Origin of the sequence: Streptomyces sp. NPDC018031, from assembly GCF_044327625.1 — a bacterium.
Taxonomy (GTDB): Bacteria; Actinomycetota; Actinomycetes; order Streptomycetales; family Streptomycetaceae; genus Streptomyces.
Genome location: NZ_JBIRFT010000019.1, coordinates 1 through 54,565, shown reverse-complemented (window position 1 = coordinate 54,565; position 54,565 = coordinate 1). Strand labels below are relative to the sequence as shown.

General features: G+C 74.6%; 55 protein-coding genes (1 of these 55 cut by a window edge). 31 read left to right on the top strand and 24 right to left on the bottom strand.

The genetic code is table 11. The features are described 5' to 3' along the window. From ACH4B3_RS29465 to ACH4B3_RS29455, 3 genes are all read left to right on the top strand, one after another. Positions 1 to 590, top strand: partial view of a PP2C family protein-serine/threonine phosphatase gene (locus ACH4B3_RS29465; protein WP_398467923.1) — the 3' portion only. 712 nt of this gene lie to the left of the window's left edge; only the last 590 of its 1,302 coding nucleotides appear in the window; the start codon falls outside the window, past its left edge; its stop codon occupies positions 588 to 590. A gap of 1 nt (position 591) precedes the next feature. Further along, positions 592 to 930: an STAS domain-containing protein gene (locus ACH4B3_RS29460; RefSeq protein ID WP_398467921.1), complete on the top strand. Its 339-nt coding sequence runs from the start codon at positions 592 to 594 to the stop codon at positions 928 to 930. Between the two features lie 224 nt (positions 931 to 1,154). Further along, a complete protein-coding gene (locus tag ACH4B3_RS29455; RefSeq protein ID WP_398467919.1) occupies positions 1,155 to 2,042 on the top strand; it encodes an SDR family oxidoreductase in 888 nt (295 codons plus the stop codon). Positions 2,043 to 2,117: 75 nt separating this feature from the next. Here ACH4B3_RS29455 and ACH4B3_RS29450 read toward each other — a convergent pair whose 3' ends face one another. Beyond that, positions 2,118 to 2,948: a class I SAM-dependent methyltransferase gene (locus tag ACH4B3_RS29450; RefSeq protein WP_398467917.1), complete on the bottom strand. Its 831-nt coding sequence runs from the start codon at positions 2,946 to 2,948 to the stop codon at positions 2,118 to 2,120. Positions 2,949 to 3,021: 73 nt separating this feature from the next. Here ACH4B3_RS29450 and ACH4B3_RS29445 point away from each other — a divergent pair, with 73 nt between their 5' ends. Beyond that, positions 3,022 to 3,606 (top strand): TetR/AcrR family transcriptional regulator, encoded by a 585-nt coding sequence (locus ACH4B3_RS29445; protein WP_398467915.1) that lies wholly within the window; start codon positions 3,022 to 3,024, stop codon positions 3,604 to 3,606. A gap of 307 nt (positions 3,607 to 3,913) precedes the next feature. Here the strand turns inward: ACH4B3_RS29445 and ACH4B3_RS29440 are convergent, their stop codons facing one another. Continuing rightward, positions 3,914 to 4,420 carry a Clp protease N-terminal domain-containing protein gene (locus ACH4B3_RS29440; protein WP_398467913.1) on the bottom strand — a complete coding sequence of 169 codons (507 nt, stop codon included), beginning with the start codon at positions 4,418 to 4,420 and terminating at the stop codon, positions 3,914 to 3,916. Continuing rightward, complete coding sequence (locus ACH4B3_RS29435) at positions 4,417 to 4,641, bottom strand: helix-turn-helix domain-containing protein (RefSeq protein ID WP_398467911.1); 225 nt, start codon at positions 4,639 to 4,641, stop codon at positions 4,417 to 4,419. Before ACH4B3_RS29435 ends, ACH4B3_RS29440 begins: the two co-directional genes overlap by 4 nt. A 168-nt stretch (positions 4,642 to 4,809) precedes the next feature. On the opposite strand from ACH4B3_RS29435, the gene ACH4B3_RS29430 reads away from it, so the two are divergent. Beyond that, on the top strand, positions 4,810 to 5,058 hold the full coding sequence (locus ACH4B3_RS29430) for a class I SAM-dependent methyltransferase (RefSeq protein WP_398467909.1): 249 nt from the start codon (positions 4,810 to 4,812) through the stop codon (positions 5,056 to 5,058). 189 nt (positions 5,059 to 5,247) lie between these two features. On the opposite strand, the gene ACH4B3_RS29425 is transcribed toward ACH4B3_RS29430, so the two are convergent. Together ACH4B3_RS29425 and ACH4B3_RS29420 are read right to left on the bottom strand one after the other, a co-directional pair. Beyond that, entirely contained in the window at positions 5,248 to 5,478 is a 231-nt protein-coding gene (locus ACH4B3_RS29425) for a hypothetical protein (RefSeq protein WP_398468050.1), read from the bottom strand. Positions 5,479 to 5,612: 134 nt separating this feature from the next. Next, positions 5,613 to 6,149, bottom strand: coding sequence for a cysteine hydrolase family protein (locus tag ACH4B3_RS29420; protein ID WP_398467907.1), 537 nt, complete (start codon positions 6,147 to 6,149; stop codon positions 5,613 to 5,615). Positions 6,150 to 6,309: 160 nt separating this feature from the next. Here ACH4B3_RS29420 and ACH4B3_RS29415 point away from each other — a divergent pair, with 160 nt between their 5' ends. Next, positions 6,310 to 6,882, top strand: coding sequence for a hypothetical protein (locus ACH4B3_RS29415; protein ID WP_398467905.1), 573 nt, complete (start codon positions 6,310 to 6,312; stop codon positions 6,880 to 6,882). 187 nt (positions 6,883 to 7,069) lie between these two features. Here the strand turns inward: ACH4B3_RS29415 and ACH4B3_RS29410 are convergent, their stop codons facing one another. Further along, positions 7,070 to 7,447, bottom strand: a complete 378-nt coding sequence (locus ACH4B3_RS29410; RefSeq protein ID WP_398467903.1) for a winged helix-turn-helix transcriptional regulator — start codon at positions 7,445 to 7,447, stop codon at positions 7,070 to 7,072. A gap of 123 nt (positions 7,448 to 7,570) precedes the next feature. Between ACH4B3_RS29410 and ACH4B3_RS29405 the strand changes: the two genes are divergently transcribed. Next, positions 7,571 to 8,446 (top strand): NAD(P)-dependent oxidoreductase, encoded by an 876-nt coding sequence (locus ACH4B3_RS29405; protein ID WP_398467902.1) that lies wholly within the window; start codon positions 7,571 to 7,573, stop codon positions 8,444 to 8,446. Positions 8,447 to 8,508: 62 nt separating this feature from the next. Further along, positions 8,509 to 9,627, top strand: a complete 1,119-nt coding sequence (locus ACH4B3_RS29400) for a hypothetical protein (protein ID WP_398467900.1) — start codon at positions 8,509 to 8,511, stop codon at positions 9,625 to 9,627. Positions 9,628 to 9,675: 48 nt separating this feature from the next. Here the strand turns inward: ACH4B3_RS29400 and ACH4B3_RS29395 are convergent, their stop codons facing one another. Then, a complete protein-coding gene (locus tag ACH4B3_RS29395; protein ID WP_398467898.1) occupies positions 9,676 to 10,224 on the bottom strand; it encodes a GNAT family N-acetyltransferase in 549 nt (182 codons plus the stop codon). Between the two features lie 298 nt (positions 10,225 to 10,522). On the opposite strand from ACH4B3_RS29395, the gene ACH4B3_RS29390 reads away from it, so the two are divergent. Next, complete coding sequence (locus ACH4B3_RS29390; protein WP_398467896.1) at positions 10,523 to 11,755, top strand: cytochrome P450; 1,233 nt, start codon at positions 10,523 to 10,525, stop codon at positions 11,753 to 11,755. Between the two features lie 201 nt (positions 11,756 to 11,956). On the opposite strand, the gene ACH4B3_RS29385 is transcribed toward ACH4B3_RS29390, so the two are convergent. Next, complete coding sequence (locus tag ACH4B3_RS29385) at positions 11,957 to 16,612, bottom strand: cation-translocating P-type ATPase (RefSeq protein ID WP_398467894.1); 4,656 nt, start codon at positions 16,610 to 16,612, stop codon at positions 11,957 to 11,959. Between the two features lie 318 nt (positions 16,613 to 16,930). Next, positions 16,931 to 17,266, bottom strand: a complete 336-nt coding sequence (locus tag ACH4B3_RS29380) for a PRC-barrel domain-containing protein (protein WP_398468048.1) — start codon at positions 17,264 to 17,266, stop codon at positions 16,931 to 16,933. A gap of 486 nt (positions 17,267 to 17,752) precedes the next feature. Between ACH4B3_RS29380 and ACH4B3_RS29375 the strand changes: the two genes are divergently transcribed. Together ACH4B3_RS29375 and ACH4B3_RS29370 are read left to right on the top strand one after the other, a co-directional pair. Then, complete coding sequence (locus ACH4B3_RS29375; protein WP_398467892.1) at positions 17,753 to 17,926, top strand: CsbD family protein; 174 nt, start codon at positions 17,753 to 17,755, stop codon at positions 17,924 to 17,926. Between the two features lie 683 nt (positions 17,927 to 18,609). Next, entirely contained in the window at positions 18,610 to 19,041 is a 432-nt protein-coding gene (locus ACH4B3_RS29370; RefSeq protein WP_398467890.1) for a GNAT family N-acetyltransferase, read from the top strand. Positions 19,042 to 19,096: 55 nt separating this feature from the next. Here ACH4B3_RS29370 and ACH4B3_RS29365 read toward each other — a convergent pair whose 3' ends face one another. Further along, on the bottom strand, positions 19,097 to 19,858 hold the full coding sequence (locus ACH4B3_RS29365) for a hypothetical protein (protein ID WP_398467888.1): 762 nt from the start codon (positions 19,856 to 19,858) through the stop codon (positions 19,097 to 19,099). Between the two features lie 103 nt (positions 19,859 to 19,961). Then, on the bottom strand, positions 19,962 to 20,162 hold the full coding sequence (locus tag ACH4B3_RS29360) for a DUF2191 domain-containing protein (protein WP_398467886.1): 201 nt from the start codon (positions 20,160 to 20,162) through the stop codon (positions 19,962 to 19,964). A gap of 304 nt (positions 20,163 to 20,466) precedes the next feature. Between ACH4B3_RS29360 and ACH4B3_RS29355 the strand changes: the two genes are divergently transcribed. Further along, a complete protein-coding gene (locus ACH4B3_RS29355) occupies positions 20,467 to 20,838 on the top strand; it encodes a nuclear transport factor 2 family protein (protein ID WP_398467884.1) in 372 nt (123 codons plus the stop codon). A gap of 262 nt (positions 20,839 to 21,100) precedes the next feature. Here the strand turns inward: ACH4B3_RS29355 and ACH4B3_RS29350 are convergent, their stop codons facing one another. From ACH4B3_RS29350 to ACH4B3_RS29340, 3 genes are all read right to left on the bottom strand, one after another. Then, complete coding sequence (locus ACH4B3_RS29350; protein WP_398467882.1) at positions 21,101 to 21,478, bottom strand: helix-turn-helix transcriptional regulator; 378 nt, start codon at positions 21,476 to 21,478, stop codon at positions 21,101 to 21,103. A 154-nt stretch (positions 21,479 to 21,632) separates the two neighbouring features. Beyond that, positions 21,633 to 22,418, bottom strand: a complete 786-nt coding sequence (locus tag ACH4B3_RS29345) for a class I SAM-dependent methyltransferase (protein ID WP_398467880.1) — start codon at positions 22,416 to 22,418, stop codon at positions 21,633 to 21,635. A gap of 606 nt (positions 22,419 to 23,024) precedes the next feature. Further along, a complete protein-coding gene (locus ACH4B3_RS29340; RefSeq protein ID WP_398467878.1) occupies positions 23,025 to 24,104 on the bottom strand; it encodes a hypothetical protein in 1,080 nt (359 codons plus the stop codon). Between the two features lie 239 nt (positions 24,105 to 24,343). Here ACH4B3_RS29340 and ACH4B3_RS29335 point away from each other — a divergent pair, with 239 nt between their 5' ends. The 8 genes from ACH4B3_RS29335 to ACH4B3_RS29300 are packed head-to-tail and all read left to right on the top strand — an operon-like array spanning position 24,344 to position 27,817. Continuing rightward, positions 24,344 to 24,646, top strand: coding sequence for a gas vesicle protein (locus ACH4B3_RS29335; RefSeq protein ID WP_398467876.1), 303 nt, complete (start codon positions 24,344 to 24,346; stop codon positions 24,644 to 24,646). A 39-nt stretch (positions 24,647 to 24,685) separates the two neighbouring features. Then, positions 24,686 to 25,138: a gas vesicle structural protein GvpA gene (locus ACH4B3_RS29330; RefSeq protein WP_398467874.1), complete on the top strand. Its 453-nt coding sequence runs from the start codon at positions 24,686 to 24,688 to the stop codon at positions 25,136 to 25,138. Beyond that, complete coding sequence (locus tag ACH4B3_RS29325; protein ID WP_398467872.1) at positions 25,135 to 25,854, top strand: GvpL/GvpF family gas vesicle protein; 720 nt, start codon at positions 25,135 to 25,137, stop codon at positions 25,852 to 25,854. Before ACH4B3_RS29330 ends, ACH4B3_RS29325 begins: the two co-directional genes overlap by 4 nt. Then, complete coding sequence (locus ACH4B3_RS29320; RefSeq protein ID WP_398467870.1) at positions 25,851 to 26,063, top strand: gas vesicle protein GvpG; 213 nt, start codon at positions 25,851 to 25,853, stop codon at positions 26,061 to 26,063. The genes ACH4B3_RS29325 and ACH4B3_RS29320 overlap by 4 nt, the downstream gene beginning before the upstream one ends. Next, a complete protein-coding gene (locus tag ACH4B3_RS29315; protein ID WP_398467868.1) occupies positions 26,042 to 26,422 on the top strand; it encodes a gas vesicle protein in 381 nt (126 codons plus the stop codon). Before ACH4B3_RS29320 ends, ACH4B3_RS29315 begins: the two co-directional genes overlap by 22 nt. Further along, entirely contained in the window at positions 26,422 to 27,327 is a 906-nt protein-coding gene (locus tag ACH4B3_RS29310) for a GvpL/GvpF family gas vesicle protein (RefSeq protein WP_398467866.1), read from the top strand. The genes ACH4B3_RS29315 and ACH4B3_RS29310 overlap by 1 nt, the downstream gene beginning before the upstream one ends. Then, on the top strand, positions 27,324 to 27,515 hold the full coding sequence (locus tag ACH4B3_RS29305) for a gas vesicle protein (RefSeq protein WP_398467864.1): 192 nt from the start codon (positions 27,324 to 27,326) through the stop codon (positions 27,513 to 27,515). Before ACH4B3_RS29310 ends, ACH4B3_RS29305 begins: the two co-directional genes overlap by 4 nt. Then, positions 27,512 to 27,817 carry a gas vesicle protein K gene (locus tag ACH4B3_RS29300; RefSeq protein ID WP_398467862.1) on the top strand — a complete coding sequence of 102 codons (306 nt, stop codon included), beginning with the start codon at positions 27,512 to 27,514 and terminating at the stop codon, positions 27,815 to 27,817. The genes ACH4B3_RS29305 and ACH4B3_RS29300 overlap by 4 nt, the downstream gene beginning before the upstream one ends. A gap of 121 nt (positions 27,818 to 27,938) precedes the next feature. On the opposite strand, the gene ACH4B3_RS29295 is transcribed toward ACH4B3_RS29300, so the two are convergent. Then, positions 27,939 to 29,048 (bottom strand): amidohydrolase family protein, encoded by a 1,110-nt coding sequence (locus ACH4B3_RS29295; RefSeq protein WP_398467860.1) that lies wholly within the window; start codon positions 29,046 to 29,048, stop codon positions 27,939 to 27,941. Between the two features lie 423 nt (positions 29,049 to 29,471). Between ACH4B3_RS29295 and ACH4B3_RS29290 the strand changes: the two genes are divergently transcribed. After that, on the top strand, positions 29,472 to 29,951 hold the full coding sequence (locus tag ACH4B3_RS29290; RefSeq protein WP_398467858.1) for a nucleoside deaminase: 480 nt from the start codon (positions 29,472 to 29,474) through the stop codon (positions 29,949 to 29,951). 132 nt (positions 29,952 to 30,083) lie between these two features. Next, positions 30,084 to 31,016 carry an SGNH/GDSL hydrolase family protein gene (locus ACH4B3_RS29285; RefSeq protein WP_398467856.1) on the top strand — a complete coding sequence of 311 codons (933 nt, stop codon included), beginning with the start codon at positions 30,084 to 30,086 and terminating at the stop codon, positions 31,014 to 31,016. Between the two features lie 103 nt (positions 31,017 to 31,119). Here ACH4B3_RS29285 and ACH4B3_RS29280 read toward each other — a convergent pair whose 3' ends face one another. Further along, entirely contained in the window at positions 31,120 to 31,572 is a 453-nt protein-coding gene (locus ACH4B3_RS29280; protein ID WP_398467854.1) for an ATP-binding protein, read from the bottom strand. 172 nt (positions 31,573 to 31,744) lie between these two features. Between ACH4B3_RS29280 and ACH4B3_RS29275 the strand changes: the two genes are divergently transcribed. The 5 genes from ACH4B3_RS29275 (at position 31,745) to ACH4B3_RS29255 (ending at position 39,271) form a co-directional block, all read left to right on the top strand. Continuing rightward, entirely contained in the window at positions 31,745 to 32,098 is a 354-nt protein-coding gene (locus tag ACH4B3_RS29275) for a hypothetical protein (protein ID WP_398467852.1), read from the top strand. 41 nt (positions 32,099 to 32,139) lie between these two features. Next, positions 32,140 to 33,453, top strand: a complete 1,314-nt coding sequence (locus tag ACH4B3_RS29270; RefSeq protein ID WP_398467850.1) for a hypothetical protein — start codon at positions 32,140 to 32,142, stop codon at positions 33,451 to 33,453. A 57-nt stretch (positions 33,454 to 33,510) separates the two neighbouring features. Beyond that, complete coding sequence (locus ACH4B3_RS29265) at positions 33,511 to 34,596, top strand: AAA family ATPase (RefSeq protein ID WP_398468046.1); 1,086 nt, start codon at positions 33,511 to 33,513, stop codon at positions 34,594 to 34,596. Positions 34,597 to 34,612: 16 nt separating this feature from the next. Beyond that, positions 34,613 to 38,719 carry an SAV_2336 N-terminal domain-related protein gene (locus ACH4B3_RS29260; RefSeq protein ID WP_398467848.1) on the top strand — a complete coding sequence of 1,369 codons (4,107 nt, stop codon included), beginning with the start codon at positions 34,613 to 34,615 and terminating at the stop codon, positions 38,717 to 38,719. Between the two features lie 117 nt (positions 38,720 to 38,836). Continuing rightward, positions 38,837 to 39,271, top strand: coding sequence for a protein-tyrosine phosphatase family protein (locus tag ACH4B3_RS29255; protein ID WP_398467846.1), 435 nt, complete (start codon positions 38,837 to 38,839; stop codon positions 39,269 to 39,271). Positions 39,272 to 39,362: 91 nt separating this feature from the next. Here the strand turns inward: ACH4B3_RS29255 and ACH4B3_RS29250 are convergent, their stop codons facing one another. The 3 genes from ACH4B3_RS29250 to ACH4B3_RS29240 form a co-directional block, all read right to left on the bottom strand. Continuing rightward, positions 39,363 to 40,937: a cellulase family glycosylhydrolase gene (locus ACH4B3_RS29250; protein ID WP_398467844.1), complete on the bottom strand. Its 1,575-nt coding sequence runs from the start codon at positions 40,935 to 40,937 to the stop codon at positions 39,363 to 39,365. A gap of 67 nt (positions 40,938 to 41,004) precedes the next feature. Further along, positions 41,005 to 42,333 carry an IS21-like element helper ATPase IstB gene (gene istB / locus ACH4B3_RS29245; protein ID WP_398467842.1) on the bottom strand — a complete coding sequence of 443 codons (1,329 nt, stop codon included), beginning with the start codon at positions 42,331 to 42,333 and terminating at the stop codon, positions 41,005 to 41,007. Between the two features lie 423 nt (positions 42,334 to 42,756). After that, a complete protein-coding gene (locus ACH4B3_RS29240; RefSeq protein WP_398467840.1) occupies positions 42,757 to 43,242 on the bottom strand; it encodes an SRPBCC family protein in 486 nt (161 codons plus the stop codon). A 476-nt stretch (positions 43,243 to 43,718) separates the two neighbouring features. On the opposite strand from ACH4B3_RS29240, the gene ACH4B3_RS29235 reads away from it, so the two are divergent. Next, entirely contained in the window at positions 43,719 to 44,111 is a 393-nt protein-coding gene (locus ACH4B3_RS29235; protein WP_398467838.1) for a hypothetical protein, read from the top strand. Between the two features lie 127 nt (positions 44,112 to 44,238). Beyond that, positions 44,239 to 44,466 carry a hypothetical protein gene (locus tag ACH4B3_RS29230; RefSeq protein ID WP_398467836.1) on the top strand — a complete coding sequence of 76 codons (228 nt, stop codon included), beginning with the start codon at positions 44,239 to 44,241 and terminating at the stop codon, positions 44,464 to 44,466. Positions 44,467 to 44,664: 198 nt separating this feature from the next. Here ACH4B3_RS29230 and ACH4B3_RS29225 read toward each other — a convergent pair whose 3' ends face one another. The 4 genes from ACH4B3_RS29225 to ACH4B3_RS29210 all read right to left on the bottom strand — a co-directional run bounded on the left by ACH4B3_RS29225 (position 44,665) and on the right by ACH4B3_RS29210 (position 50,063). Beyond that, a complete protein-coding gene (locus ACH4B3_RS29225; RefSeq protein WP_398467834.1) occupies positions 44,665 to 46,419 on the bottom strand; it encodes a beta-galactosidase family protein in 1,755 nt (584 codons plus the stop codon). Positions 46,420 to 46,762: 343 nt separating this feature from the next. Next, positions 46,763 to 48,106 carry an ABC transporter substrate-binding protein gene (locus ACH4B3_RS29220; RefSeq protein WP_398467832.1) on the bottom strand — a complete coding sequence of 448 codons (1,344 nt, stop codon included), beginning with the start codon at positions 48,104 to 48,106 and terminating at the stop codon, positions 46,763 to 46,765. Between the two features lie 83 nt (positions 48,107 to 48,189). Then, on the bottom strand, positions 48,190 to 49,137 hold the full coding sequence (locus ACH4B3_RS29215) for a carbohydrate ABC transporter permease (RefSeq protein WP_398467830.1): 948 nt from the start codon (positions 49,135 to 49,137) through the stop codon (positions 48,190 to 48,192). 2 nt (positions 49,138 to 49,139) lie between these two features. Further along, positions 49,140 to 50,063, bottom strand: a complete 924-nt coding sequence (locus ACH4B3_RS29210) for a carbohydrate ABC transporter permease (RefSeq protein WP_398467828.1) — start codon at positions 50,061 to 50,063, stop codon at positions 49,140 to 49,142. Between the two features lie 289 nt (positions 50,064 to 50,352). Here ACH4B3_RS29210 and ACH4B3_RS29205 point away from each other — a divergent pair, with 289 nt between their 5' ends. Further along, positions 50,353 to 51,348 carry a LacI family DNA-binding transcriptional regulator gene (locus ACH4B3_RS29205; protein WP_398468044.1) on the top strand — a complete coding sequence of 332 codons (996 nt, stop codon included), beginning with the start codon at positions 50,353 to 50,355 and terminating at the stop codon, positions 51,346 to 51,348. A 172-nt stretch (positions 51,349 to 51,520) separates the two neighbouring features. Here the strand turns inward: ACH4B3_RS29205 and ACH4B3_RS29200 are convergent, their stop codons facing one another. Continuing rightward, positions 51,521 to 53,557, bottom strand: coding sequence for an RICIN domain-containing protein (locus ACH4B3_RS29200; RefSeq protein WP_398467826.1), 2,037 nt, complete (start codon positions 53,555 to 53,557; stop codon positions 51,521 to 51,523). Between the two features lie 141 nt (positions 53,558 to 53,698). Here ACH4B3_RS29200 and ACH4B3_RS29195 point away from each other — a divergent pair, with 141 nt between their 5' ends. Continuing rightward, positions 53,699 to 54,403 carry an ABC transporter permease gene (locus tag ACH4B3_RS29195; protein WP_398467824.1) on the top strand — a complete coding sequence of 235 codons (705 nt, stop codon included), beginning with the start codon at positions 53,699 to 53,701 and terminating at the stop codon, positions 54,401 to 54,403. Positions 54,404 to 54,565 lie beyond the last annotated feature (162 nt).

The window sequence follows — 54,565 nt, the reverse complement described above, 5'->3', positions numbered from 1 at the left end:
GGGCCGCCGCCCTGACGTCCCTGACCCGGTACACCCTGCGCGCCGCCGCGCTCCACGACCCCGACCCGGTCGCCGCGCTGACCACGTTGAACACCGTGCTCCACGAGCGCTACACCGGCGGCGACCCGCGCTACTGCACCGCCGTGTTCGGCACCCTGGAACCCGGCCCCGAGGACGGCCACGTCACCGTGCGGCTCGCCTCCGGCGGACACCCGCCGGCACTGGTCCTGCGCTCCGGGGGCGGCTGCGAGTTCCTGCCGACCCCCGGTGGCCTGCTCGTCGGCATCCTGCCCGACCCGCACTTCACCACCGCCGGCACCACCCTCGCCCCGGGTGACACCCTGCTGCTGTACACCGACGGCCTCACCGAGGCGCGCACCGGTCCGGACCGCGCCCTGTACGGGGACAAGGCCCTGCGCGCGTTCGCCGCACAGCACACCGGCGCGCCGCCGGAAGCCGTCATCGACGCCCTGACCGGGCTGCTGGACGGCTTCGGTGACGGGCTGGACGACGACACCGCCCTGCTCGCCCTCGGCGTCCCCGCCGCCGACGCCCCGACCGCCGCCCCCGACCCCGCACCGAACAGCTGAGATGAGCCCGCTGAAGATCACCACCCGAGACGCCCCGACCGGTCCCGTACTGGAGGTCGTCGGCGACCTCGACCACACCACCGCCGACGAGTTGCGCGCCCTGGCGGCCGCCGTCCCCCTGGAGCCGGGCCGCCGCCTGGTCCTGGACCTGGAGCGGATGGAGTTCTGCGACTCCAGCGGTATCACCGCCCTGCTGGCCGCACGCCATCGCGCCCTGGCGGCCGGGGCCGAGGTCGCGCTGGCCGCCGTCCCCGCGAACACCCGGCGGATCCTCGGCATCGTCGGTCTCGACCAGGTGTTCCCCCTGTACCCCGACGCGGACACCGCCACCGCCCCCTGACCTCCGGGAACGGTGACGGGGGCGCCGGGCGCGCCGGCCGGTGGCCGCCGCCCCGCCGGTGGGGCCGGTCCGGTGCCCGGCTCACCCGTTCGGTGGGCAGCGGCCGCGGCGCCACGCGGAGCGGGGCGCCGGAATGTGCCTAGGGTGGTGACGTCATGCGCCGGCGGGATACCGCTCACGGCCCGGCCGGTGCGCGCACGGTTCCTGCGGTGGAGTCGCCGGTGATGCACAGCAGCCCCCTGAACGGCCGGCTGGCCGTCGTCACCGGTGCCGCGCGCGGCGTGGGTGCCGCCGTGTCCCGGGAACTGGCGCGGCGCGGCGCCCGGGTGGCGCTGCTCGGCCTGGAGGGCGCACGGCTCACCCGGCTGTCCGAGGAGCTGGGGGACCGGGCGCGGTGCTGGGAGGTGGACGTCACCGACGACGCGGCGATGGCCCGGGTCGCCGGTGCGGTCCGGGACGGGATGGGGGCGCCGTCGGTGGTCGTGGCCAACGCCGGGGTGGCCGAAGGCGGCCCCTTCCTGGCCACCGGCCCCGCGACGTGGCGGCGGGTGGTGGAGGTCAACCTCGTCGGCAGCGCCACGACGGCCCGGGTGTTCCTGCCGGCACTGCTGGACACCCGTGGCTACTTCCTGCAGATCGGCTCGCTGGCGTCGTTCGGCGCCTCCCCCATGATGAGCGCCTACTGCGCCTCGAAGGCCGGGGTGGAGTCCTTCGCGCACGCGCTGCGCGCCGAGTTCGCCCACCAGGGGGTGGGGGTCGGGATCAGCTATCTGAACTGGACCGACACGGACATGATCCGGGACGGCGACGAGCAGCCCGTGCTGCGGGAGCTGCGCGGGCACATGCCGTGGCCGGCCCGGCGGGTCCGGGCCGTGGACGCGGTGGCCGCCCGGCTGGTCACGCAGCTCGAACGGCGGTCGACCGCCGTGTACATCCCGCCCTGGCTCCGTGCCGTTCAGGTGGTGCGGGCCGCACTGCCCGCCGTGGTGGCCCGGGTGGCGGCGCGGGAGCTGCCCCGCCTCGCGGCGGAGGGCGGTCTCCGCGCCACGGGTCTGCTGGGGGCGGGCGGCCGTGCCGCCCGGCTGACCGGCGACCGGGACGGCCCGCGTTAGCTCCGCTGCCGGCCGGGCCGCCGGGGGCGCGGTCCGGGCGCCGGACCGCTCAGCGGGGCGCGGCGGTCCGCCGGTTCAGCCGGCGCCGGTCCGCGCCGCGGTGACCGCCACCGTCGCGTACGACATCGTGAAGCCGCCGCCCAGCGCGTCGATCGCGGCCCCGACGCCGTCCAGCACCTCGGCCCGTTCGTCCGGCGCCAGCCGGGTGAGGGCGCCGAGGGTGGGCATCTGGTCCAGCCACGCGTCCCGGGTGTAGCGCCATGCCCAGTCGTACCGCCACTGCTCCGGCTCGCCGAACAGTCCCGTCTCCCGGATTCCGGCGGCGGCCTTGGTGAACAGCGGCCGGTATCCGTCCATGGCCCGCTCCGCCCCGGCCCCGAGGTCGAACGGGCCGTGCGGCGCAACCCGCCGGTACCCCGCGGCGAATGCCTCCGCCACCTCGGGCGGCAGCTGGAAGACGTTCCAGAACGCCGCCAGCCGGCCACCGGGGCGCAGCACCCGGGCGGCCTTGGCCGCTCCGGCGACCGGGTCGACCCAGTGCCAGGCCTGGCCGGCCACGACGGCGTCGTACCCGCGGCCCGCCGGTTCCCAGGCTTCGAACGCGGCCACCTCGGTCTCGGTCCCGAACCGCCGTGACAGGTCGGCCATCCGCGCGTCGGGGTCCACTCCGAGCACCGTGCAGCCGGCCGCCTGGAACTGCCGGGCCGCGATTCCGGTGCCACAGCCGACGTCGAGGACGCCGCGGCCCGGGCTGCCGGCGACGATCCGGTCCACCAGTGCCGCGGGATAGCGGGGCCGGGCCCGGTCGTAGCGTTCGGCGTCCGTACCGAACGACTCCGCCAACTGCTGGTGGTCGCGGGAGTCACGGGGTGAGCGATGCGCTCGTTCCGGCGGTAGAGTGGGCATGCGCCCACTATTGATGGGCACGTGCCCACTCGTCAACCGGGAGCGGGCTCATCCAGCGAAGGAGGGACTCGCGGTGCCGACGGGAGTAGCCATCCGCGACGCGCGCGCCCAGCTGTTCGACGCCGCCGAGCGCGTCCTGCTGCGGGACGGGCCGAGCGCCCTGACCAGCCGGGCGGTCACCACCGAGGCGGGCTGCGCCAAGGGGGTGCTGCACCGGCACTTCACCGACTTCGACGCCTTCCTCGCCGAACTGGTGCTGGACCGCATCGCCCGGCTCGACGGCCAGGCCGCCGCGCTGCGCGACTCGGCCGGCACCCGCACCGTCGCCGACAACCTCACCGACGCGCTGACCGACCTGTTCGGGCCGGTCGCCGTGGCGATCGTCGGACTCGTCACCTCCCGGGACGAGTTGCGCGCCCGGCTCCGCGGCACCACGCCGACCGGCATCCCGGTGCTGACGGAGGCCGCCGCCGTGATCGCCGGCTACCTCGCCGCCGAGCGCGCGCTGGGCCGGGTCGCGGCCGGTGCCGACGTCGAGGCCCTGGCGCCCGCGCTGATCGGGGCCGGGCACATGCTGTTCGCCGACCGGAAAGGCGTCCCACCGGAGGCCGGAGCCGTACGGAAGGCCGTGACCACGGTGCTCACGGCAGCGGTGTGACGAGGACCGGAGCGGCCCCGCGAGGGGGCGCGCAGGCCCGTTCGCCGGACACGGCGCCCTCCCGCGCGCGGCACCGGCTCCCGCCGCCGGGCGGACCGCCCGGGCCGCCGCTCCGGCGCCGACGGCGGGCCGGCCGCGCACTCCGCCGACCGGGGCTTCCCCGGCCGCGGCGGCACGGCACGCCCGGCGCGGCACGCCCGGCGCGGCGCGCCCGGCGCGGCGCGCCCGGCGCGGCGCGCCGGGACGCCACGCCCCCACCGGACCCCGGGACCGTCGCCGTGCACGCCGGGCCCCGTGCGCGGTCCCGTCACGCCGCGAGTTCGGCCCGGGCAGCCTCGGACAGGTCGGCCGGCTCGACACCCATGACCCGCAGGGCCCGTACGGCCGTGCCCTGCTCCTGACCGGCGACCGCCGCGACGACATGCGCCCCGAGCAGCCGGGACTTCTCGGCCTTGGCCTGCTTGGTGGCCGCCTGGAACGCCTCCTGGGCCGGCGCGGTCGTGCGCATCACCCCGCGCTTGGGCGAGCGGTTGCGGGCCACGTCGGCGTCGAGTGACGCCTCGTCGGCGACGTGCACCCCGACCGCCGCCAGGGCGTCCGCGTGCGCCCGGGCGATCGCCGGGGCGAAGGCGTCGGGGTCGGCTCCCAGCCGCTCGAACGCCCGCCGCGCGGTGCCGTCCGGCAGCGCGAGCGCGGACAGCAGCAGGTGCTCCGGGCCGGGCAGGGACTCCCCCGCCCGCAGCGCCAGGTCCTCGGCCGTGTTCAGCAGCGCGTTCATCGTGGCGACGTCCTGCAGGGGACGGGACAGTCTCATGACTTCTCCTTGTCGTGTGCCACGGCACGGGCGTGCCGCTGGTGTGCCGCCTGCCGGGTGATGCCCAGCGCCTGGGCGATCTGCCCCCAGCTCCACCCCTGCCCGACGGCGCGGGCGACGGCCGCCCGTTCCAGGCGGTCCGCGAGCCGCCGGAGCGCCACCACCGAGGCGAGCGCGGCGGCAGGGTCGTCCTGAGGGGGGACTTCAACCGGTCCACTCATGCGTCAAAAATAATTGACACTCCGCCAAGCGTCAATGAAAAAGGCCAGTTGGACGGGATGCGGCGGCCATCACGAGCGACTGTGTCAAGCATCGTTTACGCATCCGTCGGTGGTTCTCGAGGCGCTCACGCCGTCTCACCGATCTGGCTTCCGGTCGGCTCCGCAACGGTGACGGGCCGTACGTCTTCAACGCCGAAGGACCTGATCACCGAACAGGCCGACGGGGGCGTCGCCCGGTACGTCGTCCTCGGCGCCGGCCTGGACAGCTTCGCCGTCCGAGATGCCGGCACTGGCCCGCCGGGCCGGCTTCCGGGCGTCCGGCATGTGTCCGGGGGCTCGCTCGCCGAGCGCTACGTCGCCGGCCGCGCCGACGGCCTCCGCCCGTCCCGGGGAGAGGACCTGCCGGCCACCACCTGACCCGGGGCACCGCCGCGCCGGGGCGCCTCGGTCACGCGGTGCCGGGCGGCCGCGGCCCCGGGACGTGCGGCGAGGTGCCCGTTCTGCCTGACCGGAGCGCCCCGGCGCCCTGCCGCCCGCTGCGAGACCACGCCGCGGGTGGCAGGGCGCCGGGGTGCCGGTGGTCCGGTGGGCACCGGGCCGCTCCGGTCAGCCGGACGGCTCGTCCGGGACCGGCTGCTCCGGGTGCACGCTGCCGGAGCGCGGCGCACCGCGCGGGCCGGCACCCGCCTGGTCGACATCGGGGGCCTCCTCGGGAGGGAGATCGTCCGTATCCCCGTCCCCGGTCCGCGGCGGGTCCCACGGGTCCGGTTCGTCCGACGCCTGCTGGTCCGGCCGGTCCCTCGGGACGGGAGCGGCGTCTTCCCGGCGCTCGGCCATGTTCGTCACACCTCCATGTCGTCGGATCACGTCGTGGCTGCGCGAGTACCCGCATCGACGTCCTCGATACTTCCCGCTCGCCACGGCCGGGAACGCGCGCCGCAGGTCGGTGGCGGCGGGATCCGGCGGCACGCTCAGAAGCGGATTTCCTCGGCCCCGCACACCTGGGCGTCCATGTTGCGGCGCATCAGGCGCAGCGCGGCGTCGGCCAGGTCGGAGTGGATGTGCGCGACGGCGTCCCGGGCGACGGCGACCCGCAGATGACGGATGTGCGCGTCCAGGGCGGAGTAGAGCACGCACTGCTCCGTCACCTGGCCGCAGAGGACGATCCGGCCGACGCCCAGCTGGGCGAGCAGGTACTCCAGTGGGGTCTGGTAGAAGATCGAGTGCCGCGCCTTGACCACGAACAGCGACCGCTCGTCGGGCCGGACGGGTTCGACCAGCTCGGCGTGGGGTCCGCGCAGCGCGGTCCGGAGGATCTCGTCGTGGTGGGAGCGCCACCGCCCGAAGTTGTCGTTGACGTAGATCACGTGCACGTCCTCCGCGCGTGCCCGGTCGATCAGCGACGTCATCACCGGCAGCGCCCGCCGGACGGACCGGACCAGCAGCTCCGCGTCGTCGTGCTCATAGGTGTTGATCATGTCGATGACCACGAGCGCGGATGTGGTCATGGGCTCCTCCCGTCGCCCCCGGGGACTTCCACCATAGGCCCGGCCCGGACCGCTCGCGCGGGGCGCCCCTCGGCCGGGGGCCCGTCCCGTCCGGCGGCATGGCGCACCGGTCCGGCGTGGCTGCCGCTCTCCCCGGCCGCCCCTCGGCGAAGCTGACGGGGTGGGAATCAGCAGCGAGCACCCGGTCAGCGCCACCCAGGTCTACTCGGCGCTGGTGGCACTCGGCGTCGAGCCGGTCCTCGACCCCGATCTCCGCCCGGCCGGCCCCCTGCCGGAGGACTGCCCCAGCCTGCTCGGCGCTCTGCTGGCCACCGCCGAGCTGGAGACCGCCGCGCTGGGCGGCAGCGGCGAGGGCTTCTCCGAGGAGACCGGCGATGTCATCGTCGGCTGGCTGGAGAAGGTGGGCCCGGGCAACCGCGAGCTGGGACTGGTCGTGCTCTCCGACCGCCTCAAACGCACCGCCCTGCAACTGGCCGAGGGCGCGGACGAAGACGAAGACGAGCAGGAGGACGGGGCGGACGGCGGAGCGGAGGACGGGGACCGGCCATCCGGCCGGTCGGCCGCCACGGCCGCCGTCGTGGCGGCCGCCAACCTGCTCGGCGCGCATCTGCACGCCCGGAGCGGCGACCCGGACGGCGTCCGGCAGGCCCTCAACGAGACCGAGGTGGCCCTGGCCGACCTGCTGGCCGGCATGGCCGCGCTGCGCGCCGGCATCGGCGACGTGGCGGACTGAGGGCCGGGGCGGCGCCATGGAGCATGCCGGGAGCGGGGGCGGGCACCGGACCTGCCGGTCGTGGAGTGGCGACGTTCCCTGATCACCGGGTCTGGGCCTGCCCTGCCCTCATGGCGCCGGCCGGACCCCTGGCGGAACCCTCCGCGGCACTACCGCCACAGCTCCCGGTCCACGACCCCCGGCGCTGCTATCGCCGAAGCGTCGCGGCACCGTCGACCGAGACCTTCTCGGCCCCGATCCGCCGCATGCGTTCGGTGCCCCACTGCCCCAGGGAGGCCAGGGCGGCGTTGAGGGAGACGCCGTGCTCCGTCAGGGAGTACTCGACCTTCGGTGGCACCTGGCGGTACACCTCACGATGCACGAGCCCGTCTTCTTCCATCTCCCGCAGATGCTGAACCAGCATCTTCTCGCTGACGCCCGGCAGACCGCGTCGGAGCTCGGCGAACCGGCGGGTCCCGTAGTGGTGCAGCTCCCAGAGGATCAGCGACTTCCACTTGCCGGCGACCACGTCCATCGCCGCGTCGATGCCGCAGAAGTAGGGACCACGTCGTGCTGATGTCGCCATCGACCCTCTCCAAGACGTACTTACCCACAGGTTAGTACCTGACTAATTAGTCCGTACTGGCCAACCCTACCGGTGGCGGAGAGGATCGAGTCGAACGACGAACACGAGGGGAACCCCGAAAAAATGACAACCGACAACAGGGTCCAGGTGAGCGTTCTCGGGCTGGGCGCGATGGGCAGCGCGCTCGCGGGCGCCCTGCTGAAGGCCGGATACCCGACAACCGTCTGGAACCGCTCACCGGAAAAGGCGGAACACCTCGTCGCGCAGGGCGCGGAGGCGGCCGCCACGGCCCGCGACGCGGTACGGGCCGGCCGAGTGGTGATCGCATGCCTGCTGGACCACGCCTCGGTCCAGGAGGTGCTCGACCCGCTCGCCGACGAGCTGGCCGGACGAACCCTGATCAACGTGACCACGACGACACCGGCCCAGTCCAGGGAGTCGGCCGCCTGGGCCGCCGGTGCCGGGATCGCGTATCTGGACGGCGGCATCATGGCCGTACCGCACATGATCGGCCGGCCCGAGTCGTCGATCCTCTACAGCGGGTCGGCCGAGGTCTTCCACCAGTACCAGCCGCTGCTCGACACCTGGGGAACCAGTACCTACTTCGGTGAGGACGCCGGGCTGGCCTCCCTGTACGACCTCGCCCTGCTCGCGAGCATGTACGTCATGTTCGCCGGGTTCGTGCACGGCGCCGCCATGGTCGCGCCGGCAGGCGTGACGGCGGGCCGGTTCGCGGCGATGGCCGCACCGTGGCTGACCGCCATGACCGGCGGTTTCCATGGGTTCGCCGAGGTCATCGACGGCGGGGACTACACCGTCGAAGGGCAGCAGAGCCTCGAGTTCTCCAACCTCGGCGACCTCCTGGCCGCCAGCTCCGACCAGGGCATCAGCACCGAGGTGGTCGAGATGGTCCAGCGGCTCATCCAGCGCCAGATCGACGCGGGCCACGGAGAGGAGGGATTCGCCCGGATCATCGAGAGCATCAAGCAACCGGGCTGAGCGCGACAGCGGAGTCGACGCGAACGCTTGCGGCCGGTCACCCGCCGGGGTTGAGTGACGGCATGGGGCTGATACTCACGCGCGGCGCAAGGGTGTTCGGGTCGCTGGTGTGCGCCGTCGTAGGGCTCGCCGCGATGGCCTGGATCTGGCGGGATCTCGCGAGGACCGACGCCGAGAGCGTCGGCATCGTGTGGTGGAACTGGATCGGTGTGGCGCAGCCGGCTCCCGAGGGCGCGGTCCTCGGGTCCTCGCTCACCGAACTCACCCTGCTGATCCTGGTCATGGCGCAGAACCCGGTCGTGTGGCGCTCCTCCGCCGCCTCGGGATACCTGGCGGCCGTCGGGGCCATCGTCATCGCCCTGCGGCTGCCCGGTCTGTGGAGCGTCGGCGCGGACTGGACGCCGGGCGCGCCGGAGGAGCTGAGGACCTGGGCGCTCGTCACCGTCTGGGGCGAAGTGCTGCTGGCCGCGGCCCTGTTGATCGTCGTCGCGGCGGGCCGCCGGCCGGTGGACCCCGGGCACGGCTCCGGCGGGCCCCACCCGCGCCCGCTGCTGCCCGCCGACCGGCCGCCGTCCGTGCCGGCGCCCGGCGCGGCGACTGCCGCGGCGCTCTCCCTCGGGGCCCTGGCGGCCCTGTCGGCGGGCTGGGAGCTGTACTGGATGCGGGAGCTGGACGACCAGCTCTACCAGCGGTTGTTCACCGGCGAACACACCCTGCCCACTCTGCTCGCGCCACCCTCCGCCTGGGTCGGGTGGGCGACCGCGGGGCTGGCGCTGACGGCCGCCGTCGCCGCCTGGATCCGCACGGGTTTCGCGCGGCCGCTGGGCATGGCGGTGGCCCTCCTGGTGATCGTGAACGGCGTGGCTGACGTGTCCCGCTACGACGAACTCGGGGTGCTGGAGCGGTTCGGCGAACTGACGACCCGTGACCGGCTCACCGTCCTCACCTCGTTCGCCGAGGTGCTGACCGGCCTGCTGGTGATCGCCGTTCTGGCGCGGCGCGGGATCGCCGCGGTGCCGCCACCGGCTCCGGTGCCGGCCGGCCCGTCTCCCGGTCATCTGCCGGGCGCGGCCCCGGGTGGGTACGGCACCTTCCCGGGCGGCGGCCCGCCGGCACCGGCGGCCCCTCCCCGGCCGGCCGCACCTCCTCCACCGGCCGCGCCGCCCGAGGCGGGCCGGTAGGCGGCGTGCGGCGGGGGCGGCGCCGTGTGGACGTCCGGCGGCGCGCCGCTACCGGCGGCCGGTCCTGTCACCGGCCCGGAGCCGGTACAGCACGCTCGGGCGCAGCGGCCCGTCGGGCACGTCCGGGTCGTCGAAGTCGTCGGCCGGGTCGCGGGTCATGCCGATACGGCGCATCACCGCCTGCGAGCGGAGGTTGGTCGCCGTCGTCACCGCCAGGATCTCCGCCAGGCCGAGGCCGTCGAAGCCGAAGTCCACCGCGGCGCGAGCCGCCTCCGACGCGTATCCGTGTCCCCAGGCCGACCGGGCCAGCCGCCAGCCGGTCTCCACCCCGGTGAACGGCATGCCCTCGTCCACCGGATCGAGTCCGGTGAATCCGATGAACTCGCCGGTGTCCCGGACCTCCACCGCCCACCATCCCCAGCCGCGCCGTTCGAGGTCGGCCTGGAAACGGGCCACGGACGCCTCGCTCTGCTCCCGGGTGAGCACTCCGGGGAAGTGCTCCCGGACCTCCGGGTCGGCGTTCATCGCCGCCCAGGGGGAAAGGTCGGATCTCCGCCACTCGCGGAGCAGAAGGCGCTCGGTACGCAGTTCGGACATCATGCCAACCTAACGGTCGTACGGACGCCGGGCGAGCCGATAAAGTGCCGCGGCGGTGAACGTCCGACATATGCGAACCGGCCACACGGGGGGCATGTCACCACGATCATGGTGGCGATGTCCTTCCTGTGCACGGGGTCCCCCTTCCGCGGCCGCTCCCGGCGCCGCGTGAGCGGCACCGTGCGGGTCCGTCCCCCGGCACCCGCCGCCGCCTCGCCGTGACCACGACGGACTTCCCCCGCTCCGCCGCGGGCCACCGCGGCGCGCACCTCCACCCGCAACCAGCATGGAGTACGCGTTGGAACACAGAACATGTCCGGTACTCGACCCCAAAGGCTCCGATCTCCATGCCGAGGCCGCGCGGCTACGCGCCAACGGCCCGGCCACCCTCGTGCTGCTGCCCGGACGCGTTCCGGCATGGTCGGTGACCAGCTACCACTGGATCAAGAAGCTGGCCCGGGACAGCCGGGTCTCCAGAGACCCGCGCCGGCACTGGCCGGACCTGGACACCGTCCCCCTCGATTCGCCGATGAACGTGTGGATCCGCGGCAACAGCGCGCTGTTCGCCTACGGTGCGGACCACCGCCGCCAACGCGCCCTGCTCGCACCGTCCTTCGCTCCGCAGCGTACGGAGGCGCTGCGGCCGAGGGTGGTGCGCACCGTCGCGCAGCTCATCGAGAAGCTGCGGCGGACACAGCCGGGAGACGTCGTCGACCTGCGTCAGGAGTTCGCCCACGCGATCCCCACCGAAGTGATCTTCGGGTTGTTCGGCGTCCCGGAGGACGTCCGGGCGGAGACCCGCCGCGTCGTCGACACCATGCACCACACCGCCGCGTCCCCGCAGGAGGCCCTGGCCTCGTACACCGAGCTGCGGGCGTCGATCGGCGCCATCATCGACCTCAAACGGAAGAACCCCGGGGAGGACATGACCAGTGACCTGATCGCGGCGCACGACGAAGGCCGGCTCAGCGAGCAGGAGTTGCTGTCCAACCTGATCCTCATGCTGGGCGCCGGCAGCGAGACCACGGTGAACCTGATAGCCAAGGCGATCCACGCGCTGCTGACCGAGCCCGGGCAGCTGCGGCTGCTCCGGGAGGGCCGGGTCGGCTGGACCGACGTGATCGAGGAGACGCTGCGCGGTGAGGGCCCGCTGATGCACATGCCGCTGCGGTACGCCGTCGAGGACATCCCGCTCACCGATGACCTGGTCATCCGCAAGGGAGAGGCGATCCTGCTCGGCTTCGGCGCGGCCGGCCGCGACCCGGCCGTGCACGGTGAGACCTGCGACGACTTCGACGCGACCCGCACCAGCAAGGAGCACCTCGCGTTCGGTTACGGCGCGCACTTCTGCCCGGGGGCCAGCCTGGCCCGGCTGGAGGCGGAGATCGCCCTGCCCGCGCTCTTCGACGCCTTCCCCGACATGGCGCTGGCCGTCCCGGCCGGGGAGCTGCGGCCCCAGGAGTCGTTCATCACCAACGGCCACCGGGCCCTGCCGGTGCGCCTGCGGGGTGGTGCCGGCGCCCCCGGCTGAGGCGCACCGGCCGCTCGGCCGGGCCGGCTCGGCCTGCCGCCGGGGAGGCGCGGGGACCGTCCCCGGCACCGCGTCCCCGGCGGCTCTCTCCGGGCGGGTCCGGACCCGGCGGGCCGGCCGCCCGGGGTAGCCGTGGAGCGGCGGCACGGCCGCTCCACGGGGGCCGGTGGGCCGTGGACCGGTAGCCCAGCGCTCCACGGGCTACCGGTCGTCGTCCGCCAGGCCGGCCAGCCGCGTCCACAGCTCGCGGACGGGGTCCGGCACGGTGTCCCCCAGTCGCGGCAGCAGGCGCTCCACCGGGCCGGTGAACGCCGGGCCGAGGGCCGCCACGGCGACCGCTGCGGTGACCCCCGCCCAGGCCACCGGGCCCAGTGGGGCGCAGCCGAAGAAGTGGCTGACCCCGGGGGTCTGCACCAGGGCGACCAGGGCCACCGCGGAACCCACCGCGGTGGTGAGCACCAGGGGACTGCGCCGCCGCCCGGCCAGGGTCTGGACGAGCTGGGCACCGACCAGCCCGCACAGCGCCATGGTGCTGGTCCGGCGCCGGGTGCCGGGGGTGAGCGTGCCGAACAGCCAGGCGGTGCCGGCGCCGAGCGAGGTGGTGACGCCGCGCCGGCGGATCTTCCGGGTCAGCGGTTCGCCGAGCGCGTCGATCCCCTGCCGGAGGGCGGCCGGCCGGTCCGGCGCCCCGGGCTCCGGGTCGTCCTGGGGCGTGACCGCCACCGCCATGGCCGGGAACATGTCGGTGAGCAGGTTGACCAGCAGCATCTGCCGGGTGGACAGCGGCGAGGCACCGGACAGCAGCGTGCCGAGCACGGTGAAGCCCACTTCGCCGGCGTTGCCGCCGATCAGGATGCCGATCGCGTCGGCCACACTGCGCCACAGCGCCCGGCCCTCCTCCACCGCGGCCACCAGCGGGGTCAGTTCGTCGTCGGTCAGCACCAGGTCGGCGGCGTTGCGGGCGGCCGCCGAGCCGCGGGCGGCGATCCCGATCCCGACGTCGGCGGCGCGGATGGCCGCCGCGTCGTTGGCGCCGTCGCCCACCATCGCCACCACGCGCCCGGCCTCCTTCAGCGCCTCGACGACCTGGAGCTTCTGCTCCGGGGCCACCCGGGCGATGACGCCGCAGTCGGCCAGCAGCCGGGCGCGGCCCGCCCGGTCCAGGGCGGCGAGTTCCTCCCCGGTGACCGCGGTGACGTCCTCCGGCCAGCCCAGGGTGACCGCGATGGCCCGGGCGGTGTGCGGGTGGTCGCCGGTGAGCATGACGGGCCGCACCCCGGCCCGGAGCAGATCCGCCACCAGAGGCGCGGAACCGGCGCGCGGAGTGTCGGCCAGTGCCACGAATCCGAGCAGCTCCATGGCGCGGAGCGGCTGTTCCAGAGCGTCCCCGGCCTCGTCGGGCGCCAGTCGCCGCCGGGCGACGGCGAGGATCCGCAGCCCCTCGTCCGCCAGGGCCCGCACCTCCTCGGGCACTTCCCCGGAGTCGTCGTCGGCCTTGCCGCAGCCGGGCAGCACCACCTCCGGCGCTCCTTTGACGACCAGCCAGGCGGTGTCGTCGGCGTCCCGGCCGACCGCGCCGGCGTAGGCGCGGCTGGCCTCGAACGGCAGCGCGTCGATCCGGTGCCACTCCGGGTCCTCCCCGGGCGCCGCCCGCAGCACGGCGGCGTCGGTGGCGTGCGCCGGGGCGGTGTCGTCACCAGGCGGCGGACAGGCCAGCACCGCCCAGCGCAGCAGCCGCCGCGAGCCGTCGGTGTCCGCGGGCTCCGCGGCCCCGTCCGCGGTGACCGTCCGGGAGACGTGCAGCCGGTTCTCGGTGAGGGTGCCGGTCTTGTCGAAGCAGATGGTGTCCATACGGCCCAGTGCCTCCAGGGCACGGGGGGTGCGGACCAGCACGCCCCGCCGGCTGAGGCGCCGGGCCGCCGCCATCTGCGCCACGGTCGCCACCAGCGGCAGTCCCTCCGGTACCGCCGCGACCGCGACGGCCACCCCGCCGCCGACCGCCTCGCGTACCGGCCGGCCGCGCAGCAGGGCCAGTACGGTGACCGCGGCGCCGCCGGTCAGGGTCAACGGCAGCACCTTGCGGGTGAGTTCGTGCAGGCGCGCCTGCACGCCACCGGCGGGCCGGCTGTGCGAGGCCAGGTGCGCGGCCCGGCCCGCCTCGGTCTGCTCCCCGGTGCCGACCACCACCGCCCTGGCCCGGCCGGCGACCACGGTCGTGCCCTCGAACACCATGCACAGCCGCTCGGCCACCGCCGCCCGCGGGGTGGCGTCGGTCTGTTTGGTGACCGGCAACGACTCGCCGGTCAGGGCCGATTCGTCCACCTCCAGCCCCTCCACCTCCGTCAGCCGCGCGTCGGCGGGCACCACGTCGCCGGTGCGCAGCTCGATGGTCTCGCCGGGTGCCAGCCGGGCCGCCTCCACCGTGACCGGGCTGCCGTCGCCGTCCTCGCCGACCCGGCGCGCCTTGCGCCGCTGGCCGGCCGCGAGCGAGGTCAGCGCGTGTTCCGCGCGCAGCCGCTGGACGCCGCCGACGAAGGCGTTGACCCCCATGGCGCCGGCCACCAGCAGAGCGTCCACCGGCGCCCCCAGTACCGCGGAGGCGGCCGCCCCGACGGCCAGCAGCGGGGTGAGCGGGTCGTCCAGTTCGGCCCGGACCGCGGAGACCAGCCGGCCCGACAGCCGGGCCGGCGCGAGCACCGGCAGCCGCAGCAGGTGTCCGGCCCAGGCGTGCGCGGTGCCGCGCACGGCGGACCACCCGCCGGGGTCCCGGCGGGCCGTGCCGGCCAGGCGGGCGCGGGCCTCCCCGGGCCGCAGCGCGTGCCAGGACACCCGGGGCCGGGGCGTGGGCGCGGGGGCGGCGGCGACCCGCCGGGCCGCCCGCCATCCGGACACCAGTGCCGCCGCCGCGGCCGCGTTGACCGGGCTGAGCCGGGGGCCGAAGGAGAACGGGCCGCGCCGCGGCCGCGTGCTGCCGGTCATCACCATCAGTCCGCCCAGCGCCGTGCCCGCCTGGGCGAAGGTCCGGGCCTGCCGGCCGACGTCCCGGGCCACCGGGACCGCGGTCAGCAGCCGCCACACGCCCTCCAGGCCGTCCAGCACCAGTGCGTCGGCGCCCCAGACCACCGCGCTGCGGGCGTCGGTCACGGCGAGGGCCACATCGCCGGCCCGCAGCCCGGCCAGCAGCGCGCGCCCGTCCTCGTCCAGTCCCCGGTCCGGCGGTTCCGCCACCGGGACCCGGGCCACCGTCAGCACCACCCGCCCCTGCCCGCGCAGGTCCCGGACCACGTCCGCGAGCGCCCGGTCGGCGGGGACGACCTCGTCCGCCACCGCGGTGAAGTCGCCCAGTGAGGGGTCGTCCGGCAGCACCACGTGGAGTCCGGCCGCGCGTGCGGCGTCCAGCAGCGCGTCGGCCAGTGGATCGGGTTCCCAGCCGACCAGGACGGTGCCGACGTCCTCGCCCCGGTGCGCGGCGATCATCAGGCCCACGGGGCCGGGACGCCCGCCGGTGCCGCGCTCGTCGGGCACCGGGCGCAGCCGCAGTTCCGGCTCCGCCGCCGGATCGGGGGCGGAGTCCCGGCCGACGTCCGGCCCGGCCGGTGCCGCGGGCGCGCGCAGCGCCGCCCGGGCGGCGTGCCACAGCCGGTCGTGGTCCCAGGCCGGCACGTTCGGGTGGACCTCCAGAACGGCCCGTCTGCTGCCGCGCAGCGCGTCGGCGTGCAGCACCAGGGCGTCCACCCGCTCCAGTTGCCGCAGCCGCTCGAGGTCGCGGACCAGCACGCCGTGCCGGGCCAGCACCGTGCCCAGGGCCGCGGTGAAGGCGGCCGGGCCGTACCGCGCGGCCTTCGGCGACCCGGCGAGCACCGCCTCGGCCGCCTCATCGGTGCTGCGGGTGAACAGCAGGGTGGCGGCGGCACCCACCGCGCTCCCGGTCACCGCCTGGTCGGCGTACTCCTGTCCCGCGGTGCGGGCGATCCCCGGGCGCGAGATCCGCTCCCCCGACACCGAGACCCGGTCCGGCGCGCAGAGCCGGTCGTGGGCCGCGTCGAACGCCGCGCCGCGGGCCAGCGCCTCCGTCAGCTGTCCGGCGCGCAGCGCGGCGTCCAGCACCAGGGCGGTGGGCGACTGGCCGAAGCCGTGGGCGGCGGCGTTGGCGGCGGCCAGCAGGACCTCCGTCCCGGATGCGCCCAGCCGGCGCCGCAGCGCCGCCCGGATCCGGGAGTCCTCCCGCAGCAGGGTCACCGCGGCGGTCACCGGCCGGGGGGAACTCCGCAGGCCCGCCGTCCGCGCGGTCAGCGCGGTGGCGATGCCCGCGGCGTCGCAGGCCAGCGCCAGCGCCTGGGCCCGTACGCCACCGGTGCCGCCCGGGTGGGCCCGCTCCAGCACCTGCTCGTCCGGGCGCTCCAGCCCGTGGCGGGCGGCCAGTTGCGTCACCCGGCGGGTCACCTCGTCGGTGACCGCCTCCTCGGTGACCCGCAGCACCAGCCGGGCCAGCCCGCCGTCCCAGTAGGCGCTCACCACCTCCGGGTTGTCCCGGAGCGTCCTGGCCACCCGCCGCGCCGCGGCCTCCAGCCCGGTCCGGCCGCCGGCCGAGCCGTCCGCCGCGGGCCGCAGCGGCACGTGCACCCGGGAACCGGTCCGCCAGGTGCCCGGCGTCGCCGCGTTGCGCGCCACCCGTCCGGTCCGTGCCGCGGCGGCCGACACCCCGGCCGTGGTACGCAGCCCGGCCTGGGCGGCCTCCACCACCAGCCGGCCCGCGACGCCGACCGACGGGGCCACCCACCCCGCCGACCGGCCGGGCGGGGCCGCCGGCGAACCGGTTCCGGTCCCGGACAGGCGTGTCAGCAAGCGCAGCACCATGCTCCAACCTTCGGCAGACGAATCATGCGGACTCCCGCCGCCGGGGCGGGCGGCAGGACGGCCGTCTACCCCGGGCCCCACCTGCCGATGCGCGACCGGCGAGCGGCCGTGCGGTGGCGCCGGGGCCGGCTGCGGGCGGCCGGACCGGCGGAACTCACCCGGTGGTGGGGGGGGGGGGGGGGGGCGGCCCGCGCGGGGGGGGGGGGGGGGGGGGGGGGGGGGGGGGGGGGCGCCCCCCCCCCCCGGCCCCCCGCCGGGGCCGCCGCCCCCCCCCCCCCCCCGGGCGCCCCCCCCCCCCCCACCACCGGGTGCCGGGGGTCAGTGCCCCGAGCCGTAGTACCCGCCCAGCTGGTCGCGGTAGGCCGGGTCGCCGAGGTGCTTGTCCTTGTCGAACTCCGGCGAAGCCTTGATCTCGTCCTTCGTTCGGGCGACGTGGATCTTCCGTTCCTGGTGGTCGACGCTGGTGAGGGTGCCGGCCGGCAGCAGGACCTCCTTTCCGAAGATCCACACACCGGTGTCGACGACGATGTACTGCCAGCCCACTTCGTTCGAGTGCTTGTCGACCTTCCCGATGTGGCCGTCCGTCGCCTCGACCCGGTAACCCGTCAGGTCGTCGTCCGGACCGTGTCCACTGGTCGGGACGTAGGACCACATGTACTCGTACTCACTCACGGAACTCCTCCAGACAGCGTAGGGATGTCGCGAGGGAAGGGGATGCGTGCGGGTGGCGGCGTCTCCCTCGGTCCTGCCGATCACCCGGTGCCCGCACGCCCCGGTCCTCTCGGGGCCGCGCCGACCGGTCGGGGCCCTTCCCGGCCCTTCTCCCGGGCCGGCCGGTCGGCCGGTCGTCGGCCGGCGAGAGCCGGAGCCCGCGGGCTCCGCCCTCCGCCGCTTTCCGCCCGATGGGCGATACCGGAAGGGGTACGCCCGGGAAACGGGAGGCGCGGCGGCGGGATGGGTGAATGACCCGCACCGTGCGCCCTACCCGCCACGGAAAGCACCATGCGTCCGGCGCCCCGGGGTGAATTGCCTCCCCTTTTCTCCGCGGGGGTCCGCCGAATTTCACGGTGGGGGTTTGCCGAGGAAGATCGCGGTCACCCGGAAGTACACACCCGCAGACGACTTCGGAAAGGGAGAGACATGGCTGCCGAGAAGAAGACCCAGGCGAAGGTGGAGCAGGCCAAGGGCACGGCGAAGGAGACCGCGGGGCGGGCCGTCGGCAACGAGCGCCTCACCGCGGACGGCCGTGCCGAACGCGCCAAGGGGGACATGCGGGAGGCGAAGGAGAAGGCCAAGGACGCCTTCCGCCGCTGAGCCCGGCCCCGCCGGACGGAAAAGGCCCCGCATCGCCCGAACCGGGTGCGGGGCCTTCCGCTCGCCCGGCCGGAAGGCCCGCCGGTGATTCTCCGGAAAACCGGCGCGGCACGACGGAGATCACCCCGGTCACGGCGCCGGCCACGGGGTCGGGCGGTATTCCGCGGAACTCCGTCGGTGGCGGGCGGTCGTCCGTTCCGCGTTCCGTCCGGAGCCGTCGGCGGCTTCGGACGGCCCCCTTCCCCAGGGGCTCCTCCGGAATGCGATTCTCGTAATCGCGGAAAGGAAGGAGGAAGCCCGGACGAACCGGAACACCCTCGCGGTGGGGGACGTACTCCGGCTGCCGGACGGACTGTTCACGCCACACGCCGACCGCCGGACGCCCCTGCACGCCTGATGCCGCCCGCCGGACGGCCGGGGCGGCCGCCTGGAGGGGACGGCTGCTCCGCGGACCGCGCCAAGCCGGTGGCGTTCCTCGCGGCGAAACCCGACGAGCTTCCCGTCTCCCATCCGGGCCGCGGCCTGATCCGCACGGGCCGGGCTCTCGATCCGGATCGCCACGCCCGCCACCTCACCGCGCCGGCCTTCGAGGTGGACGTCGTCGACCTGCCGCCCTCCTCCATCGCCCTGCCGGGCAACCGCCCCCGACGCGGGCCGCACTGGCCGCACTACCATGCAAGACCATGATCATTCACAGGGAAGACGGCTACGAGCTCGCGACCGACCCGGACCGTCTGGACATCGGCCTGGTGCACCACTGGCTCTCGACCGACGCCTTCTGGGCCCTGGGCCGCAGCCGCGAGACGGTCGAGCGGTCGGTCCGCGCCTCCGTCAACTTCGGTGTCTACGACGCCCACGGCACGCAGGTCGCCTACGCTCGGGTCGTCACCGACCTGGCGACCTTCGCCTGGCTCTGCGACGTCTACGTGGAACCGGCGCACCGCGGCAAGGGTCTCGGCACCTGGCTGGCCACCGCGGTCCGCGACCACCTCGCCCCGTACCGGCTCAAGCGCATCCTGCTGTCCACCCTCGACGCGCACGACGTCTACGCCAAGGCCGGTTTCGTCCCCGTCCCCGACCCGCGGAGACTGATGGTGATGGAACCCCCGGCATGACGGCGCCCTACCCGCGCCACCGCCACCGGCGCACCCGCGGCGGCGGGGCCGGGAGTCAGTAGCGGTGGCCGGGCCAGTGCGGGTCCTCCCAGCGGTCGGCGCCGGTCACACCGATCAGCCGTACGCGGTGCAGCAGTTCCTCCGGCGCGCCATGGGACCGCAGCCGCGGCGGGGCGACGCGGACCAGCCATCCGGCCAGCTCGGCGCGCCTGTCCTCCGCGTCCTCCCGAGTCTCCCAGGGCAGTTCGTCGCCGAGCAGGTCGTACTCCCAGCGGGCCGCCGCCTCGGCCAGCTGCGCGTCGGCCGGAGCGGTGTCCAGCGCCTCCCAGACGCCGAGCCACGGAGTGAGCGTGGCGGAGGCCTCGGCGACCGCGGCGAGCACCTCGTAGGCCGGGACGGCGGGCTGCGGTTCGGTCAGCGTGCGGACCCACCAGGCGTGCAGGAACTCCCGTACGGCTCCGGCCTGCCGGGCGGGCCACCGCCGCCAGTCGGCGCGGGCGAACGAGTGGCCGACCTCCGCCATCCCGAAGAACAGCTCGATCCGGCCGTCGACCAGGGCGGTGCCGAACTGGGGCAGGATCCGGCGCAGTACGGCCGCGTGGTCGGTCCAGTCGGTGGCCTGCCAGGTGCGCCGCAGCAGGTCCGGATCCAGCTCGACGTCCGGCACCTTCAGCAGCGCGAGTTCCTCCGGGCCGCCCCAGTGGCACTCGCAGTTGTGCTCGTCGGGACGGGCGGTCATACCGCGGAAGGTGGTGGTCAGGCCGTTCAGCGCGGCGTCCAGGCGCCGTCGTGCGGACTGCTGGTCGGGGTCGGTCATGGCGTTCGCCCTCAGGACTCCGGGGGCAGGGCCGCCCGAAGTGCGCCAACCTACCATCCGTTTCGCCGCCGGCTCCCGGCGGTGCCCCGCGACCGGCGGGCGGTCACCCCTGCGGATCCGGCGGCGTGGCCTCGGCCTCGCGCGGGCTGCGCTCCACCGACCCGGTGCGCGCCTCCGTGCGGTGCCCCCGGGCGACGTAGTCGCGGACGACCGCTTCCACGGCGTCCTGCGGCGATCCGATCCCGGCCAGGACCATCACTTCCACCACCAGTTCGGCATCGAGACTGATGCTGACCTTCGCCACGCGCGCCCCCTTCGTCGTACCGCACCCGGACCCTAACCGGTCCGCGGACCGGTGGCACAGCCATCCGGCCGCACGCGCCGCTCAACGCCCGCCGTCCACCTGCCCGGAGCTGCCGGCTTCGGTCCGGGCCCCGCCGCCCGCCGGGCTCCGCGGGGCGCTTTACTTGCGAGGTAATCGCGCCGGCGGGCACCGGGCGGCAGAGTGAAGGCACCGGGACCGCTCCGGCGGGTACCGGAGAACGCCGGAGCCGGCCGGATCCCGGCCCGCCCGCCGCCGAACGGCCTTCACCCGAGGAGACACTGACATGACCTCGTACGACACCGCGATAGCCCGTTACTTCGAGGCCTGGAACGCCCCGGACGCCGAGACGCTGGCCAAGGCCGTCGCCGCGGCCTGGACCGAGGACGGCAGCTACACCGACCCGTTCACCGATGTCCGGGGGCACGAGCAGCTGGCCGCGGTGATCGCCGGAGCCCACGAGCAGTTCCCCGGCTTCGAGTTCCGGCTGATCGGCGCCGTCGACGGACACCACGACGTCGTCCGGTTCGGCTGGGAACTGGTGTCGCCGACGGACGGCTCGGCCCCGGTGGCCGGCTTCGACGTGGCCCGGCTGGCCGAGGACGGCCGGATCAGCTCCGTGTCCGGCTTCCTGGACCGGGTCCCCGCCGGCGCGTGACCCGGCGGGGGCGGGCGCGAAGGGCGCGTCGAGGCAGGCGTCCTCGAACCGGTCACGCCAGGGGCCGGCCGGGCGCCCGCCCCGTGCCGCGGGCACGGCACGGGCGTCACCTCCCGGCCGGGTCCGGCGGCGCAGGCCACGGTGCGGGGGCACCGGGCCGGTGCGGCGCCCGCCGGACGGAGGGGACGGCGGGGTGAGCCGGGGGACCGGTGGTGGCGGCGGTCGCGGTTGCCGAAGCGGCGGCCGCCGAGTGGGGCCGGGCTCAGTCCGGCCGGGGCGCCGCCAGGGCCTGGGGGTCCGCCGCGGGGGCGGCGTGCCGGGGCAGGGCGGGGCCCGCCGGAGCCGGGAGGTGCTCCGGCGGCACGGTGGCGGGCCGGGGCGCGACGGGGTAGCGGGCGGCCAGGCCCTCCAGCAGACGGGCGTAGGCGGCGCGCTTCGGCGGCCGCGGCTCGGTCCGGCCGGCCTCCCAGTTCCCCACCGCCTCGCGGCGCGTCCGCAGAGCCCTGGCGACCTGCTCCTGACTCAGTCCGGCCGCTTCCCGCAGGCGCTTGCGCTCCGCGGGCCCCGGCAGGGGCTCCTGCGGCACCTGCTCCAGCAGCGCGTCGACAGCGCTGAACAACGCCTGTTCCTCATGAGGCATCAGGGACCACCTCCGGGCGTCACCCTACCGGCGGCGGTCCACCGTACGCGCATGGAACACACCTGGATCGCGCGCCGTACCACCGCCGGGCCGGGGAACGCCACCCGGGGCCGCGGGTGCCGGAGGGCCCCGGGCGCCGGTCGCTCCCGGTCGGTCAGGAGCGGGTGACCCGCATCTTGGACTGTCGGCGCGGCTCCCGCTCCCAGTCCTCCATGAGGCGGGCGGTGAGCCCTTTGCTCCTGGCCAGCCGGACGAGGGTGTCGGTGCGGTAGTAGAAGTCCTCCCGCAGCACATGGTGCTCGCCGACGTCGGTGCGGTGGAAGGTGAAGTCGAAGTAGGCGTCCGGGGCCATCACCCGGCCGATGTGCTCCAGGCACTCGTCGATCACCTCGATCGGCGAGTGGGAGAAGACGCTGTGGGCGTGCACGACCGTGAAGTGCCGGGCCGGCAGGGCCGCCAGGCGCAGGTCCCGGACGAGGCTCAGATGAGGCAGTTTGTCCTGGAGTCCCCGTTCGGCGAGGGTGTCCCCGGCCGCGAGCAGGATCTCGGGGGAGATGTCGACCCCGTGGTAGTGGCCGGGGTCCAGGTAGTCGATGAAGCGCCAGCCGGCCCGCAGGTTGCCGCAGCCGATCTCCAGCATCCGGTCGTGCCGGGCCAGGCCGTGCCGTCTGAGGTAGTCGAACTGCATCCGGCCGAGCGCCAGCCACTCCCGGTGCGACGGGCTGCCCACCGCGGCCGACGGGTCGGCGGCGGTGTCGGCCTTCATCACGGCCCGGTAGTAGGCCACGTGGTCGCGGTTGGCCAGGCGCAGCATCCAGTCACGCCCGAGCCGGCGCACATGGGCGGGGACCCGGTCGGGGTGCCGTACGGCGTAGTGGAGCTTGTGGGTGAGGCTCGCGCGGTTGGCGCGGATCCGTTTCGGTCCGGCGGGGTGGTTCATGAGTGGTTCCCTTCTCCCCCGCCAGCATCATCGACGATGCGGGGGCGGGCGGGCACGCGGGAGACACCCAGCCGCGCACCGCGCCACTCGGGCACCCGCCGCCGGCGCGACCTCCCCGGCCGGGTGCGGGCCGCCGGGGGCGGGCGCGGGCCGCCGGGCGCCATGGGGCGACCGGACCACCCCGTCCGAGGGCGCGGGGCCCGGGGCCGCCGCCCGGACCCCCGCCGATGCGGGACGGTGGCCCCGCGGACGGGGACGCGCCACCGGACCGCCGGGCCGAGGCGCGGAGGTGCCGGGCCGGGCGCGGCGCACCGCCCGGCCTTCGCTCCACCGGGCCCCGCCACCCGGCCGCACCCCGGCGCCCCGGTGGCGGGGCCGCTCCCGCGCCGCGGCGTGTGCGGCCGTACCGTGCCGGACGCCCGTCGGCGTGCCCCGCCCCGGTGCCGCCCCGCCCGGTCGCCGGTAGCGGGCTCCCGGCCGGCGGCGGGCCGTGACCGCGAGCCGCCGAACGGCTGCCCCGGCTCCGGCCGCGCACGCCGCCGGCGGCAACCCGAACCCCGTGCCCGCCGGGGCCCGGATGACGGGCCGTTCCGCGCGCCCGGGACGCTACGGGTTCTCCTCCAGGGTGAGTCCGTAGTAGGAGACGTGGTAGTCCCCGACCTGCTGGGCGTGGTCCGACAGACTCAGGTCCTTCGGGGAGGCGACGCCCAGGTCACGGAGGGTCGCGACCATCATGCCGGCGAGCCGGGCCCCGTCGGTCTCCCCGATGCCGAAGTCCCCCGAGTGGTAGGGCACGTCGATCCAGTGGTCCAGGGCGGCCGGCCGGGAGGCCGCCGGTATCCAGCCGAAGGTGGCCGGATCGGTGACGCCCGGCCCCAGGGGCTCGGTGTCATAGGCGATTTCCAGCCGCTCGCCGCAGGCGAGATGGAACAGCACCGGGCCGTGTGTGCCGGGTACCAGCGCGTGGAGGCCGAAGTCGAGCTTGATGCCCAGGGCGCTGGTCTCGGCCGGCAGGGTGTGCAGGAAGTCGCCGAGGGCGACGGCGAAGACGTCCCAGTCCCCGGTGCGCCAGCGCCCGGGGAAACCCAGGCCCGCGTTGGCCGGATCACGGCGGCTGCCGAAGAACCCGCCGACGGCGTGTGCCTCCCCGTGCCCCTGCCGCCAGAACCAGTCCTCCACCGGGTCGGTCGGCTGGAGCAGCAGTTCGGGGCCGTGCTGCCCCGGGTGCAGTTCCAGGGTGTCGTCCCGGCCGCGCCAGCGCAGGAACGGACTGCCCCAGAACGGGGCGGAGTCGTAGAACGGGCCGGGGTCGCCGTACACGCCCATCACGGAGGCGGGGCCGAACTCCTCGGTGAGCGCCTCGGCGGCGGCCCGGAAGGCCGCCGCCTTCGCCGCCGCCCCGCCGTCCGGCAGCGCGACCGGCACATAGAGCCCGACGTACTCCTGGCCGCCGCGGGCGTAGTCGCGCTCGAAGCGGCCGACCGGGCGCAGCCGCGCCGCGCCCGCCCCGGACCCGTCCGGTACGAGACCGGTGACCAGCCGCGGCCCGGCGTCGCCGTCCCGCCACTCCCAGCCGAGGCCGGTCACCGCCGCGCGCAGCGCCGTCTCGCCCCAGCCGCCGGTGTCCGCGCGCCTGAGCCGTCGCGCCACGTCCACCACACGCCCGCCGTCCGCGGTCCGCTCCATGCCCGACTCCGTTCCGTGCCGTACCCGTCCCGCCGCGGCCGCAACGGGCCGGGCGGAAGGTTGCTGATGCGACCGACGATGCCACACCGCACCGACAGTGCTGACACCCCGTCCGGGCGGGGGCGACCGGCCGCTGCCGGGCGGGTCGCGGGCCTCGCCACCGACCCGGGTCGCACGGTCCGCGCGCCCGTACACGTTTGCGGATCGGTTCTCGCGGTACGCGCCTCATCGAGGCACTCATGACAAACACACACGATCAGACCGGCGACAGGACGGCGCCGGGTGGCCCGTCCCCCGCGGCCATGCTGCGTGCGGGATGCGAACAGCTCACCGAGCTGACCGGACGGCAACCCGAGTCCGTGACCCGCTTCGAGCGGTCCGAGGACGGATGGCTGCTCGAAGCCGAAGTGGTGGAGGTGGCCCGGGTCCCCGACACGATGAGCCTGCTGGCCCTGTACGAGATCACCCTCGACCAGGAAGGGCTGCTCACCGGATACCGCCGCGTGCGGCGGTACGAGCGGGCGCGCGGCGACCGCCACTGAGCCCGAGCGCCGGACCCCCGAGAGGAATGAGAGATCGACATGACTGTTGTCCCGGCAGAGCGAACCAGCGGTGGAGGAGGCAGCAGCGGCCTCTACGACGTGCTGGAACTCGTCCTCGACCGTGGCCTGGTGATCGACGCGTTCATCCGCGTCTCCCTGGTCGGCATCGAAATCCTCAAGATCGATGTCAGGGTCGTGGTGGCGAGCGTCGACACCTACCTGCGGTTCGCCGAAGCCTGCAACCGGCTCGACCTGGAGTCCGGCCCGCACAAGTCACCCGGGCTCCCCGAGATAGTGAGCGACGCGACCGAGAACGGCGCGCGGGACAAGACCAAGGGCGCGCTGAGCGGTGCCGGCCAGGCGGTCTCCCAGGCGGCCCGCGGCCTCAGCGACACGCTCCGCGGCAAGGGCGGGGACCAGGAGGAGGAGTCCGCTCCGGCCCGCTCGGGCACCCGCCGGAGCACCGCGAAGAAGTCCGGGGAGGACGCATGACCACCTATGTCTACGGGATCGCGCGGGGCGCCCGCCCCGAACTCCTGGACGGGCTCACCGGGGTCGGTGATCCACCCCGGCCGGTGCGCGGGGTCCGCGAGGGCGAGCTGACGGCGATCGTCAGCGACTGCCCGGAAGGGCTCAAGCCCCGCCGCCGCGACCTGATGGCCCACCAGCGGGTGCTGTCCGAGGCCGGCGAGGTCTGCGCGGTGCTGCCGATGCGGTTCGGCAGCGTCGCCCCCGGCGACGGGGCGGTGCGCGGGGTGCTCGCCGAGCAGGCCGGCGCCTACCAGGAGCGCCTCGCCCGGCTGGACGGCCGGGCCGAGTACAACCTGAAGGCGGTCCACCACGAGCAGGTGCTGCTGCGCGAACTGCTCGACGAACAGCCGGAGCTGCGGGACATGGCGGCGGCGAACCGGTCGGCGGACGGCGGTACGTACGACGACCGCCTGCGCATGGGCGAGCGGGTGGCCCAGGCGGTCCGGGTCCGCGAGGAACAGGACGCCCGGCTGGTCGAGGAGACGCTGGCGCCGCTCGGCGAGGAACACCGGCACGGCCCGGAGAGCGGCGGCTGGTTCCTCAACCTCTCCCTCCTCGTCCCCCGGGAGGAAGCGGACCGGCTGGTGGAGGCAGCCACCGCGCTCCGGCGGGCCCACCCCCGGCTGGACCTGCGGCTGAACGGGCCGCTGCCGCCGTACAGCTTCGCCGAACAGTGATCATCTCGCTGGTCGGCTGGGTGCTGCGCCAGGTCGTGGCCCAGGCGGAGCGGGAATACCACGACCCGGCGCGCATCCGGCACGCACTGGCGGAACTGGAGCGGCAACTGGACGACGGGCTGATCGACGAGGAGGAGTTCGAGCGGCAGGAGGACGCACTGCTCGACCGTCTGGAGGAGGCACGCGCATGGACGAACGGAATCCGCTGACCGCCCCGGCCCCGCGCGGCTTCACCGCCCCGGCCCCGGCCGGCCGGTACGGGCCGCCGGACGGCTCCGCCAACCTCGCCGACATCCTGGAACGGGTCCTGGACAAGGGCGTCGTCATCGCGGGCGACATCCGCGTCAACCTGCTCGACATCGAGCTGCTCACCATCAAGCTGCGGCTGGTGGTGGCCTCCGTCGACAAGGCGAAGGAGATGGGGATCGACTGGTGGGAGGACGATCCGGCGCTCTCCTCCCGGGCCGGGCGCAGCGCGCTGGACGCCGAGAACGCACGGCTGCGCGCCCGGCTCGCCGAACTGGAGACGGGCGGCGGCACCGAGGGCACCAAGGAGGACACGGTCTGATGAGCACCACCGGCGAACACCGCGGCGAGCTGCGGTACGTCTACGCGGTCGCCCCGGCCCACGACACCCCGGAGGAGGCCCTGGGGCACCTCCGGGGGATCGCCGGCGGACCGGTCCGCACGGTGCGGCACGGTGGACTCGCCGCCCTCACCGGCCCGGTACCGGCGGCGGAGTTCGACGAGCTGCCGCTGCGCGAGCGGCTGGAGGACCTGCGCTGGCTGGAGGAGGTGGCCCGCGCCCACCAGCGGGTGGTGGACGCGGCCGCCCGGACCGCCCCGTGTGTGGTGCCGCTGCGCCTGGCCACCGTCTGCCGCGACGATTCCGGGGTGCGGCGGCTCCTGGACGTCGGCCGGGAGCGCTTCACCACCGCGCTCCACCGGCTCGCGGGCCGGGTCGAGTGGGGCGTGAAGATGTACGCGGCGCCCCCGCACAGCGGTTCCCCGGAGACCGTGCCGGCGGCGTCCGCCGGCGTGGCGGGCGCCGCCGGGCCGGAGGCCCGGCGGTCCACGGGGGGTCCGGAGCCGGGCCGGGCCGGGCTCCGGCAGGGCGCCGGCCGGGACTATCTGCGCCGGCGGAGCGCCGAACGGCGGGCGGACGAGGAGCGGTGGCGGGTCACCCGGCTCGGCGCGCACCGGGTGTTCGAAACGCTCGCTCCGTACGCCGAGGCCGTGCGGCGGTACCCCCCGCAGGACACCGGGTTGTCGGGGGTCGCCGAACCCAACCTGCTGAACGCCGCGTTCCTGGTGGACCGGGCGGACGGCGAGGCGTTCGCGGCCCGTGTCCGGGACCTGGGTGCCGGCCTGCCCGGAGCCCGGCTGGAGCTGACCGGGCCCTGGGCCCCGTACTCCTTCCTGTCCGGCGGGGACGAGGGCGGCGCTGCCGGGGACGGCGAGGGCGCGCCATGAACTCTCCCGATCTGCCCGGACAGCGGATCGCCCTGGTCGACCTGCTGGACCGGCTGCTCGCCGGCGGTGTGGTCATCGCCGGGGACGTCACCCTCCGGATCGCCGACGTGGACCTGGTCCGGATCGACCTGCGCGCCCTGGTCAGCTCGGTGAGCGCCACGGTGCCCGCACCCTGGGAGGAAGCGTGACCCGACGGGTGGAGCTGGACCAGGACACCGTGGAGCGCGATCTGATGCGGCTGGTGCTGACCCTGGTGGAGCTGCTGCGGCAGCTGATGGAGCGGCAGGCGGTGCGCCGCGCGGACGCCGGGGACCTCACCGAGGAGCAGGAGGAGCGGGTCGGCCGCACGCTGATGCTGCTGGAGGACCGGATGGACCGTCTGTGCGCCGAGCACGGTCTGCGGCGGCGCGACCTCAACCTCGACCTCGGGCCGTTGGGGACGCTGCTGCCGCGGGAGGACCAGGACCTCCCGCCCGCCGGCGGCCACTGAGCCGGGCCGCCTGCCCGCGCCCGGGGCGGCCGGACGGCCCGTGCGGGCGCCCGGCCGGCCGGGCGCGCCGCCGGCGTACGGGCCCCGGGCCCGGAGCGCGGGCGGTGCGGGTGACCGGAGGTCAGCCGCGGGAGGCGGCGCGCAGCCCCGGCATCAGCCGGAGCGCGTTGTCGCGGTTGATGCCCCGGCGGTGCCGGTCGGTCAGCGCCGGATCGGCTCGCAGGGCCGGGATCGCCACCTCCGTGACGACGTCCGCGGGGGTGGCCGGCCAGTCGGTGCCGAACAGGATCCGGTCGGGCGCCGCCGCGGCCAGCAGGGTGCCGGCCGGAGACATCGGCCCCGCGGTGTCGTAGTGGAAGCGGCGCAGACTGTCCCGCACCCGGGCGGGGTCCACCGGCGGGGTGAGGAAGCCACCGAACGCCTGGAGCCGGGTGGCGATGTGCGGCAGGAAGCCGCCCGCGTGCGGCAGGACGACCGACAGGCGCGGGAAGCGGTCCAGCGTCCCGTGCAGGACCATGTTCACCGCGGCACGTGTGGTGTCGAGCAGGAAGTCGCACATGAAGTTGGGGACACCGGGGACGGTCGGCACGTCGGGCCGGCCGCCGGGCAGGTCCAGCGGATGGGTGACCAGTACGGCGCCCCGCTCGTCGAGTTCGCCGAGCAGCCGGTCGTGGGAGGGGTCGCCGAGGTACACGCCGCCCTGGTTGGCCTTGGCGCTCGCGCCCACCGCGCCGAGTCGGTCCAGACCGCTCCGGATGGCCCAGGACGACAGCCCGGGGTCGTCCGGGAAGAGGGGGACGAGGAAGGCGAAGCGGCCCGGGTGGGCGGCGACCAGCTCCGTCAGCGCCCGGAAGACGATGGTGAGCCCTTCCCGCGCCTGGGCGGTGGAGCGGTACCGGCCGGGGGTCGCGGGGTTGAGGACGGCGGTGGCGATCCCGGCCCGGTCCATCAGCGTGAGCGTGGCGTCCACGTCCCACCGGGCCCACCACGGCAGTTCCTCGCGCCGCACCAGGCCCTGCCGGTCCGCCCAGTCCACCCAGGCCGGGGCGACGTAGTGGTGGTGCATGTCGATCCGGGCCCGGCCGGCGTCGCCTCCGGTCGCGGGTGCGGGGGCCGCCGCGCCGCCATCGTCGTGTGCGGCGGCCTGGCCCGTGGCGGCCACCGCGGACACCACCGCCCCACCGGTGGCCAGCAGGCTGCGCCGGCTCACCGTCCGGCCCGATTCCGACATCGCGGCACTCCGATCGTTGCGACCGTCCGTTGGTCGGCCCACCATGGCCGGGCGGGACCCCGCAGCCCGCCGCGACGTGCCGGGAACGGCCCGGGTTCCGCCGGACGGACGCGGTGCCGGGGACCGAACGGGCCACCGGCGGGGGCGGGCACGGCCGCTGGTTCCGCCCCGGTGCGCGGAGGGCTCAGGCCCCCGCCCCCGGGGGCCGGCACCCCGTCCTCCGGCCCGGGACACTCCCGGGTCCGCTCCGGAGGTGCCCGGGGCCCAGTAGACTGCGGCCCGCTCCGTCCGGCGGAGCCGCTGTCAGCCCGACCGGGTGCCGGCCCGCCCACGCTCGGCCGGCGCGCTCCGCGCCCCGGTGGGCACAGGGGCGGGGCCCGTCCGCATGACCCGTTCCGGAGACACCCTCGTTCTGGAGGCACCATGGTGAACGACGCCGACCTGCGGTACCTGCGTCGCTGCGTGGAACTGGCCACCGAGGCACTGGAGGCCGGCGACGAACCGTTCGGCTCGGTACTCGTCGGCGCGGACGGCTCGGTGCTCGCCGAGGACCACAACCACGTGGCCTCCGGCGACCGCACCCGGCACCCGGAGTTCGAGCTGGCGCGCTGGGCGGCGGCGCACCTGAGCCCGGAGGAACGTGCGGCGGCCACCGTGTTCACCTCCGGTGAGCACTGTCCGATGTGCGCCGCCGCGCACGGCTGGGTCGGTCTGGGCCGCATCGTGTACGCGGCCTCGTCCGAGCAGTTGGCGTCCTGGCTCGCCGAGTTGGGGGTGCCCGCGCCACCGGTGCGGGCCCTGCCGATCCGGACCGTCGTCCCGGGCGCGGTGGTCGAGGGCCCGGTCCCCGAACTGGCCGGACCCGTACGCGCGCTGCACCGCCGCTTCCACGGCGCGTCCTGACCCGGGGGCGGCGCGGTCACCGCCCGCCGGGCGCGGGTCCACTTCTCGGACACGGCCTGTTCCGGGAAGGGCCGTCCGTGTGCTTCTCTGATGTGCCGACCGACAACCACGGGGGAAACGGGGCGCACGGCCATGGCGGGACGCAGAACGCTGGCACTGCTCACGGGGCTGCTGTGGATCGTGGTGTGCGGCGGGCACGGGGCCGCGGCCGCCCCGGTTCCGAAGGCCGGCGCAGATGCCGGCCCGGCCGGCGCGCGCCAGGCCCCGCGGGTGCTCTACATCGGCGATTCCATCGCGCTGGAGAGCCAGGACACCGTCGGGCAGTGGGTCCGGGCCGGGAGCCCCGCGGAGTTCCACAGCGTGCCCCACTCCGGGATGACGCTCTGCGACTATCTGGAGGGACGCCCGGAGTCGTCCTTCGTACCCGCCCAGGACAAGGCGGCGGCCCTGGTCCGGTCGCTCCGGCCGGACGTCGTCATCCTGCAGTTCTGGGGCCACTCCTGGGGCTTCACGCCCTGTATGAACGGGGCCGAGGCCGGTTCGTCCGAGTACTACGCCCGCTACCGGGCCGACATCCGGGCCGTGACCGACCAGATCACCGAGGCCGCCGCGGCCGCCGGCGCCGCCCGGCCGAAGCTGGTGTGGGTGCTGCAGGGCCCGGACGCGTTCAACCCGGACCGCGTCCGTCAGGTCAACGCCCTCTACACGGCCCAGGCTGCGGCCGCCGGCGATCTGGTGTCGGACGCGGGCCACCACGTGAGCATGGCCGCCTACCCCTACGAGAACCTTCCCCGCGACCGGTACGCATGGACGCAGTACCTGCCCTGTGACGCCTACGAGCGGGCCCACCCCGAGTACTGCACCGAGCCGCAGTCCTACGGCGGCGTCACCCGGCTGCACCGGGACGACGACCCGCTGCACTACTGCCTGGCGCCGACCACCCAGACCTCGCGGGGCTGCGGGGTGCCCTCCCCCGGCGTGCTCCGGTACGGCAGGGCCATCGCCTCGACCGTCACCGACCACCTGGCGGACGCCGCGGGAACCGCTCCGGTCCGGTCACGCTGACGGCGGCGGCCCCCGCCCACCGCGGCCGTGCCGCACCCCTCCGCCGCACCGCGGACCACCGCCGTGTCACACCCCGCCGCCGCACCGCGGTTCGCCGCACCGCTCACCGGGAGGCCGCCGGCGCGCCGTGGGCGTCCGCCTGACCGGGCTGCCCGCGCGCCGGGGTGAAGCAGGCCACGATGGTCTTGCCGTCCTCCCGGGCGTGCGCGTGCCAGTGATCGGACAGTGCGTCCACCAGGGCGAGGCCGCGGCCGCCCGGCGACGTGGTGTCCGGCACCCGACGGGTGGGGACGCCACCGCCGGAGTCGTGGACGCCCACGTGCAGGCACCGGTCGTCCCAGGTCAGGACCACGTGCGCGGTGCTGCGGGCATGCACGTGGGCGTTGGTGACCAGCTCCGAGACGGTGAGCAGGACGTCGTCCACGGTGTCCGGCGCGTACTCGGTCCAGCCGAGCGACTTCAGGTGCTCATGGGCCCAGCGGCGCCCCTCGCGTACCCCACCGGACACCGGGAAGGACCGGGCCCAGCCCACGGCCCTCATCGCCGAGTCGGTCATCGCTTCTCCTTTCGCCGTCGCCGAGATTGCTCACACCGGCCCGTGTACCCACGAGCCGGGAATGCATCGGCCCGGATACCGCGGCCGGCGGCGCGGCCGGGTCCTCGGAGGCGGCCGGCCGGACCGTGCCGTCGAGCTGACAGACCCCGCGCGGTGGAGGGATGATGGCGGGATGCTCCAGGGGTGGAAGAAGACGGCGCTGATCACCGGTTCCTCGGTACTGATCATGGCCATGGTCGCGGTGTGGGTGTGGGTCGACCTCGACACCGCGGCCCAGGTCGCCACGGTGATCGCGGGAGTGGTGGGTGTCGCCGGCCTGACCGCCGGACTGGTCGGACCCCGGCAGCAGGCACCGCCGGTACTGCGCGCCACCCGCACCGGCAGGGCCACCGCCCGCGGCGGAGGTGTGGCGAACACCGGGATCAGCGGCCCGGCGGCGGCACCGCCGGCGGGCGCGGTCGCCGAGGACACCGGTGACGCCGAGGCGGACGGCGGCACCGCCGGCACCGGCGTCCAGCTGCACTGACGCCCCCGACGAGCGGGCAGGAAGCAGAGGACAGGACAGCAGTGGGGTGGAAACAACCGAAGACCGAGGTCTCGGAGACGGGGGACGCCCAGGCGGACAACGGCGGCCTGGCCAACACCGGGATCCTCACCGTCGAGCGGCTCAGCATCGAGGAACTCCACCTCCATGGCCCGGGCACGCCACAGGCCGCGCCCCGGCTGGACCAGACGGCGTGGGACCGGCTCGGCGCGCTCCTCGGCGACCGGGCGCTGCCGGCGCACACCCACGCGGCGTACCGCTGGGCGTTCGAGATATCCGGCGCGGTGCCCCCGGTGGGGAACGGTCTGCCGCCGGGCGGTCTCACCGAGGTGGTCAAGGACCTCGACGAGCGCCAGGGGGTGCGCCCGGACGTGCCGCTCGCCGTGCCGTTCGTCCGCTACCTCGCGGCGCGTTCCCAGACGGCCGATCCGTGCTGGGCGCGGCAGCTCGCGGACTGGGTGTCCGACACCTGCGCCCGGATGGCGGTCGGTCCGGTCCCGGTGCCGCCGGCCGCCGCCTGCCCGGCGGTGCTCCACCTGCGGCTGGAGCCGGCCCTGGCCGAAGGCCGCTACTGGGCGCGGATGTGGCTGCACCGCGGGTCCTTCGAGGCCGTGTGGGAGTCGGAGGACGCGCCGCTGCCGCTGGACGACGTCCGGCGTGAGCTGGGCAGGCAGTTGCTGGCCGCCGGGGCCGGGCACGCCGGGGCCGACGCCGTCATGGGGGTGGAACGCGTGGAGTTCCATGTGCCGTTCGCCCTGCTCGACCACGACTTCGAGTGCTGGCCGCTGCCGATCGGGCGGGCCGGGCGGCCCCGGGCGCTCGGGCTGCTCTACCAGGTGGCGGTCCGCTGCCCGGAGGAACGCGACGGTGTCACCGAGCAGTTGTGGCGTCGCAAGTGGGACTGGTACCAGGCGCACGGCGGCCGGCACCCGGAGGCCGTGCGCGTGGTCCCCGAGCAGGAGGTGACACACGCCCTCGGGGACCGGCTGCAGGCCGACCACCCGCCGGTCTGCGTACTGGCGGAGGTGTCCGGGGCGCGGCTGGAGGACGCTCTCGACGCCGTGCTGGACGCGGGGGTGCCGATCGCCGTCTGGCGGCGCGGCGGTCCGCCGGGGGCGGCCGGGCCGGGCGAGGGCCTGGTCTCCGCGCTGGCCGGTGACGACCGGGACGCGTCCGCCGGCGGGACCGGGGTCGATGTGCAGCACCTCCCCCGGCGGCTGCGGGACCTCCGGCTCCGGCACACCGGGGCGCCGGAGGGACCGCAGGGCTGGCACCACCCCCTGGCGCTGTTGTGGGACGATCCCGACTGCCGGCCGCAATGCCGGTCCCTGGCATGACGGCTGAGGGGTGGTCATGAGCCGACCGGAGCGCGCGGCACGCGGGAGGGGGTTGTGGTGAAGGACTGGTGGGTCTACTGCGGCGAGGGTGACCCGGAGGTGCGGCGGGACCGGCTCGCCGGCCTGGAGGCGCCGCCCTGGCGCGAGTTCACCGGTGCGCCGGGCTCCGGCTACACCCCGCCGGGAACGCGGGGCCGCGCCTGGGACCGGACCTGGACGCGCGGTTCCGGATACGTGCCGGACGAGGTGGAGAAGGACGTCGTCAACACCGCCCTCTACCTGCGCCGGCCGCTGCTGGTCACCGGTAGGCCGGGGGTGGGCAAGTCGACCCTCGCGCACAGCATCGCCGCCGATCTGCGCCTGGGTCCGGTGCTGCACTGGCCGGTCACCAGTCGGACCACACTCCGCGACGGCCTCTACCGCTACGACGCCATCGGCCGGCTGCAGGACGCCAATCTGCACCAGATGCGCGCCCCCGCGCCGGCGCCGGTCCCGGACCTCGCGGGGGACGCCGGCACCGCCGCCGGGGGCGAGGACGACCCCGCGCCCGGGGCCTCCATCACCCCCTACCTGCGGCTGGGTCCGCTGGGCACCGCCCTGCTCCCCCAGGACACGCCGCGGGTCCTGCTGGTGGACGAGATCGACAAGAGCGACATCGACCTCCCGGGCGACCTGCTCACCGTCTTCGAGGAGGGCGGCTTCGAGATCCCGGAGCTGGCCCGGCTGGCGGTGCGGCAGCCGTCCGTGCGCATCGCCACCGACGACTCGCCGGACACCCTGGCCCGGGTCGAGCGGGGACACGTCCGCTGCCGGTCCTTCCCCATCGTGGTGCTGACCAGCAACGGGGAACGCGACTTCCCGCCGCCGTTCCTCCGCCGCTGCATCCGGCTGCACATGGAGCCGCCCGGCCGGGAGAAGCTGGAGGGCATCATCCGGTCACGGTTGCGGGTCGCCCCCGGCTCGGAGGGGGACTACGAGGACCTGGTGCAGAACTTCCTCACCCGCGGCGCGGACGGCGACCTCGCCACCGACCAGCTGCTCAACGCCATCCACCTGCGGCTGAACAACGCCTGGACCGGCCCGGAGGACCGCGAACGCTTCCTCGACACCGTGCTGCAGCGGCTCACCGGCCCGGCGTCCTGAGGACCGGGAGGCGCGCGTGATCGAAGCGCTGCTCGCGGCGCTGGGTGAGGCCGGGGCGGACGTCGGTCCGGAGGAACTGGCGGACATCCTGTGGCTGGCCCGTCAGGTCGGCCCGCCGGCCGGCCCGGCGGCCCCGGACCCCGGGGAAGCCGGGGCAGCACCCGGCGCTCCCCCGCCGCCGCTCCTCTCCCTCCCGGCCCCGGTGGTCGCCGAGCCGCCGGAACGGCTGTTCCCGGCGGAGCCGGCGGCCGCCGAGGGGGACGGACCCGAACCGTTGCGGGGCGTTCCGGTACGGGTCCCCCGGGCCTCGTCCCTGGCGGACCCGCTCGCCGTCATGCGCTCGCTGCGGCCGGTGGGACGGCGGGCGCGCGGCGGGGCGGAACTCGAACTCGACGAGGAGCTGACCGTCGTCCGCAGTGTGGAGCAGCTGCTGCCGACGCCGGTGCTGCGGCCGGTCCCGAGCCGCTGGCTGGACCTGGCGCTGGTGGTGGACAGCCACCCGTCGATGCTGCTCTGGCACGACCTGGTGGCGGAACTGCACCGGGTCATCGTCCAGACCGGGGTCTTCCGCGACGTACGGCTGTGGTTTCTGAGCGGTACCGGCGCCGGTGAGGTTCCGTCGGTGGCCCACCGCCCTGGCGCGGCCCCGCACCGGCCCCAGGAGATCGCCGCACCGTCGGGGCACCGGCTGGTGCTGGTGGTGACCGACACCGTCGGCGCGGGCTGGGGCGGCGGAGCGCTGCACGGCGTGCTGCGGCAGTGGGCGCAGCACAACCCGGTGGCCGTGCTCAACGTGCTGCCCGAGCGGCTGTGGACCCGTGGCGCGGCCCGGCCGGCCCCGCAGCTGCTGCGCTCGGCCGGCCCGGCGGCGCCCAACACCGCCTGGCAGCGCGTCCCGGCAGCGGGCCGGCCGCGTACCCGGCGCCGGGCCGGGCCACGGGCCGGGCCGGCCGTCCCGGTCGTGGACACCTCCCCCGCGGGGCTCGGCCGGCTGGCCCGGCTGGTGGCGGGCAGCAGCCCGTGGCAGCGGATGACGTGCCTGCTGGTCGGCCCGGCACCGGAACAGCGCACGACGCCTGTCCCGGTGCCGGAACCGCCGTCCTCCACACGGCAGGCGCTGGAGCGTTTCCGGGAGGGCTCCTCGCCCACCGCCCAGCGGCTGGCCGGGTTCCTGGCCGCGGTGCCGCTCACCCTGCCGGTCATGACTCTGGTACGCCGCGCCATGCTGCCGGAGTCCGAACACGGCCACCTCGCGGAGGTGGCGCTGAGCGGTCTGCTGGAGCCCTGGTCCGGCGACGGCTCCGGACTCGACCCGGATCGGGTGGAGTTCGCCTTCCGTCCCGGCGTGCGGGAGGCCCTGCTCGGCTCGCAGCGGCGCCACCGGATCGCCGATGTGCAGGCGCTGGTCCCGCAGTCCGTCTGGCGGTACCTCGACCGGCTGCCGCGGGACGGATCGGAGTTCAGCGCGACCCGGGTCGGCGCCCCGGACGTGGGCAGCCGCACGGTGAGCGCCGGCCGGCTGCCGTTCGCAGAGCGGCCGGATGCCGGAGCGGCGGCGGCGACCGGCCCGGCCCGGGAACCGCGGGCGCCGCGCGGCGGTCCGGTCGGCTGGCGCTTCGCCGACGATGGCGGGCCGGTGGCGGCCGGACTGCCGCTGACCCCCTGGACGTTCCTCACCTGCGGTCACCCCTCGCCGGCCGACGCCGAGCGGCGTGCGGTGGTGTGGGACGGCGGCCGGTGGGTCCGCTGCCGTCCGGTGTGGACGCGCCACGACGACGGGTCCGACGCCGTGCTGATGCGGGCGGAGACCGCACTGACCGACCCGGTGGAGTGGGCCCGCCCGGCGGCCCGGCTGCCGTGGGGCGAGATCACCGCAGGGACCTCACTGACCGGCTGCCGGGTGTGGTGCCCCACCGAGGCCGGTGATCCGGTCACTCTCGGCGGCGTGCTGCTGCGCCGGGAGGACCGGCTGTACTTCGACGTCTCCGGGGCTTCCGCCCCGGTGATCGTCACCTCGCAGTTCCAGGGCGCCCCGGTCCTGCACCAGGACGTTCTGCTGGGCTGCGTGACCGGGGCCGAACCCGGCCGGCCGGACCGGCTGCGGGTCCGGCCGATCGGTCCGCTGCTGCGGGACGAGGAGTTCCTGGCGCAGCTCCGCCGCGACCGGGGGCCGGCTCCGTCGGCGGAGCGGGTCGCGGTACCGGCGGCGAGCACGTGGTGCATGGCGGTGGAGGTGAAGACCGGCAGCCGGGCGCCCGGTTCGCCGGTCCCGTCGGCCGCCGCGCGGGCCTCCCGGGCGGCCTTCGCCATGGAGCAGCGGATCCGGGGGATGCTCGTCGGCATCCTGCGGGACCGGTCCGTCGACGGCGTCGTCACCACCCCCGTCGCGCCCGATGACGGGGCCGACCTGCTGGTGGTGCCGGCCGGGTCACCGGACCCCGCCGCGGACGCGCTGGGGATCGTGGCCGAGCTGGCGGACCGCCTCGCCGCGCTGAACTCCGATCCGCGCGGTGAGCACCGGGTGGTCCTGGGGGTCGCGCTCGCCACCGGGCCCGCCGCCGACCTGGCGCTCGGACCGGCCGCCGGCGAGGCGGTGGCCCGCGGGATGGTCCGGCTGGATCCGGTGCTGCGCCGGATGCGGAACGCGCTGCGCGCTCCCGGCGGTTTCCCGGAGCTGGTGCTGGCGGTCTCCGGGTCGGTACGCGCCGTGTTGCTGAGCCGGTCCGAAGAGCTCCGGGCGGAGGCGTTCCGGCCGGTCGGCGGAACCGGCCCGCACCACGGGGACTCCGCCTACGTCTTCGACGACGACCCCCGGCTGCTCCGGCACGCCGCCGCGACGCTCTCCGGCGACCCGGTGCGGGTGCCCGACGGCCCGCCGTGGCCGCACTGCGGACTCGACGCCTCCGACCGGGACCCGGTCGGCTGCCGCGGGGTCCGGGTCCCCGGCCACCCGCGGTGTCTGGCGCACCTGACCCCGGACCAGCGGGCGGCGCATCTGTCCGGCCTCGGTCCGGGCGATGCCGTCGACGTCTCCGGGACCGAGCTCACCGCCGGGGTACTGGCCGAGTTGCTCCACGCGCTCCGGGATCCGGCGGGCGGCTGGGCCCGGTTCGGTGCGGCGGACTTCACCGAGGCGGTGTTCGAGGGCGCGGGGTTCTCCGGTGCGCACTTCTCCGGGAGCGTCACGATGGACGGCGCCACCTTCCACGGGGCGACCCGGTTCGACCGCGCTTCCTTCCTCGGCCCGGCGCGGCTGCGCGGCGCCACCTTCCACGGCGGCGTCTCCTTCCACGCGGCCCTGTTCATGGACAGGGCCGCCTTCGACCACATGACCGTCCACGGGCCGACCGACTTCGGCCGCGCCGTGTTCCAGCACCACTTCACGGTGACCCACGCGACCTGCCACGGCCCGGCGGACTTCCGCCGCGCGGTGTTCCGCGGCACCATGGACGCCGCCCACAGCACCATCCACAACGACCTGGACTGCTCGGAAGCCGTGTTCGAGGGCCCGGCGAGCTTCGACCGCATCACCGTCCACGGGGACGCCTCTTACGCCGGAGCCCGCTTCGACGCGGCCGCCACGTTCACGGGCTGCACCGTGAACGGGACGCTGATCGTGGACGGCGCCGGGAGTGGTGGCTCCTCGCCGCCGCTCCCGGGCGACCGGGCCGTGGAGCGACCGGCGGCGGAACCGGCCGGTCCCACGATCATCACCGTGGAGGGCGGTCCGGGGGCCGCCGCCGATCAGGCGCACGATCTGCAGCGGTGGCTGGAAGAGGAGCCGGCGCTCCGCGGCCGCCTGCGCAGGGCGGCCGGTCCGTCCCGGGCGACGGGGGTGGAGCTCGCGGCGGAAGCGATCGCGCTGCTGGCGTCGTCGCTGTCCCCTCCTGGTGTCAGCGTGCTGGCGCAGGCCCTGGTCTCCTGGTTGCAGACCCGCAGGAACCGGGATCCCGCCATCACCATCACCGGCCCGGACGGCACCGAGGTCCGGATGACCGCCGCCCAGGCAGGTGCGCTGGACGCGCGGCAGAGCGCGGAGCTGGCCCGGTTGATCGCGTCCCGGCTCGGCACCGGGACGGCCACGGCGGGCGACGCCCCACCGGAACCGGAGGGCGCCGGCTGACCGGCCGCCCCGGCTGCCTCGCCGCGCCGGTCGCCGGACCTTCCCGCACGTCACCGCCGCGGCAGGGTGATCACCGATTCCACCGTGCCGGACACCAGGCGTCTATAGGGTGTTCACATGACCGAGAACTGGAGTTCGTCGGACGTCGGGGTGCTGCGGTTCCCGTCCGGCGTGATGGTGCGCGGCCGGGGCCTGCGTCACCCCCTTCCCGCGGGGCAGACACCGTCCTTCGCGGTCTATCTGCTGGGCAAGCAGCCCCCGGCGACCGAGTGGGAGGCGCGGTGGCTGCGCTGGCCCGACTTCCTGCTGCCCAAGGACCGCGAGGAGGCCCGGAACCTGTTCCGCGAGGCGCTGTCCCGGGCCGCCGACCAGCGTGTGGAGGTCGCCTGCGGCGGTGGCCGGGGGCGGACCGGCACGGCGCTGGCCTGCATGGCCGTCCTGGACGGGGTCCCGGCCGACCGGGCGGTGGGGTATGTCCGGCAGCACTACGACCGGCACGCCGTGGAGACCCCCTGGCAGCGGCGCTACGTCCGGCGCTTCGCGGACGCGTAGCCGGGCCGGGACGGCCGGCCCGCCGGGTGCGGACCGCTGCCGTCGGCGGTGCCGGTCGGCCGCCCCGCGGGTGGTGGCGGACCGGCCCCCGTCACCGGGCCGGTGTCACCGTGACCCGGACGGTGGTGCCCGGCCGGGCGGCCGGGAGCAGGATCGCGGCCCGGCCGGGGGTGGCGCGGACCACCGCGGTGCCCGCCCCGGTCACCGAGACGCGTCCGCCGTGCGGGAAGTCACCGGCCGGCAGGGTGATCGTGGTCCAGGCCCGGGCGCTGGTACGGCCGGTGGTGAAGGTGAGGCTGTAGGTGCGGGTGGCCGGATCGTAGCCCTCCGCCCCGGGAATCCCCGCGACGGCCTGGGCGAAGGGGGCGAAGGCCGGCTCCTTGCCCGGCGCCGGGGTGCCGTCGGAGTCGTGGACGCAGTAGCCGCCGCCGTCCTCGGCCCGGCAGTCGTACCACATGGCCCAGCCCGCCGCGAAGCCGTTCATGGAGGTCAGCTGCCGGCGTATCAGCTCCGCGTTGCCGGGGGTGGTGGCCTTCGGCGGGCCCCACTCGCCGACCAGCACCGGGAGCCGGTGGGCGGCCGGATAGGCGCCGATGGCGGCTTCGTAGTTCTCGATGAAGCGGCCCGCCGGATCCCAGTCGGCCCCCGATTCCACGGCGGTGTCGTAGTAGTGCGGCGCGTAGCCGAGGCGGTCCGCGCCGTGGCGGGGGTCGTCGAAGGCGGGCAGGCTGGTGGGCACGCCCTGGCCGACCAGCACGGTGGGTTCCAGGAACAGCCAGGCGTCGGGGTCCGCCGTGCGCACCGCGCCGATCAGTCGCCGGTACATGGCGGCGAGCCGGCCGCGTTCGAGTTCCGCGGCCGCGGCGATCTGGTCCTCCGGATCCAGCGGGTCGCCCGCGATGGGCCCGAACGGCTCGTTGAACAGGTCGTAGCCGAGCAGCGACGGGTGGCCGCGCAGGGTCGCGGCGACCTCGGCATAGGCGGCCGCCTGGGCGGCGCGCAGATCGGCGTCGTCGTACAGGTGCCGGAAGGCGGCCTGGACCGCGGGCTGGAAGTAGCCGGCGAACCAGTCGTCGGGGTCGGGTTCGAAGGGCAGGCCGTCGGTGCGGGTGGCCCACGCGGGGATGCCGTTGTGCCCGAACGCCGGGCCGAAGACGTCCTGGTGCCAGTCGACGAGGACCTGGATCCGGTGCCGGTCGGCCCAGCCCAGCACCCGGTCGAGGTAGCGCAGATAGCGGGTGTCGTAGTGACCGCGCCGCGGCTCGACCCGCTCCCACTGGATGTTGAGCCGCAGCACGGTGAACCCGTCGCGGGCGGCCCGGGCGATCCGTTCCTCGGTCACGGTGTCGGTCTTGCCCAGGTTGAGCCCCCGCAGCCGCAGCACCCGGCCCTGCCGGTCGGTCAGATGGGTGCGCCCGTCCGGAGAGGTGACCGTGCCGGAGACGACGGACCGGCCGGCGTCCGGGGCGGTGGGCCGCGGCGGGTCGGCCGGGCGCGCCTGGGCGGTGGGCACCGGCGCGGCGCACAGCAGGGCGGTGGCGAGGGCGAGGGTCGTGACGGTGCGGGGCATGCGCATGGCGGTCTCCCGGTCCCGGTCGCTGCGGTTCTCCGGCAGCTGCCGATCCTGTCCTCCGCGGTGGCGGATGACAAGGTGCCGTTCACGCATTCTTGAGGATCTGTCATCTTTTTGCGCACGGGGGGCCGCGCCCCGGGGCGGCCTCCCGTGCGCCTGGTCAAAGACCGTGCCCGTCGGCCGGGAGGAAGGAGTGGTCCCGGCGGCGGGTCCGGTAGCTCTCGCCCTTGAACTCGATGATCTCGGCGTGGTGGGCGAGACGGTCGATCATGGCGGAGGTGACGGTGTTGTCCCCGAAGACCTCCGGCCAGCGGGCGAAGGGCTTGTCGGTGGTGACGATGAGCGAGCCCCGCTCGTAGCGGTGGGAGACCAGCCGGAAGAACAGGCCGGCCGCCTGCGCGTCGAAGGGGATGTAGCCGACCTCGTCGACGATGAGGACGGCATAGCCGTCCAGCCCGGTGAGTTCCTCGGTCAGCCGGCCGGCCGCCTGTGCGTCGCCCAGCCGGGCCGCCCACTCCGCCGCGGTGGCGAACAGCACGTCGTGGCCCGCCTGGCAGGCACGCAGACCGAGCGCGCCGGCCAGGTGGGTCTTGCCGGTTCCCGGCGGGCCGACCAGGACCAGGTTCTCCCGCGCGGTGACGTAGTCCTGCTTCTCCAGGCGGGCCACGGTCTCCCAGTCGAGCGAGGACTGGTGCCCGCGGTCGAACTCCTCCAGGGTCTTGGCCGAAGGGAACCGCGCGGCACGGATCCGGGACTGGGCACCGGCGGCGTCACGGACGACGGGGCTCTCACCGGACCCCCGCGCCCCGGCGCCCGGAGCGCCGGCCCCGGCCGCCGCGGCCTGTTCCGCGGCGTTGACCCGCGGCGCGGTCTGCTGGGCCGGGATCAGGGAGGCGACGACCTGCGCGGGACTGGGGCCGTGGCCGCCCGACCCGCCCTCGCCGTGCGAGCGGTGGGCCCGCGCGGCCATCGGGCCGGACATGTAGGCGAGGATCGCCGCGGAGAAGATGAAGGCCATGTGGATCACCGTCCCCCACAGCAGCGAGTGCTGCGCGGTGTGGTCGACGTCGACGAACATCTGCAGCAGGTGCACCGAGGAGATGCCCACGATGGCGGTGGCGAGTTTCACCTTGAGCACGTTGGAGTTGACGTGGGACAGCCACTCGGGCTGGTCGCGGTGACCCTGGAGGCCGATGCGCGAGACGAAGGTCTCGTACCCGCCGACGATCACCATGATCAGCAAGTTGGCAATCATGACCACGTCCACGAGCTTGAGGACCGCGAGCATGACATGGGTCTCGTCCGCGTGGCCGCTGATCACATGCTGGATCAGACGCCACAACTCGTTGAAGAACTTGTAGACGTAGACCCCCTGCGCGGCCACCAGACCGAAGTACAGCGGGGCCTGGAGCCAGCGGGTGGCGAAGAGGGCGTATCCGAGCGAAGGAGCGGCATAGCTCCTGATGTCCGGCTTCGGCGATGCGGGCATGACATGACCGGGCAACGGCATCTCCCAGGAGGCGTGACAGCGGACGGACCCGGCCGCCCCGGCGACGGACCGACCGGTGGCCGCCCATTGTGGAGTCGCCCGTCGAAGGTCTGAATTTCACCACCCCTTGGGGGTAATCCCCATTCCGTATGACAACCCGACCACAAGTGAGGTGAGTCGCCCGTCGGGACCGGCGGACCCCGGTCATCGGCCGTCAACTGCACTGCCGTAAACCGCCGTTGGCAGCCGCACCGAGCGGTCGGCAGGTTCCCGGCCCCGGCGGCCGGGGGCAGCGCACCGACCGTGAGAGGTATTCGCCCGGCCGAGGGTGACGCCCCCCGCGGGGCGACTCCGGCACCCGGGTCCGCTCCCGCCCGCCGGCCGGCGGGCCTACCGCGGCGGGCCGGGTGCCGCGCCGGACGGTCAGGCAGGCTCGCGCCGCCCCTCCAGCTCCTCCTTCAGACGCCGCAGGGTGACCTCCATGTTCCGGCGGTTCGCCTCCGCGCGGTCCCGCACCCCGGTGACGAAGGAGCTGATGAACCGCATCAGCCGCCCGCGCTGGTCGACCCAGCTCTCGGTGACCTTGGTGGCGGTACCGGATTCCACGGGCTCGAAGGCGTAGCTCCACTCGGCGACGCTCAGGCCGACCGCCCGTACCCGGAAGGCGAACCGCTGCCCGCGCTCCGCTGCCGTGACCTCGCAGTCGGTCGACCAGGACCGGCCCCTGGCGGCGGTGTTGCGGCCGGTGAAGCGGGTGCCGACCCGAACCTCCCCGCCCGCGGCGCCCTTGACGTCCGCCCCGGTGCACTCGGGGCTCCACCGGCCCATGGCGGACACGTTCGCCACCGCGTCGTAGGCCACGCCCGGCTCCACGGCGATCACGGTCGACTCCGAGACTCTCTGCTCCATCAACGGCCCTTCGGAAGAGGTTGGGACGGTTCCGGCGGTGGTTCCGGTGCCGCGGTCGCGGCGGCTCCCGCGGCCGCCCGCCCGGCACTCCCGTGCATGACAAGATCGTGCGGCCGAGGGAGGGACCCGGTCAAGCGGCCGGGAGCGCGGCCCCCTTACCACCGGGGCGGGCCCGCCGCCGCGGCAGCCCGGCCCGCGGCGGACACGCCCCGGACCCACGGCTACAGGCCGGCTCGGGCCCGGCTGGGGCGGCCGCGGAAGCCCCGGACGCCCGCCGATCCGGGCGCCTACCATGGGTGGGGCGGTCCGTGTCCGCCCTTTCCGTTCCCGCTCCGGAGGCTGCCGTGACACCGATGCCGCAGGCGGAATACGGCCATCGGCCCGACTATCCGCCCAGGACCCCGCCCCCGCCGAAGAAACCCCCCAGCCCCTTCCCGCCGGATCCCCGGGGCGACGCGGCGCACGACCGCGGCGCGGTGACCATGCGCAACCGCCGGGGCGCCCACTGGCTCCTGGAGTCCTCGCCCTGGGCCGCCCACCGCGCGTCCCGCCGGGCGGCCCGCCAGGTCGAGCGGTGGGGCCACCCGGCCGCCGGTACCACCGTCCGCGCGGTCACCACACTGCTGGTCGGCGACGCCGTGCGGGACGGCGGCACCCGGGTCAGCCTGCATCTGACCGACCGCGACCGGCGGATCCTGGTCCTGGTACTCAGTCACCGGCGCGGCCCGAACCCGGCGGACGGGGCCGTGCTGCGCCGCGTCGCGCGACTGGGGGTCGGTGACTGCGGGTCGGACGCGGCGGGCGGCGGCCGCCGGCTCTGGGCCGTGATCGACTCCTCCCCCGCCACCGAACCGGTCGCCACCCGCTGAGCGCCGGCCGCCCGTCGCCCCCGGGCCGCCGCCATCGATCGCCGGGCACGCGGAATGCCGGCTACCGGCCGGGGTACCCGATCAGGGACCAGCCCGGAACAGCCAAGCGTGTACGGAGGCATGACTCATGGGCATGGGTGGATGCATTGCCATGATCGCCCTCGGGGCGATCCTCACCTTCGCGGTGGACGTGGATCTGAACGGAATCGACACACCCCTGGCGGGGCTGATCCTGATGGGTGTCGGCATCCTCGGACTGTCCGCGTACATCAGCGTCTTCAAGCGTCGGCGCACCCAGGCACCGTCGCCCGCCGCACCGGTCGTCGAGGAGCGGCACCACTACGACCGCATCTGACCGACGGGTGCCGCCGCACCCTTCCGACCTGCGCGTCCGCGGGCCAGAAGGAGGTGCGGCGGCGGCTGTGGGGCTTCACGGGGACGTCGGCCGACGTCCGGACTCCCCCCGGCCGGCTCGACGCCAGGCACGTTGCCGCCGTGCGCCCGGATGGCCGGCACGTAGGAGTACTTCCGCAGACCGACCCCGGTACCGGGCCTACTCCTCCTCGGGCCCGAGGGCCGGAACGTCCCGCAGGTCGACGGCGGCCGAGGAGCGGGGGGCATGGAGTTCCAGGAGGACGATCTCGTTGCGGCCGGGCCGAAGCACCGGGGCGGGGACGTACAGCGAAGACTGCGGGCCGCGGGACCAGTACCGGCCCAGCGCGAAGCCGTTGATCCAGGCGTTCCCCTTGGTCCAGCCGGTGGTGTCGAGGAAGGTGTCGGCCGGCTCCTCGATGTCCACGGTGCCCCGCCGGAAGACCGGGCCGGCCGACGGTGCGGCGGGGGTGGCGAACCCGAGGGAGTCGAGGGAGGTGAGGGGCAGGGCGCGGCTCGCCCAGCCGGTCAGCGGGGCGCCGTCGAGGGCCACCGGGCCGACCAGCCCCTTGCGGTCGTGGAGGGCCGGACCGTAGTTGACCCGGCCCTGGTTCTCCACCAGGATCCGGAGCACGGCACCCGCCCGGGGCACGGTGAACGCCACGGTGTGTTCGTGCCGTTCGCGCTCCAGGACGCCCACGGGCTGGCCGTCCACGAAGACCTGGGCGCGGTCGCGGACGGCCTCGATCTCCAGCAGTGCCGGGCCGGGCTCCGTGAGCGTCGCCTCGTAGAGCACGAACCCGAAGGCCTGCCCGAGCTCCTCCATGGTGCGGGGCCGCTCGGAGACCACTGCCTCCCCGAGGCCGTCCAGGTTCTCGAAGAGCGGGGCGGCGGCGGTCAGCTCGATGTCCAGCTGGCAGATCTTCTTCGACGGCGGGGGCACCGGGGTGTCCGGCACCGGGGCGTGGCGGGAGATGACCTCGCGGAAGGCGTGGAACTTCGCGGCGGGGTCGCCGGCTTCGTCCAGCGGGGCGTCATAGTCGTAGGAGGTCACGGTGGGGCGGTAGGTGTGCTTGTCGTTGGCGCCGTTGGTGAAGCCGAAACTGGTGCCGCCGTGCAGCATGTAGAGGTTGACCGAGGCACCGGCCGCCAGCAGTTCGTCCAGCGCGTCCGCGGCGTGCTGTGCGTCCCGGACGACGTGGATGCCTCCCCAGCGGTCGAACCAGCCGATCCAGAACTCGGTGCACATCAGCGGCCCGGACGGTTGGACCTCGCGCAGCGCGGCCAGGCCCTCGCCGACCCGGCTGCCGAAGTTGACGGTCTTCAGGACGCCGGGCAGGCCGCCGCGGACGAGGTCCTGCGGCTGGTCGCAGGTGAACAGCAGAGTCTCACCCAGGTGACGGGTCATGGTGTCGGCCAGGTGCCGCAGGTAGGCGACGTCGTCGCCGTAGGCGCCGTACTCGTTCTCGACCTGCACCGCGATCACCGGGCCGCCCCGCGTCCCCAGGTACGGCGCGACGGCGGGCAGCAGTCGGTCGAAGTACTCGTCGACGGCGGCGAGGAAGCGCGGGTCCGTCGAGCGCAGCCGCATCCCGTCGTGGGCCAGCAGCCAGGAGGGCAGGCCGCCGCCTTCGAACTCCGCACAGATGTAGGGGCCCGGACGCAGCAGGACGTGCAGGCCCTCGGCCGCCGCGAGTTCCAGGAAGCGGGGCAGGTCCAGCAGTCCGTCCAGGACCAGCTCGCCGCCCGCGACGGGCTGATGGAGGTTCCAGGGGACGTAGGTCTCGACGGTGTTCAGGCCCAGCGCCCGTGCCTTGCGCAGGCGGTCGCCCCACTGCTCGGGGTGGACGCGGAAGTAGTGCAGTCCCCCGGAGAGGATCCGGAACGGGCGTCCGTCCAGGAGGAATCGCGTGTCGTCGGTCTTCAGGATGGGCATGTCGGCTGCTCCGTGGCCGGAACGCTGGTCCGGCTGAGTGATGGCGGACAGCGGCGGTGCACCGCTGCGGTCGTCGCGCCGAGCGGCGCTGGGGTTCCGGGGTCGCTGCCGGTCCGCGCCGGATCGTCAGGGCGGGCGCGGACCGGCAGGCGGCGGGGACGCCGCGGGACGCCGCCCGCTAGGTCGGGTACGCGGGCGGTCGCGGTGCCCGGTCCGTGGGTGGGACCGGCCCCGCGGCACTGCCTCGGAGGGCCGGTGCGCGGGGCCGGGGCCAGGGCCGGGCGGCCTCGGTACGGGGGTCTGGGTCATACCGTCGGCCGCCCGGGGCGGCGGGGCCGGCGGGCTACTCGATGGTGAAGCCCTGTTCCTTGCCGTACTTGAGGGAGGCTTCCTGCCAGTCGGCCAGGCCCTGCTCCAGAGGGGTGCCGGTGCTGTACGCCTTGCCGGCCTTGTCGTTGAAGATGGAGTTGGCGTACACCTGGAAGGGCAGGTAGGACCAGTCGTCCGGGACGTCGCCGGCCGACTGGGCGAGGATCTTGTTGGCCTGCTGGCCGCCGAAGTACTCGTACTTCCGGTCCAGGAAGTCCTTGGATTTCAAGATCGCCGTGGTGGCCGGGAAGGCGCCCTCGGCGACCCGGCTCTTCACGCCGTCACCGGCGTTGGCGTACTCCACGAAGGCGTAGGCGAGTGCCTTGTTGCCGCTCTTCCGAGGGATCGCCAGTGAGCTGCCGCCGTTCTCGGCGCTCACCGAGGCGCCGGGCTTCCACTGCGGCAGTGGGGCGACCCGCCAGTCTCCCGAGGCGCCCGGTGCCCCGGAGGTCAGGTTGGCGGGCATCCAGGCGCCGATGGCCAGGGTGGCGATGTTTCCGTCGGACAGGCCCTTGTACCACTCCTCGCTCCAGGAGGGAACGGGTGCCACCAGGTCGTCGTCGATGAGCTTCTGCCAGGTCCTGGCGTAGGCGGTGCTGCCCTCGTCGGTGAAGTCGATGGACACCTTGGTGCCGTCCACCTTGTAGGGGCGTCCGCCGGCCTGCCAGATCATGCTGGTGGTGAAGCCGGCCTCGCCGATGTCGTTGGTGATGTACACGTCCGGGTCGGCCTCGTGGAGCTTCTTCGCCGCGGTGACGTACTCGTCCCAGGTCCTGGGTACCGGTACGCCGTGCTTGTCGAAGACCTTCTTGTTGTAGAAGAGCGCCATCGGGCCGGCGTCCATCGGCAGGGCGAAGATGCCGTCGTCGTAGGAGACCGCGTTCCAGGGGCCGGGCGAGTAGGTGTCGTCCAGCTCATCGGCGCCGAAGCCGGACAGGTCGGTGAGTGACTCGCTCAGTGCGAACTGGCCGAGTGCGTAGTACTCGATCTGCGCGACGTCCGGTACGCCGGAGCCGGCGGAGATCGCGTTCTGCAGTGCGGTGTAGGCGTCGGTGTTGGTACCGGAGTTGACCAGCTCCACCTTCACCTTGGGGTACTTGTCCTCGAAGTCCTCGGCGACCTTCTTCAAGGTGGGCTCCCAGGCCCACACCTTGATGGTGCCGCCCTTCTCCAGCGCCGCCTTGATGTCGGACGGGGAGCCGCCGGCGCTGCCGCCGCCGTCATCATCGGAGGAGCCGCAGGCGGTCAGGGTCAGCGCGAGGGCGACCGCACAGGCCAGTCCCGTCCGGCGCAGCGCTCGTCGCGGTCTGTTGGTCATGGTCAGTCATCTCACTTCATGTGGTTCGGTACGTCGGTACGGGTGCCGGGGTCACGCGGCCGTGGGCAGGGGGTGCGGCCGGGTCACTCCTTGACGCTTCCGGCGGCGAGTCCCGACTGCCAGTACCGCTGGAGCAGCAGGAAGGCGGCGATGAGCGGCACGATGGTGAGCAGGGAGCCGGTGAGCACCAGATGGGGAACGGCTTCACCACCGGCGGTGGAGGCCTGTGCGTTCCAGGCGTCCAGGCCCAGGGTGAGCGGATACCAGTCCGGATCCTTGAGCATGATCAGCGGCAGGAAGTAGTTGTTCCAGGTGGCTACCACGCTGAACAGCAGCACCGTGACGATGCCCGGTGCCAGCAGAGGCAGGCACACCTGGAAGAAGGTGCGCAGTTCCCCGGCTCCGTCGATGCGCGCGGCCTCCATCAGTTCGGTGGGGATGGCTTCGGAGGCGAAGACCCACATCAGATAGAGCCCGAAGGGCGAGATCAGGGACGGGATGATCACCGCCCACGGTGTGTCGGTCAGCCCCATCTTGCTGAACATCAGGAAGGTGGGGATGGCCAGCGCCGTCCCGGGGACGGCGACCGCTCCGATGACGACGGCGAAGACGCCGCGCTTGCCGGGGAAATCGAAGCGGGCCAGGGCGTAGCCGCCGAGTACGGCGAGGAAGGTCGCGCCGCCCGCGCCGGCCACCACGTACAGCAGGGTGTTCAGCAGCCAGCGCAGGTAGACGCCGTCATGGTAGGTGAGGGTCTCGGTGATGTTGCTCCACAGGGCGAAGTCGCCGTCGAGCCACAGGCCGAAGGAGCTCTGCAGGCCGCTCTGGGTCTTGGTGGCGCTCATCAGCAGCCAGGCCAGGGGCAGCAGGGTGTAGATCACCACCAGGCCGGTGAGGAGGGTGAGCGCGATGCTGCGGCGGGGGCGGTCGCGTCGCTGTGTCCGGCGGGCGGGCGGGCGCGGTACGGGGGCGGGGCGGGGTCGGCGGTGCTTGGTGCTCGGCGGGGTGGCGGCCGGTGCGGTGGCTCCCATCGTCACTTCTCCTTCCGCATGCCGCGCAGCTGCACGACATAGGCGATGATCATGGTGAGGATTCCCATGACGATCGCCACCGTGGCCGCGTAGTTGTGCTGCTGCCCGTCGAAGGCCAGCGAGTAGGTGTACAGGTTGGGCGTGAAGTGCGTGGTGATCGCGTTCGGGGCGATGTCCTGCAGGATGCTGGGCTCGTTGAACAGCTGGAAGCTGCCGATGATGGAGAAGATGGTGGCGATGACCAGCGCGCCGCGGATGGCGGGGATTTTGATCGCGGTGATGACGCGCCACTGGCCGGCCCCGTCGATCTCCGCGGCCTCGTAGAGCGAGTGCGGGATCACGCGCAGGGCCGAGTAGAAGATGAGCATGTTGTAGCCCATGAACTCCCAGGTCACGATGTTGCCGATGGAGGCGAGGACCAGGTCGGCGGAGAGCGGTTCGGGCATCGACACGCCGAAGGTGTCGTTGATGTTGCCCACCAGGCCGAAGCGCGTCCCGTACATGAAGCCCCACATGAGGGTGGCCACCACTGCGGGGACGGCGTAGGGCAGGAAGATCGCCACTCGGAAGAAGTTCCGGCCGTAGAGCCGTCCGCTGTCGATCGCCAGCGCCACCAGCAGCGCGATCCCGAGCATGACGGGCACCTGGACGGCGAGGAACAGGCTCACCCGGCCCAGCGCGGACCAGAACTGCGGGTCCTCGAAGGCGCGCTGGTAGTTGTCGAGGCCGACGAACGAGGTGCCTCCCACCAGCCGGTCCTGGAAGAGGCTGAGATGGATCGAGTAGGCGATCGGCGCGAGGAACACCAGGGCGAAGACCGCCATGAAGGGGCCGATGAAGCCCCACCCGATCCACGCTCGCCGGCGGCGGAACCTCTGCCGTGGGGCGGACCGCCCCACGGCAGAGGGTGCTGGCAATGTCGTCATGGCTGAATTCCTCGCGTGTCGTACGGGATGCCCGGCGGAGGGGAATACGGAAGCCGTCAGCGCACGGGAGGCGGGCCGGGCGTTACAGAGATGTTTACGTAAACATCGCGCTGATGAGATGCTTACATTGAGCCCTCGGGGGCGTCAACATTCGTGCGGTACTGATTTGGCCCTGACTGACGGGAGGCCGGGAGTGCAGGTGGACGGCGTCATGGACGACGCGAACACGGGAGGCCGGAAACGGTCCCGGGAGGCGGCCGGCAGGCCGGGGCAGCAGCGCCGGGTCTCCATGGCGGACGTGGCCCGGCGGGCCGGAGTCTCCTCACAGACCGTGTCCCGTGTGTCGAACGGTCACCCGGGTGTCGTCGAGGCGACCCGGCAGCAGGTCCTGGCCGCCATGAAGGAACTGGGCTACCGGCCCAACAGCGCAGCCCGGGCCCTGAAGCGGGGCGAGTTCCGCACCATCGGCATCATTCTGTTCACGCTCTCCACGACCGGCAACGTCCGGACGCTGGAGGCCATCGCCACCTCGGCGGCCCGGGAGGGTTACGCCACCACCTTGCTGCCCGTCGCCGTACCGACCCAGGACGAGGTGCGCGGCGCCTTCACCCGGTTGGGAGAGCTGGCGGTGGACGCGATCATCGTGATCATGGAGGTGCACCTGCTGGACGCCGCCACGGTCTCGCTGCCGCCCAACGTCGGCGTGGTCGTGGCGGACTCCGACGCCGGCGACCGGTACAGCGTGGTGGACACCGACCAGATGGGCGGCGCCACCGAAGCGGTACGGCACCTGCTCGACCTGGGGCACGCCACCGTGTGGCACGTGGCCGGACCGCAGGAGTCCTACGCCGCGCAGCGCCGGACCGACGCCTGGCGGGCGGAGCTGGAGCGGGCCGGTCGGGAGGTGCCGCCGCCGCTGCGGGGCGACTGGTCGGCCGAGTCCGGGTACCAGGCGGGGCTGCGGCTGGCCCGGGAACCCGGCTGCACCGCCGTCTTCGCGGCGAACGACCAGATGGCGCTGGGCGTGCTGCGCGCCCTGCACGACAGCGGCCGTAAGGTGCCGGACCAGGTCAGCGTGGTGGGGTTCGACGACATCCCGGACGCGGGCTCCTTCATCCCGCCGCTCACCACGGTCCACCAGGACTTCGCGGAGGTCGGCCGGCGCTGTGTGGAGAGCGCGCTGCGGCAGATCCGTACCGAGCAGGAGGAGCACGGCACCACACTGGTACCGACCCGGATGGTGGTCCGGAAGAGCACCGCCCCGCCCCCGGCCGGCGCCGGCTGAACAGCCCCCACGGTGTGGCGGGAGCCCGTGCGCCTGCGCGGCAGGATCTCGCGCTCCGCCGGCCCGGTGGAACGGTCGGCGTGGGGGCGACCGCTCGGCGCCCGCCCCCACGCCCTCCGACGCGGGGGGTGCGTCGGGCCGGCGTGGCGCCCCGGCGCACCCCCCGGTACGGCTATGCCCCGCTCTCCCCCAGCGTCCAGAGCTGGTTGCTGCCGGAGTTCGGCTCCCACACCGCCACCGTGGCCCCGTCATGCGTGGCGGCGCCCGCCACGTCGAGCAGTTGCCCGCTCCCGGCGTTGACGAAGGTCCACCGTCCGTCGCCGGTGGTCGACAGGACCCACTGCGCTTGCTGTGACACCGTCGATCCCTCGTCCGCCAGCACGGCGGCGCCGTCCTGGGCCGCGAGCGCGCGCCCGCTCTCCGCCTCCCTGATCACATAGCGTCCGCGGTTGCCGTGTCCCGGGGTGATCCGTTCGAAGGTCCACCGCTGGCCGGCACCGTCGGAGCGGTCGTCCCGGATGGCGACGCCGCGCCCGTCGTCCGCGACGGTGAGCGACTTCCCGCTGCCCTCGCCGGTGAGTCGGTAGGCGTGCCCGTCCTGGATTCCTGCACCGTCCGCGACGCCGGAGACGCCGGAGACGAGGAACGTGGTGACCGTACGCGCCGGGACGGAGATCGTGGCGCGGTCTCCGGAGACCCGCACCGGTTCACGGGACTGGAGGACTTCACCGGCGCCGGTCACCACCGGTGTCACCGTGGCGTCCGGGTTCACTTGAGCGAACTTGGACAGATCCAGGGTGACATTCCGAGCCGCGTCACTGTCGTTGACATGGACGACGGTGGCCTTCTGGCCTCCCTCGGAGACCGCCGCGACGCTCGCGGGGTCCTCGGTGCGCACCAGCCGGTCGCCGGGCTTGATGTAGTGCGTGAAGTTCCGCGCGGTGTTGAACTTGGTGTTGGTGCGGACCGGGCAGGTCCGCAGGGTGTCGCCGGCCTTGCAGTCGAAGGGCACCTGGATGGTGCCCCAGTTGCCGCCCTGGGCCGACTCCCCGCCCGGCTTCATGTTGTTGTAGTCCTCGACGGGTTGCCAGAACAGCCAGGCAGTCGGCTCCAGTTCCCGCAGGTCCCCGACGATGTGACGGGCCAGGCCGAGACCAGGGCCCATGTCCGTGAAACTCTGCCCCTGGCCCCAGTCGCCGTCCACCTCGCTCATCCACAACGGCTTGTCCGCGGCTTTGGCCAGGTCGCGGACGGTGGTGCGGCCGCCGGTGCCGTAGGTGTGCACGTTCAGCCGGCCGACCATGTCCCGTTCGCTCGTGGTGTACGCCCGCCAGTTGCCGGCGAACCCCTCCGGGGTGCTCTCGTCCATCGCCGATATCCGCGGGTCCACCGCTGCCGTGCGGAGCTCCTCGTGGAGCGCGCGGAGCACCGACCGCTGCAGCTCGGGGCTCATGTGGGTGCCCTCCTGACGACCACCGGTCGGTTCCCCGTCGGGGCCGAGGGTGGTCCTCCAGGTGCCGTTCGGCTCGTTGAAAGGGTCGAGGGTGGCGATGTCGATGCCGTGCGCACGCTCGACTCGCTCCACGACGCCGATCAGGTACCGGGTGTAGTCCGTGACGGAGTCCGGCTTCAGCTGGTCGGCCTGGGGGTCGAAGCCGCCCGAGACATAGCCGCTGGTGGTCATGAACCATGGCGGGGAGTTGCTGAACGCCTCCCAGTGGTCCACCTGCGATTTGACGCGGTCCACCCACCACCGCTGAGCACGGTCCGCCTCCGGGTTCCACAGCTCGGGGTCGTCCGGTGACCACCAGTCGGTGTCCTCCCGCGTGGTGCCGGCCGGGGCCTTCCACCATCCCGGGACGGCGCCCCCGGCGCGCAGATAGTCGCGCACATCAGGGGCGTTGCCACCGCCGATGTTGTACCGGGCGATATTGAGTGCCAGTCCCTGGTCCCCGAAGACGAGGTCGGCGAGGCGTTGGCGGATCTGCTCCGGGTAGCCGCCGGTGGCGTTGGCGAACCAGACGAGGCTGGTGCCCCAGCCCTGGAACGGCTCGCCCGCGTAGGAGGGGTCGGGCGTGATGGTGATCGACTCATCGGTGGCGGACGGGCCCGCCGATACCGGAGGCGAGGTGGCGAGGGTGCCGGCGAGCAGTGCGCCCAGCGCACCGGCCGCAACCGCAACGCGCCTGCGGCGCGAGGTTCTTGCCATGGAGAGGGCTCCTTGGGGGGATGCGTGACGAGCCTGTGATCGGGATATGCGCCGCCGTCGCGCCGCGCCGGGCGGCGCCCGGCGCGGCCCCATCTCATGGGGGCAAGGGAGAGGGAAGAGCGGCGCGCATACGAAACACCGATGACGCCGAACATCCGGCGACGTAATGTTTGCGTAAACATCAGCTGGTGCGATGCTGGCACCAGCGACCGGCAGCGTCAAGGCGCGCGGACGACCGAGCCTGCCCCGCGCCACCCTCGCCGGTACAAGGGCGTCGCCCAACTCGTCTCCGACGGCCGGGCGCAGGGCTACGTCCTCAACGAGCCGGTCTTCATCTTCCTCGCCCGCGGCAAGATCGCCGGCCTGCCGGTGATGACCTGGATCCTGATCGTGGTCGCGCTGGCGGTGCACGTGCTGCTCAAGCACACCGACATCGGCCGCAACCTCTACGCGATGGGCGGCAACGACACCGCGGCACGACTGGCGGGCGTCTCCGTCAACAAGTACCTGGTGGCCGTCTACGCCCTGATCGGCGTGGTCGCCGCCATCGCCGGCATCCTGCTGACCGCCCGCACCGGATCCGGGCAGCCCGACTCCGACAGCGAAGGCCTGGAGCTCAAGGCGATCACCGCCGACGCCCTCGGCGGCTGCGCCCTCAAGGGCTACAAGGGCGGCATCGGCGGCACGCTGCTGGCCGTGGCACTGCTCGGTGCGCTGGAGAACGGCCTGACGGTCGAGGGCATCAACACCTTCTGGCAGAACGTCGCCCAGGGCGCCCTGCTGGTGGCCGCCTTGGTCATCCAGCAGCGCCGCAGCGGGGAACGCGCCGTCGGACTACCCGCCTGACCCCCGTCCCCGCACCCGACGAGCAGAAGGGGAGTCGAGCCGGGCCCCGGGGGGGCCCCCCGGGGGCGGGGGGGCCCCGGGGGGCCCCCCCCCCCCGCGGGGGGGGGGCCCCCGGGCGGGCCGGGGGGGGGGGCGCCGGGGTCGGGCCCGGTGCCCCGCGGA

Coding starts and splice junctions, on each gene's coding strand:
- ACH4B3_RS29380 (WP_398468048.1), bottom strand. CDS start 17,266: ATGTGGTCCTACGTCCCGACCAGTGGACACGGTCCGGACGACGACCTG.
- ACH4B3_RS29275 (WP_398467852.1), top strand. CDS start 31,745: ATGCTCCAGGGGTGGAAGAAGACGGCGCTGATCACCGGTTCCTCGGTA.
- ACH4B3_RS29330 (WP_398467874.1), top strand. CDS start 24,686: ATGACTGTTGTCCCGGCAGAGCGAACCAGCGGTGGAGGAGGCAGCAGC.
- ACH4B3_RS29400 (WP_398467900.1), top strand. CDS start 8,509: ATGGGGCTGATACTCACGCGCGGCGCAAGGGTGTTCGGGTCGCTGGTG.
- ACH4B3_RS29340 (WP_398467878.1), bottom strand. CDS start 24,104: ATGGAGCGGACCGCGGACGGCGGGCGTGTGGTGGACGTGGCGCGACGG.
- ACH4B3_RS29290 (WP_398467858.1), top strand. CDS start 29,472: ATGGTGAACGACGCCGACCTGCGGTACCTGCGTCGCTGCGTGGAACTG.
- ACH4B3_RS29220 (WP_398467832.1), bottom strand. CDS start 48,106: ATGACCAACAGACCGCGACGAGCGCTGCGCCGGACGGGACTGGCCTGT.
- ACH4B3_RS29230 (WP_398467836.1), top strand. CDS start 44,239: ATGGGCATGGGTGGATGCATTGCCATGATCGCCCTCGGGGCGATCCTC.
- ACH4B3_RS29395 (WP_398467898.1), bottom strand. CDS start 10,224: ATGTCCGAACTGCGTACCGAGCGCCTTCTGCTCCGCGAGTGGCGGAGA.
- ACH4B3_RS29405 (WP_398467902.1), top strand. CDS start 7,571: ATGACAACCGACAACAGGGTCCAGGTGAGCGTTCTCGGGCTGGGCGCG.
- ACH4B3_RS29280 (WP_398467854.1), bottom strand. CDS start 31,572: ATGACCGACTCGGCGATGAGGGCCGTGGGCTGGGCCCGGTCCTTCCCG.
- ACH4B3_RS29310 (WP_398467866.1), top strand. CDS start 26,422: ATGAGCACCACCGGCGAACACCGCGGCGAGCTGCGGTACGTCTACGCG.
- ACH4B3_RS29420 (WP_398467907.1), bottom strand. CDS start 6,149: ATGACCACATCCGCGCTCGTGGTCATCGACATGATCAACACCTATGAG.
- ACH4B3_RS29205 (WP_398468044.1), top strand. CDS start 50,353: ATGGCGGACGTGGCCCGGCGGGCCGGAGTCTCCTCACAGACCGTGTCC.
- ACH4B3_RS29450 (WP_398467917.1), bottom strand. CDS start 2,948: ATGCCCACTCTACCGCCGGAACGAGCGCATCGCTCACCCCGTGACTCC.
- ACH4B3_RS29410 (WP_398467903.1), bottom strand. CDS start 7,447: ATGGCGACATCAGCACGACGTGGTCCCTACTTCTGCGGCATCGACGCG.
- ACH4B3_RS29240 (WP_398467840.1), bottom strand. CDS start 43,242: ATGGAGCAGAGAGTCTCGGAGTCGACCGTGATCGCCGTGGAGCCGGGC.
- ACH4B3_RS29305 (WP_398467864.1), top strand. CDS start 27,324: ATGAACTCTCCCGATCTGCCCGGACAGCGGATCGCCCTGGTCGACCTG.
- ACH4B3_RS29210 (WP_398467828.1), bottom strand. CDS start 50,063: ATGACGACATTGCCAGCACCCTCTGCCGTGGGGCGGTCCGCCCCACGG.
- ACH4B3_RS29355 (WP_398467884.1), top strand. CDS start 20,467: ATGACCTCGTACGACACCGCGATAGCCCGTTACTTCGAGGCCTGGAAC.
- ACH4B3_RS29335 (WP_398467876.1), top strand. CDS start 24,344: ATGACAAACACACACGATCAGACCGGCGACAGGACGGCGCCGGGTGGC.
- ACH4B3_RS29455 (WP_398467919.1), top strand. CDS start 1,155: ATGCACAGCAGCCCCCTGAACGGCCGGCTGGCCGTCGTCACCGGTGCC.
- ACH4B3_RS29325 (WP_398467872.1), top strand. CDS start 25,135: ATGACCACCTATGTCTACGGGATCGCGCGGGGCGCCCGCCCCGAACTC.
- ACH4B3_RS29435 (WP_398467911.1), bottom strand. CDS start 4,641: ATGAGTGGACCGGTTGAAGTCCCCCCTCAGGACGACCCTGCCGCCGCG.
- ACH4B3_RS29440 (WP_398467913.1), bottom strand. CDS start 4,420: ATGAGACTGTCCCGTCCCCTGCAGGACGTCGCCACGATGAACGCGCTG.
- ACH4B3_RS29460 (WP_398467921.1), top strand. CDS start 592: ATGAGCCCGCTGAAGATCACCACCCGAGACGCCCCGACCGGTCCCGTA.
- ACH4B3_RS29425 (WP_398468050.1), bottom strand. CDS start 5,478: ATGGCCGAGCGCCGGGAAGACGCCGCTCCCGTCCCGAGGGACCGGCCG.
- ACH4B3_RS29375 (WP_398467892.1), top strand. CDS start 17,753: ATGGCTGCCGAGAAGAAGACCCAGGCGAAGGTGGAGCAGGCCAAGGGC.
- ACH4B3_RS29350 (WP_398467882.1), bottom strand. CDS start 21,478: ATGCCTCATGAGGAACAGGCGTTGTTCAGCGCTGTCGACGCGCTGCTG.
- ACH4B3_RS29385 (WP_398467894.1), bottom strand. CDS start 16,612: ATGGTGCTGCGCTTGCTGACACGCCTGTCCGGGACCGGAACCGGTTCG.
- ACH4B3_RS29370 (WP_398467890.1), top strand. CDS start 18,610: ATGATCATTCACAGGGAAGACGGCTACGAGCTCGCGACCGACCCGGAC.
- ACH4B3_RS29200 (WP_398467826.1), bottom strand. CDS start 53,557: ATGGCAAGAACCTCGCGCCGCAGGCGCGTTGCGGTTGCGGCCGGTGCG.
- ACH4B3_RS29255 (WP_398467846.1), top strand. CDS start 38,837: ATGACCGAGAACTGGAGTTCGTCGGACGTCGGGGTGCTGCGGTTCCCG.
- istB (WP_398467842.1), bottom strand. CDS start 42,333: ATGCCCGCATCGCCGAAGCCGGACATCAGGAGCTATGCCGCTCCTTCG.
- ACH4B3_RS29285 (WP_398467856.1), top strand. CDS start 30,084: ATGGCGGGACGCAGAACGCTGGCACTGCTCACGGGGCTGCTGTGGATC.
- ACH4B3_RS29295 (WP_398467860.1), bottom strand. CDS start 29,048: ATGTCGGAATCGGGCCGGACGGTGAGCCGGCGCAGCCTGCTGGCCACC.
- ACH4B3_RS29225 (WP_398467834.1), bottom strand. CDS start 46,419: ATGCCCATCCTGAAGACCGACGACACGCGATTCCTCCTGGACGGACGC.
- ACH4B3_RS29195 (WP_398467824.1), top strand. CDS start 53,699: ATGACGCCGAACATCCGGCGACGTAATGTTTGCGTAAACATCAGCTGG.
- ACH4B3_RS29365 (WP_398467888.1), bottom strand. CDS start 19,858: ATGACCGACCCCGACCAGCAGTCCGCACGACGGCGCCTGGACGCCGCG.
- ACH4B3_RS29345 (WP_398467880.1), bottom strand. CDS start 22,418: ATGAACCACCCCGCCGGACCGAAACGGATCCGCGCCAACCGCGCGAGC.
- ACH4B3_RS29315 (WP_398467868.1), top strand. CDS start 26,042: ATGGACGAACGGAATCCGCTGACCGCCCCGGCCCCGCGCGGCTTCACC.
- ACH4B3_RS29215 (WP_398467830.1), bottom strand. CDS start 49,137: ATGGGAGCCACCGCACCGGCCGCCACCCCGCCGAGCACCAAGCACCGC.
- ACH4B3_RS29250 (WP_398467844.1), bottom strand. CDS start 40,937: ATGCGTGAACGGCACCTTGTCATCCGCCACCGCGGAGGACAGGATCGG.